This is a genomic window from Paraburkholderia sp. SIMBA_054 (genome assembly GCF_046534875.1).
Taxonomy (GTDB): Bacteria; Pseudomonadota; Gammaproteobacteria; order Burkholderiales; family Burkholderiaceae; genus Paraburkholderia; species Paraburkholderia hospita.
The window spans coordinates 113,785-170,106 of the sequence record NZ_JAWRXV010000003.1 but is presented as its reverse complement, the minus strand read 5'-3'; the positions used below and the strand labels follow the sequence as shown (position 1 = coordinate 170,106).

Genomic DNA, 56,322 nt, shown 5'->3' with positions numbered 1-56,322 from the left:
ATCCAGCCCGACAGCGGCAGCGCGATCATCACGAAATACAGCAGGAAGTGCGCGACGTGCGCGGCCATCCGCTCCCACGACGGAAATTCGCGCGGCAACGGCGGCGGCCGGTGCGACACACGCCACAGCAGGCGCAGCAGCGCGAGGCCGAGCACCGTGATGCCGATCGACTTGTGCACGTCGATGACGGGGCGCACCCAGTCATCCGGCAGCGCATCGGCGGAAAGCCCGAGCACCACGTTCACGATGATGAGCACGGCAATCAGCCAATGCAGGATCATCGCGGTGCGTGTGTAGCGGGACGCGTGCGCTGGCGTGGAAAGCGTCTCGATGCCGTCGCGCGAGGCCGTGCGGGAAGTTGTCGAAGTGTTCATGAGCCGTTCTGGTTGGAAGTCGGTAGGGACGGCGAAAGCGATGTGCAAGCCGGCGGGTCTTCATCGCGCAAGCGGCGCACTGCAATCGTCATATCAACAGAACGCCCCATCCGGTCGCTTTATTCCTTCAACGTACGAGTCGCGGGTTTCCGTCGTATTTCCGTTTGTTTCGCGCGCCCGCCGACAGTTGCCGACAGTTCATCGGACTGGCCGGACACGCAAGGCGCCCTTCACGCGAACTGATCGATTCCCTGCACCAGACGTTTCGCAAAGCGCGGTTCGCGCAGCTGGTCGAGCCACCATTTCAGCGCCCGGCCTTCCTGATCGCCGCGCCACGCGACGTACAGCACATTCGGTTCGCGCGGATCGGCGGTTTCCTTCTCGACGAGTTCGCCGCGCTTGAGCAGCGACGCGACGCGTTGGCGCGGCAGCCAGCCAACGCCGAGCCCATCGCGCTGCGCAAGGATTTTCGCACGCATGCTGGGCACCGCGAGCGAAGTCTGCCCGCCGAGCAGGCCATACGCGCGGCCGCTCGCGCGCGACGAATCCGCGACGACGACGCCGCGCTGCTTCGCGATCTGCTCGCGTCTGAGCGGCTCCTTGATGCTCGCGAGCGCATGCCGCGGCGACACGGCGAACACCCAGTCGACCACGCCCAGCTCGAACCAGCGCAAGCCGGGAATGGCGGGCGGCTCATTGGTGGCGCCGACGATCACGTCGGCACGGCCATCGCGCAGCGCTTCCCATGTGCCGCTGAGCACTTCCGTCGTCAGACGCAGCTTGACGCCCGATTGCAGCGCATCGAACGCATGGACGACGGGCATGAAGGTTTCGAACTCCATCAGTTCGTCGGTGACGATCCACAGCCGGTCTTCCCAGCCGCTGGCGATCTGCCGCACGCGTTGCGTCATGCGCGACACGTCCAGCATCAGGCGCGCGGCCTCTTCGGCGAGCAGCTGGCCGGCGGGCGTCAGTTGCAGCCGGTAGCGGCGGCGGTCGAACAGCAGCGCGTCGAAGCGCGTTTCGAGCTGGCGCGCCGCGTGCGACACCGTCGACGGAGCCTTGCCGAGCCGCGCCGCAGCGCGCGACAAGCTGCCGCTTTCACGAATCGCTTCGAGCAGCGCAAGCTCTTCATCCGTCAACATGTGCGAACCTGTCGAATGAGATCAACGGGAAAATCGTACGGCAAAACCCGAATGGCGGTCCATCATAAGGTCTTCTGCCGATGTCTTGCCGCGCCGCTAGCATCGCAGCGGCGAAGCGCATATCGCGCGGGCTGGGAACGCGGGATAGAAGGAGCAGCGAAATGGGATTGTTAGTCGACGGTCAATGGCAGGACAAATGGTACGACACGGCATCGACGGGTGGCCGCTTCGTGCGTACGGACGCCATCTTCCGCAACTGGGTCACACCCGACGGCGAAGCCGGCCCGAGCGGCAACGACGGCTTCGAAGCAGAAGCTGGACGTTACCATCTGTATGTGAGCCTTGCATGTCCGTGGGCGCATCGCACGCTGATCGTGCGTGCGCTGAAGGGCCTCGAAGACATGATCAGCGTGTCCGTCGTGCACTGGCTGATGCTCGGCGACGGCTGGACCTTCGCCGACGGCCCAGGCGTCGTCCCCGACACGCTGAATCACGCGAAGTATCTGCGGGACGTCTACGTCGCCGCGGACAAGCACTACACAGGCCGCGTGACCGTGCCGATCTTGTGGGACAAGCATCAACGGACGATCGTCAACAACGAGTCGCCGGAAATCATCCGCATGCTGAACTCGGCGTTTGACGAACTCGGCGCTGAACCGGGCGACTTCTATCCACCGCCGCTGCGCGCCGAGATCGACGCGATCAACGCGCGCGTCTACGACACGGTGAATAACGGCGTCTACAAGTCGGGCTTCGCGACTACGCAGTCGGCGTACGAAGAGGCCGTCGTGCCGCTGTTCGAGACACTCGACTGGCTCGAACAGAAACTGTCGACGCAGCGTTTCCTGACGGGCAACCGGCTGACGGAAGCGGACATCCGGCTCTTCACGACGCTGATCCGTTTCGACGCCGTGTACTTCGGCCACTTCAAGTGCAACTTCCGGCGCATCGCGGACTATCCGAATCTGTCGGCTTATACACGGGACATCTACCAGCACCCGGGCGTGGCCGGCACGGTGAACTTCGAGCATATCAAGCGGCATTACTACGAGAGTCACCGGTCGGTGAACCCGACGGGCATCGTACCGCTTGGCCCGGTGCAGGATTTCAGCGCGCCACACGATCGCAAGCGCTTCGTGTGAATCCGTTGCGCTAGACTGTCCAGCGACTTTAGCCAACAGTGGAGGAGACGCTCATGCTACGCAAGACACGCACCGCATCCCAGCTACAGGACGAGGTGAGGCGGCACATCGAGCGCGCGCCGGAGGTGGTCGAAGACGGCGTAAAGATCCGTGTGCCGCGTCCGCAGATGCAGGAACCGGACGCAAGCGGCTGCAACTGGACGATGAAAAATTTCGGCAATGCAATTGGCTTCGACCGCACCGTGGACGAAGCGCTCAAGGCGGTGCAGAAGGAATACAACCTGTCGGAAGACACGAAGGATCTGAACAGCCTGTTCGGCGACCCGAAAGACTAAAGCGGTGGCAAAGAAATCCCGACAACCTACACACAGTTTGCCGCAATGGGGCCGAAAACGTCCGGCGACGTTAGCTTGTGTACGGGTAATTGAAGCGGGGGAGGCATCTGTTCGAAGCGTTGGCAACGAACACGAATAAGTGCGTTGCCGGGTGAAGTACGCGGCCGTTGGGGGCCCGCAGGCAAGAAGAAGAGTTGGCGGTGTGAGCCGCTTTCTTTTGCCTACTTTTCTTTGCGGCGGCAAAGAAAAGTAGGTGCCGCCCCGCACAGGGGCGACGCTTGAAGCACGAAGGCAACACGCGGATGCCAGCGCAAAAGCAGAAACACCGCTAATCACGCCACAGTGGCAAAAGCTTCCTCAATCTGAGCGGCATCGGTAGGCCGCACCACCCGCGCCACTTCAACGCCATCACGCACAAAGACCAGCGTCGGCCACAGCTTAACCTTGAACGAACGCCCGAGCGGCCTTCCCGGCCCATCCTCGATCTTGAGATGCCGAGTCCCCGGATGCTGGCCAAGGGCCTTCCCGATCACAGGCTGCGCGCCCTGACAATACCCGCACCAGTCGGTGCCAAATTCGACGACAGTCACACCGGCCATCGCATCCACATCCGCGCGGCTCGGCGCAACCTTCGAGTATTGATTCGCGTTAGTCATAAGCCTCCAAGCGCCGGACAACGCAGCGCCTCACCCGCGTAGTGAAAGAAAGAAACTTGCCGACGCCCTACCGTCACTTCCCAGCAACAGCCTGCCGCCGCGCGCGAACAGCTTGCGCAAGCGTATGCAGCACAGGCTCAGTCTGAGCCCACCCGATACAAGCATCAGTAATCGACACCCCACGAGCAAGCGGCACACCCGGCTTGAGATCCTGCCGCCCTGCTTCGAGATGGCTCTCGATCATCACCCCAACGATCCGCTTATCCCCGTCAGTCAACTGATTCGCCAGATCCTGAGCGACTTCGATCTGCCGCTCATGCGACTTGTTGGAATTAGCATGCGAGCAATCGACCATCACCTGTTCCCGCAACCCCAGCTTGCGCAGCGCGGCACAGGCCTCCTCGACACCCGCAGCATCATAATTCGGCCCCTTCTTGCCGCCGCGCAAAATCACATGCGCGTCATCATTGCCACGCGTCTCGAAGATCGCAGCCATGCCCATTTTGGTCATGCCCATGAACGCATGGCTCGCGGCCGCAGCGACAATCGCATCAGCGGCGATCTGCACACCGCCATCGGTACCATTCTTGAACCCGATCGGACAAGACAGCCCCGACGCCAGCTGCCGATGGCTCTGACTTTCAGTCGTACGCGCGCCGATCGCGCCCCAGGCGATCAGATCAGCAATGTACTGCGGGCTCAGCAGATCAAGAAACTCCGTGCCCGTCGGCAGACCAAGCCCGCTGATCTCGAGCAGCAGCTCGCGCGCGCGCCGCAGCCCTTCGTTGATCCGGAAGCTACCGTCCAGACGCGGATCGTTGATATAGCCCTTCCAGCCAACCGTCGTACGCGGCTTCTCGAAGTACACACGCATAACGATCATCAGATCATCGCGGAGCGAGTCGGCGGCAACTTTCAGCTTGTGCGCGTATTCCATCGCCTGATCGTGGTCGTGAATCGAGCACGGACCGACGACGACGACCAGCCGGTCGTCACGATCATGCAGGATATCGGCGATTTCGACGCGGCTCTGTTCAACCAGCGTCTGCACGCCGGGCGGACACGGCAGTTCGTCGAGCAGCAGCGCCGGCGAGATCAGCGGGCGCACCGCGCCGATACGCGTGTCGTCGATGCGCGTGATGTCCTGGGTGGAATCGGCGACGCCGGCTTCCTGGTCGCGTGTGGGGTTGTCGATGCGGCTCACTTTGTTCTCCAGCTCTGCATTTTGGGGCGAATGTGGATTATCTCACTCGCCGCGCGGGAGACGCAGCCGGCCTCCCGTGCGGGCTTCAGCCGCCGTTCATCAGCTGGATCAGGTAAGGCTTCCACACCTCGGGGTGCGCGAGCGTCTGATGTCCGTACGATTGCGCCGTCTCCGGCATCTCCACATAGCGCCCCTGCGGCACCTTGCCGATCAGCCGCTGCATCACGTTCAGATCCGTGGCGTTGATCAGATCGTCGGCGAAATTGACGGCGAACAGGCGGCCGCGAATCGCGCCGAGATCCGGCTCGGGGTTGTAATCCCACGACGACTCGAACCAGTACAGCACGTCGTTGGGATCGGTCTTCGCCGCATCCGCGACGATCGATTCCGTCATGCGCGTCGCCGTCGCACGGTCGGGCGCCTGTTCCTGCATGCGTGCCGCGTTGCCCGTAATCAGCGTGAAGACGGGCATCACGCGCGTCCATTGCGTCGGCGGCGTGGTGTAGCTGCCGTCCTGCCAGCCCGGATCGCTGCGGATCGCGCCGACGATCATCTGCCGCCACAGCCAGTTGCGGCCCGCCATCGCAATCGGCTGGCTGGCGATCGGCATCAGCGCGTCGGCCATGCCCGGATAACGCTCGCCCCACATCCACGTCTGCATGCCGCCCATCGACGTGCCGAGCACGAGCTTCAGATGCCGCACCTTCAGCCCTTCGACCAGCAGCCTGTGATTCGCTTCGACGACGTCGCCATAGCCGTAGTGCGGAAACTTCGTGCGCAAGCCGTCGCTCGGTTTGGACGAGCCGCCGCGCCCGAGGCCGTCGGGAATCACGATGAAGTAGCGCTGGGTGTCGAGCGGCTCGCCGGCGGCGAACAGTTCCTTGCGCATCAGCGGCGTGAGAAACGCCTTGCCCGTGCCCGTCGTGCCATGCAGCAACAGCACGGCGTTCGTGATCTCGCCGTGCGCGTCGCGCTGCGGCGTGCCGAGCGTCACGTAATGGATGCGCAGGTCGGGAAAGATCGTGCCGTCGGAAAAATGGAAGTCATGCGCGATGAAGTCGGCGGCATGTTCGGTGGGATCGGTAGAAGCGTCGGCGGCGTGGGCAGCAGGCAAGGTCTGCGCGAATGCGAAAGCCGTCAGTAATGCAAGGCGAGTGAGAATCGAACGAAACACTGTTGGTCTCCGTCAACGTGTACGCGATGGCCTGCGATCGTACACGATGACGGAAACCGACGTGCGGGCGTGCCGCGCAAACCTCAGAGCGCGTCGTAGCGCGCCTTGATTCTCTCGAACATCGTCCAGAACGACGCGGGCGCAGTGCCGTTCAGACGCTCGCGCAGCACGTCGAGATGACTGTGCCAGCCCGGACCGACATCGAGTTGCTCGTCGCGGCCGGACAGGTTGCGATGCGTGAGCACGAGCTTCACCTGATCGCCCGCCTCCGACAACTCGAAGGTCACTTCCGACAGATTGTCCTGAATGCTGCCCCATGTGAACGCGAGCACATGCGGAGGCTCGAAGCGCAACAGCCGATGCAGCGAATCATGTCCGCCCGCGTACTGCCGATACGGCTCGGGCGGAATCTCAGGCGACGCCGACAACAGCGAGTGATCGAAACGCATCATGAAGTCGCCGCCGGGCTGCGTCGGCATCGCGCCCGATGCGAGCCACTGGGTGCGTTTGTCGGACTCGGTCAGATACGCCCACACGCGCTCGATCGGGCCAGGCAGCAGACGTTCGAAGCGCACGACCTGTGTGCCGTCGAAAACGCCGAGTGGTTCGTTCTGGTTCATCGTGACCCTCCATCGGGATTGCTCAGCAGGTCTTCGAGCGCGTCGAGCCGGCTGCTCCAGAAGTGTTCGTAGAAACGCAGCCACGCGTCGGCGGCAGCGAGGGGAGCCGGGTCGATCCGGCAAATATGCGAGCGCCCTTGCACCCGGCGCTGGATCAGCCCCGCGCCTTCGAGCACCTTGACGTGCTTCGACGCCGCCGCGAACGACATCGCGAACGGCGCAGCCAGTTCGCCGATGCTGCGTTCGCCGGTGGCGAGCTGCGCAAGCATCGCGCGCCGGGTGGGATCGGACAGCGCGCGAAACACGCCGTCGAGAGCGGACTCGTTCATCGGCCCGAGTATAGGCAGGGTTTCGACGTTATTCAACCATTCAGTTGAATATTATTTGTCTCGCATCAACGTGCGAATCGCCGCGCCGAGTTCGGCAACGAGCCGGTCGGCCTTCTCGGGGCGTACGCCCGCGTAGCCGAGCATGAAACCGTTGTAGCGTTCGGCGTCCTCGCCTTGATGGCAGTACGTGCTCAACGGCGAAACCGACATGCCTTGCTCGCGCAACGCGGCGCTTACATCACGATCCTGCAGCGGCGCATCGAGCCGCATCGTCAGATGCATGCCGCTGCCATCCGATGAAACCGTCACGAGATCGTGCATGTGCGTATAAATCGCGCTCACCATCGCTTCGCGCCGCTGCTGGTAGATGCGGCGCATACGTCGCAAATGGCGCGCGTACTTGCCGCTTTCGATGAAATCCGCGAGCGCGACCTGATCCGCGATACGCCCTTGCCGCGACATTTCGCCGATCACGCCGCCGATCTCCGGCGCGAGGCTGGCCGGCACGATCATGAAACCGATGCGCAGCGCCGGAAACATCGTCTTGCTGAAGGTGCCGAGATAGACGACGGGCGCCGCATCGCGCAGGCCCTGAACCGACGGTAGCGGCGGACCGCTGTGGCGCAGCTCGCTGTCGTAGTCGTCCTCGATGATCCACGCGCCGCGCTCGACGATGTTGTCGATGATCGACCAGCGCCGCTCCAGGCTCAGCACGCTGCCAAGCGGATATTGATGCGACGGCGTGATGTAGACGAGGCGCGGCGGCGTGCGCTGCCAGTGTGCTTCCGTAGGCGCGAGTCCGGCGGCGTCGACGGGAATCGGCACGATGTTCAGGCCCGCCGCCTGGAACGCGATCCTCGCGCCCTGATAGCCTGGGTTTTCGAGCCATGCGGTATCGCCGGGATCGGCGAGCATGCGCGCGCACAGATCGAGGCTCGTATGCGTGCCCGATGTGATGAACACCTGATCGGCCGTGCAACGCACGCCGCGCGACACGCGCACATATTCGGCCACCGCGCGCCGCAGCGACGGATGACCCGCGTGATAGCCGTAGCCGAGGTCGCGTGCATCGACGGCTCGCCATGCGCGCTCCATCGACGCTCGCCATTGCGCGACGGGGAATTCGTCGAGCGCGGGCACGCCCGCCTGAAACGGCGAACGCATGCCGCGCGCGGCGCGATCGTGCGGCAGACTGGCGACGCGCCGCGACAGACGGCTGACGGGCGCGACGTTGGCGTCTTCCGCATTCGCCGAAGGCAGCGCGACGCAACTGACGATCGACCCGTGACGGCTCGCCGCGATGAAGCCTTCTTCAGCAAGCCGTTCGTACGCGTACAACACCGAGTTGCGCGCGATGCCGAGTTGCTCGGCGAGCGCGCGTGTCGGCACGAGCTGGCTGCCGTGACGAATGTCGCCGTTCAGGATGGCGTGACGCAGGCTTTCGTAAAGCAGCGTTTGCTGCGTGAGCCTGCGGCCCGCCGCCTGGCTCGCGAAGCGCGACATCAACAGCCCGTAGTCCAATTGCGTGGCTCCAGATTTTGTATTCGATGTGGAGCTAACAATGGTGCCACAGAAACCCTATGCTTCGTCCATACCCGTCGATCCAGGAAAGGAGCGCTACTCGTGACGCAAGCTGTGAAGATCCGCCCCGTCGTTCCCGCTGACTACGAAGCATGGTTGCCGCTGTGGGACGGTTACAACCGCTTCTACGGCCGCTTCGACGAAACTGCGCTGCCGCGCGAAATCACGCAACTGACGTGGGCGCGCTTCTTCGACGGACTGGAGCCAATGCACGCGATGGTGGCCGAGCGCGCCGACGGCACGCTAACCGGCCTCGTGCATTACCTGTATCACCGCAGCACGCTGATGGCGGGACCGACGTGCTATCTGCACGATCTGTTCACGCTCGAATCGGAGCGCGGCAAGGGCGTGGGCCGCGCATTGATCGAAGCCGTCTACGCCGCAGCGAAGGCCGCGCGCGCCGAACGCGTGTACTGGCTCACGCACGAATCGAATCAAACGGCCATGCAGCTTTACGACAAGATCGCGGACCTGTCGGGCTTCGTCGTCTATCGGAAGCCGCTTTAAGCGAGGTCCTTGACGAGCGAGCGGCGCACGTCGTCCACAATCGGCTGCAAGTTGACGGGATAGCCCGGGTGATCGCAGCCGATAAGCAACGCCGCACCGTCTCGCAGGCGCGATTTCATCGAAGGCGTCAGTTCGAAGCGCACGAAATGCACGGCTGAGGTCTTCTCGTTGTTCTCGCGTTCGAGGTCTTCGTCGGAGATCGCGTAGACGGACTCGTCGCCGTCCACCCGCATGAATACGCTGTCCTCGATGCCGATCAGCCGCGAGAGCGCCGCACGCCGTTCGACTTCGTTTTCGTACTCGATCTGCAGCGTCGCCTTGAAGTTGCTGCCGTTGGGCACGAGCGGCAGATACGCTTCGAGTTCGCCCTGAATGCCGTCCTCGTCGAAGATCTTTTCGATGTGCAGCATCTCCTGGATCTGGTAGCGGATCGTCAGTTCGTCTTCGAACAGGAAAGTCAGGTGATTGCCCAACCGGACGATGCGGCTTTTCTTGTGCTCGATGATCCGCTCGCGCATCGTCTTGCGCTGCTTCGCATAGTTTTCGAGCGACAACAGGGAGTTCCTCGCGATGCTCATCGTTATCCTCGCAAATTGAAGATCAAAGGCCGTACGCCTTGCGCAGCAGCGTCAACGGATGCGCGAGCGGCGTCTTCGGCAAACTGTTTTCGTCGAAACCCTGTTCGATGTGATGACCGGCAAGCTGGCAATCGGATGAGATGTAGTCGGGCTGCGGCTGCGCCATCGCCTTGAAGACGGGCGTGCCGATCTTCATCGCCATCGCGTGAAATTCCTTCTTCACGCCGAACGTGCCTGCGTGACCCGAGCATCGCTCGACGACCGTCACCTGCGTATCCGGCACGAGCGCGAACGTCTCCGACGTCTTGCGTCCGATGTTCTGCACGCGCGCATGACAGGGCACGTGATACGACACCTTGCCGAGCGGCGTGTTGAAGTCGGTCTTCAGCAGACCATCGCGATGGCGCGCCATGAAGTATTCGAACGGGTCCCAGAACGCTTCGCTGACGGCGCGCACGTCCAGGTCGTCGGGGAACATTAGCGGCAGCTCGTGCTTGTACATCAGCACGCAACTCGGAATCGCGCCGATGATCGCGTAGCCGTCGCGCGCATAGCGCGCGAGCACGGGCATGTTCTTCTCTTTCTTCGCCGCGACACCTTGCAGGTTGCCTTGCTCCAGCAACGGCATGCCGCAGCACGCCTCGCTCGATACCAGTTCGTAGGGAATGTCATTGTGCGCAAGCACGGCCAGCAGGTCGTGACCGATGCCCGGCTCGTTGAAATTCACGTAGCAGGTGGCGTAGATCGCGACCTTGCCGGGCGTGCGCTCGCCGTCCCTGGTCTGCACCTGCGGCGACTTCTTCGCGTTGCTGCGAAACTTGCGCGTTGCGAAGTCGGGCAGCCACGCGTCCTTGTCGACGCCGAGCGCCTTTTCCATCAAGCCGCGCGCCGCGTGCGTGTGATTCACCGCGTTGACCGTCTGCGTAACGATGGGAATGCCGGCGAACGTGCCGAGCGCGTCGGTGTTCGACAGGAACTTGTCGCGCAACGGTACGTCTCCCCGCTTAAAGGCGGCAGCCTTCGCGCGCAGCATCAGGTGCGGAAAATCGACGTTCCATTGATGCGGCGGCACGTAGGGACATTTCGTCATGTAGCACAGATCGCACAGATAGCATTGATCGACGACGGCGCCAAACTTCTTCTTGTCGACTTCGTGCGCCTCGCCTGTATCCGTTTCGTCGACGAGGTCGAACAGTGCGGGAAATGCGCCGCATAGCGACACGCATCGGCGGCAGCCGGCGCAGATGTCGAACACGCGCGTCAATTCCTGATCGATCGCATCCGGATCGTAGAACGCGTCCGATTGCCAGTCGAGCGGATGGCGAATGGGCGCTTCGAGACTGCCTTCCTTGTGAGGCATGGCGTGCGTCTCCTTGGACCAGCCGGCGTTGGCACCTTGCTCTGGTCCCATGGCATGGCGGGCGGACTTACTCCCATCCCATGCAATGCTGTGGGGGTTTTTTATGCGCTACTTTCTCGTAAGTGCGTTCGTACTTTTTTCCGCATGCGCTACGCGAAATCGTGATCGTCTCACTTCGTCTCGCGTTTGTACCGCACAATCGCGTCCGTCTGCATGCCAGGCCCGCACCAAACGGAAGCGACAACACGCGCCAGCCGCGCAGCCGGCGCGTGCAACTCAGTCGACCAGCGCGTCCAATGCCTTCGTATAGCGATTCGCATGACTGCGTTCCGCCTTTGCCAGCGTTTCGAACCAGTTCGCGATTTCGTCGAAGCCTTCTTCACGCGCGGCCTTTGCCATGCCGGGGTACATGTCGGTGTATTCGTGCGTCTCGCCCGCAATGGCCGCTTGCAGATTCTGACGCGATGAACCGAACGGTAATCCCGTCGCCGGATCGCCCGAGACTTCCAGATATTCGAGGTGGCCATGCGCGTGGCCCGTCTCGCCTTCCGCCGTCGAGCGGAATAGTGCCGCGACGTCGTTCTGTCCCTCGACATCGGCCTTCGCTGCGAAATACAAATAGCGGCGATTGGCCTGTGATTCACCCGCAAATGCGGCCTTCAGATTCTCCTCCGTCTTCGAACCCTTGAGTTGCGCCATCTGAGCCTCCATCCAAAACCTGTATGTGGGAGCGCGCGTTTCTGATGGCAACGACCGGCCAGACGCGCGCACCTGAGCCGTGCCTTAAATCTAGGAGTTCGGTGATGCGTTCCCAATTGGGTTTTTCAATCCGACCGATAGCTGTTTGCCTTGCATAACGGGTGGACAGAAGTAGACTGAGGAAGCGCACCTACTCAACTCTTTCACCGGGGGATTTCTGCATGCGGCTGACCATATTGATCAACGGTTCGGACCCCACCGTCAATCACGATTACGCCGTGCTCTGGCTCGATACCGACGAACATCGCTGGTCGAGAGAAGCACACGATGGGATCGACCTGCCCCCATGGGGCGAACTCCATGACGAGAACGGCGTCACCAAACTCTGCGCGCCGAGCGCAGAAGCGCCGTTATGCACATTGAATGGCCTGCACGTGGACGGACGGCAGCGGGTCAGCTCGGCACAAGGCAGCGCGGCGTGGTCGTCGGACCGCACGCACGCGCCCATGAATGGCTATTGGCGCTTGCAGGCCGTTGACCGCTTGCCCGTCAACGCCGAGCACAGCGTGTTCGGACGCTAAGCCTGCTTCGTATCGATGCCCGCGCCGCTCGTCCCCGGCGGACGCGGGCCTTTCCTCTATCACTCCTTCCTCTCGCCGTCGAGCACGGAGAAATTGCCGTGCGGCAACGCGTCGTGACCGTTTTGCCGATACTTCGATGCGATGTCGCGTAACGGCGTGTAAGCCCTTGCATTGCGCATAGGTCGCGCGGCTATACTTGCGGCCCCTCATTCGCCTTTCCGATCTATGAAGAAGTGGTTAGTCAGCCTGCTTATCGTGGCCGCGAGTCACGCGACTCACACGTGGGCAGCAACGTCGTGCACGGATTTCACGCCCAACGCCCAATGGCCCGTGCTGACCAACGCGAAAATGACGCCGAAGTCGCGCATGCTGTGCTACTCGGATTTCGCCGTTCTGCATTCAGGCATCACGCATGGTCCGCTGTGGTCCGCCGAGCATTTGACGCGCGACCACATCGAAGCCGCGAAAGACATGGTGCGCACCAACAAGTTCTTCGAGGACGCGCGCCTGCCCGACGGCGAAGGCGCGACGCTCGCCGACTACAAGCGCAGCGGTTTCGATCGCGGCCATATGAGCCCGGCTGGCAACAGATGGAACGCGGAGGCGATGGCACAATCGTTCTCGCTCGCGAACATCGTGCCGCAGAACCGCGAGAATAATCAGCGCATGTGGTCGCGCATCGAAACGGCCGTGCGCAAGCTGTCGATGAAGTACGACGACATCTACGTGGTCACCGGCCCGATGTTCATCGGCGGACAGTTGCAGACGATCGGGCCGACGCGCGTGTTCGTGCCGACGCAGCTGTTCAAGGTCGTCTACGTGCCGTCGAAGAAACTCGCGTTCGCGATCGTCGCGGACAACGTCGCCACCGACCACTACGACGTGAAGTCGGTGCATGAACTCGAAGCGATGAGCGGCATCCGCTTTCCGGGCATTCCGGAAGGCCTGAAAGACCAGCGTCCGGGAGGGCTGAAAGGTGTTTAAAGCGTATTCGAACGACGACGACGTGCTCAACATCCAGGGCGACGCGCTGACGGTGTCGAACGGCACCACGCGCGTCGTGGTGAACGGCACGCTCGCGATCACGAAGGACAAGCGCGGCCTGAAAGCGGCGCTGGCGCTGAAGGAAGCGCTCGACGGCATCGTCGCCGCGCTTCAGGCGGAATCGCATCTGCCGGAGCAGGTTAAGGAAGAGCCCGACGCGAAGCCGGGCGTGATCGACAATCCGTTCTAGCGTCCGGCGCGGAGCATCAAGCGTCAGTGCGATACGGCGGGCTCGCGCAGGCTCGCCAGCGCCTGCGCGACCCGCTCGACCACGCTTTCCCAGTCGCCGGGTGATGTTTGCCGGAAAAGCCGCGCAGTTGGATACCACGGCGAATCGTCGCGGTCGCGGAACCAGCGCCAGCACGCGTCATAGCGCGACAGAATCCAGACGGGCGTGTTGAGCGCCCCCGCCAGATGCGCCATCGACGTATCGACCGTAATCACCAGATCCAGGTTTTCGACGATGGCGGCCGTATCGGCGAAATCCTGCACGTCGTCCATCGGATCGAACGGGCGAAACCCGACGGGCAGGTCTTCGATCTGCGGGCGGGTCGCCGCGCCTTTCTGCAAGCTCACGAACGTCACGCCAGGCACGCGCAGCAGCGGCAAGTACGACATCGCCGTCAGCGAACGGCGCTGGTCGATCGCATTCGAGCTGGGATCGTGCGGGCGCGGATCGCCTGCCCACACCAGGCCGACCTTGAACCCGCCTTCCGGCAACCTGCTGCGCCAGTGCTGCGCGAGCGTGGCGGGCGCGCGCAGATAGGGCATCGGCGCGGGAATCGTGTCGACGGTCGTGCCGAACAGCATCGGCAGACTCAGCATGAAGCACCAGGTGTCGTGCGCGGGAATCGTCGTCTCGCCATCGAGCGAATACACCGTGTCCACGCCTTCGAGGCTATCGAACAGCCGCCGCAACGGCGGCGGACAAGCGACGCTCACCTTCCCCGCGCCACGCGCCTTCAGCATCGACACATACCGGCAGAATTGCAGGCCATCGCCGAAGCCCTGCTCGGGCCACACGAGCAGCGATTTACCGTGCAGCGGCTCGCCGCGCCACTGCGGATACGGCACGGGCGGCGGGAACACGCTGCGCGTGCCGACCGCTTCGTGATAGCGCGACTCGTAGAGCGCCCAGCCTTGCACGTAATCGCCGATGCACAGCAGCGGCAACGCGAGGTTCGCTTTCGCGCCGACGTAGTCGGGCCGCAGCGCCAGCGCCTGGCGATATGCGGCAATGGCTTCCGCGATGCGCCCTTGCTGCCACAGCACGTTGCCGAGATTGTTGTGCGCTTCGGGCACGTCGGCATTGAGCGCCAGCGCCTGGCGGCACGCCTGCTCCGCTTCCGGCACACGGTTGAGTTCCAGCAGCAGCAAGCCGAGATTGTTGTGCGCACTGACGTCGCCCGGCTGACGGCTGACGACGTCCCGATACGCGGCCTCCGCCTCCGGCAGGCGCTTGAGCTGCCACAGCAGCACGCCGAGGTTGTTGCGTGCCATCACGTAGTCGGGCGCGATGGCGAGCGCGTGCAGGAATGAGGCTTCGGCTTCCAGCTCGCGTCCGAGATCGCGCAGCACGAGACCGAGATTGTTCATTGCCTTCGTCAGATCGGGTTTGATCGACAGCGCGCGGCGGTACGCGTGCTCGGCCTGCGTCAACTGCTTGCGTCCGTAGAACCAGCCGCCCAGATCGTTGTGCGCTTCGGCCAGATCGAGCGTGTCGTCGACGACGGGCTTTGGGTTCTTTGCGTCTGCTTCGTCATACAGGTCGTTCAGGCAAACGGCCGCGAGGTGCATGGCTTCCGCATGGGCGGGATCGCGCTGCAGCATCTCGTCGAGCAGTGCGAGCGCCTCCGCGAGACGCCCCGACGAATACATCGACACCGACGCCTGATAGCGCTCGGCGGGCGATAGCGCAGGAACTGACGGATTCATTTCAATCCTTTGGAATTCTTAATAGTTCTGGAGATGCGCCGCGCAGCATCGGCCTGGCCTGGCGGGCGAGCGGGGATGAGAAGATGCGCGGCTACAGCGACAAACCAAGGCAAAAAAAGTATAGGCGATGGTACCTTGGCCGGCCGATGACCTATCTCTAAAGTTCGGCGGATTGATGTCGCACTATGCGCGATCAGGCGCGCGCGGCGTCGTCATTCGTCGATACCGCGAAGGCTCGCAGCTTTTGCGCATCGACGATCTCGATCTCCGCGTAACGCAGTGCGAGCGCGCCTTGCGTTTCGAACTGCCTGAGAATCTGGTTCGTGGTTTGACGCGACAGCGCGAGCATCATCGCGAGGTCTTCCTGCGGCACCTTGAGCACGCGCCGCAGCGCACCCGCGCCGCCGCCATATCCACCCGCCATCAGCAACAGACGCCGCGCGACGCGTTGCGCAGCGGGCAGCAGCGCGGCCTCTTCGATCGCGTCGAACGCGAGGCGCAGCTTGTGCGTGAGCAGCAGGCCGAACGCATGCCAGAACACGGGCGTGCGTTCGAGCAGCGCCGTGAGCGCCGCGCGCGGCACATGAAACAGCAGCGTGTCGCGCTCGGCATAGGCATCGTGCGTGCGCATCTGGCCATCGAACAGTGCGATCTCGCCGAACCAGTTGACGGGCTCGATCACCGCGAGCAGCGCTTCCCTGCCGCTCGCGGTGATCGAGCCGATCCGCATCAATCCGTCTAGCACGCAATAGAAGCCGTCGTCGGCATCGCCGCGATTGAAGAGGCGCTGGCCCGCCGGCAGCCGCCGCGTGCGGCCGAGCTCGATTAGTTGCGCGCGCAATGCATCGGGCGCGGCGCGAAACCAGGCGCTGCGGTCGAGCAGATTGAAAAGCTCAGTCGATGTCATCGTTCGAAGCGCGCTTTGACGGTTGAATTGTCGGCTAGCCGAAAGTGTCGCGGCGCGCCGCCCGCGATTATGATGACTTTCGACGAGGAACGGCATCCATGAGAACGCTCACTGACCAGCTCGCGCAATACGCCGCCTATCATCGCGACCGCCGCAACATCGCGACGCACTTCATCGGCATTCCGATGATCGTGCTTGCGCTCGCCGTGCTGCTGAGCCGGCCCGCGTGGACGGTTGCTGGGCTGCCGTTGGCGGCGTCGCCGGCGTGGGTGCTGTTCGGCCTGAGCGTGATCTACTACTTCGTGCTCGATGTGCCGCTCGGTTTGATGATGGCCGTCGTGTCGGTACTGTGCGTAACGTGCGGCGCGTGGCTTGCGCAGCAGCCCACCTTGACGTGGCTTGCGTCGGGCATCGGCCTGTTCGTGGTCGGCTGGGTGTTCCAGTTCGTGGGTCACGTCGCGTACGAACATCGCAAGCCCGCATTCATCGACGATGTGATCGGCCTGCTGATCGGGCCGCTCTTCGTGCTCGCCGAAGCGCTATTCGCATTCGGCTGGCGGCCCGCGTTGCGCGCGGCAATCGAAGCCAAGGCGGGCCCAACGCGGGTCGAGGCGGCGCATGGAGTTTCGCGTCATCGGTCGTGAGGGAGCGGGCCGTCTGCGCTGCACGACAGCCTCACAGGCTCTCAACGCGGCGCGAGCAGCCTTGCGCTATGCAAACCGGTCAGCCCCACCGCGATCCAGATTGGCACGTACGTGCCAAGCTGCTGAGCCGTCAAGGACTCGCCGAGCAGCGTCACCGACACGATCACCAGCAACACCGGCTCCACGTAGCCGAGAATGCCGAATAGCGCCATCGGCAGCAAACGGCTCGCTTTCAGATAGGTTGCGAGCGCGACCGTGCTCAGCGCGCCGAGTCCTGGCAGCAACAGCAGCCACATGTCGACGCGACCGGACAGCAGCGCGAGCGAGCCGCCGTGTAGCGCCATCGCGAGCGCGAACGGCAGCAGCAGCGACATCTCGAGAGCAAACGCCGTCAGCGAATCGGCGTTGATCTTGCGGCGCAACACAAAATATGGCGGATAACCGATCGCGACCAGCAGCGTCGGCCACGAGAACGCGCGCGTCACCCACAGTTCGTGCAACACGCCGAGCGCCGCGCACCCGACCGCGAGCCACTGCAACGGCTCCAGCCGCTCGTGATAGTAGAAGCGGCCGAGCAGCACCATCGTCAGCGGCAACAGGAAATAGCCGAGCGATACTTCCAGCATCCGCCCGTGCAGCGGCGCCCACAGGAACACCCATAGCTGCGCGCCGAGCAACGCCGCGCTGACGGCCAGCAAAAGCGCCGTGCGCGGCTCGCGGATTACGCGCATCGACAGCGCCTTGAGTTGCGGCAGCCGCGAGCGCAAGGCAATCAGCGCGAAAGCGCCCGGCACGGTCCAGATCACGCGCCACGCGAAGATATCCAGCCCCGTCAACGGCGTGAGCAGCTTTGCGTACACGGACATCAGAGCAAAGAGCGTCGATGCGCTCACGGACAACGCGATGCCGCGTCCCGGTTGATAGGCGTTCATCGGCCGGTCCGCTGCGTGAGGTCAGGCGCGACGCCGCGAGATGTGTCGTCCATAGTTAAGTCTTGTTTTAACAGCGCGGCGCAAGCGTTGCCCGATGTGAAGCCCGCTTCGTCGCGCGAAGCGCGCATTCTAGCGGTAGTGCGGGGATGGTCCGTCTTTTTCCGCCACATTGCGTCCGTGCATATTCACGTCCGATGCACTATAAAAACTAGTTTCATATCCACGCCGCACGCCGTCGGCGACTCATCGGCGGAAACACGAGGCTGCCGTTTTAGCCTGCTTCTTGCTTCCGTGTTCCGTTCATGCCGCACCCGCCCGGCTTTCAATTTGCTGCCGCGTGATCAGGCGCCAGAAGGCACAGAAGGCAGACACGCGCCCGTCATCGAACGCGCTCACGCTTGAACGCTTGCCGGTCCACTCACTCCAACGCATTCGCTCTTCCGCAGTCCGCAAGTCATCACTGGAACGAGACAACACGGAGCCAACATGACTCAGCCAGCCGTATCGCAACATCTATCGCACGACGTATCGCCGGAGTTCGCCGCCGCCGTTCGCGCTGGCCTCAGCAAGCAGCCCCAGAAGGAATTGCCGTCGAAGTATCTCTACGACGAAGTGGGTTCGGCGCTGTTCGAAGTGATCACTGCGCTGCCCGAATATGGCGTCACGCGCGCCGAAGAACGGCTGCTCGCGGAACACGCGGGCGATATCGTCGCGCATTTGCCGCACGATGCGATCGTCGCGGAACTGGGCAGCGGCAGCGGCCGCAAGACGCGCCGGATCCTCGAAGCGCTCTGTAAAAAGCGCCCCACTACTTACAGCCCGATTGAAATTTCGCGCACGGCTTTGCAATTGTGCCGCCGCGAACTCGGCGATATCGAACGCATTTCGATCGTCGGCTATGAGCGCGATTACCTCGCGGGGCTTGCCGAGGTGAGCAAGCGCCGTGCGAAAGACGAGCCGCTGCTCGTCCTGTTTCTCGGCAGCACGATCGGCAATTTCGGGCGGCTCGCGGCCACGCGTTTTCTACGCGACATCCGCAACATGCTCGCGCCCGGCGATGCGCTGTTGCTCGGCACTGACCTCGAGAAGCCCGTGCCCGTGCTGATCGCCGCGTACGACGATCCCATCGGCGTGACGGCCGCGTTCAATCTGAATCTGCTCGCGCGAATCAACCGCGAGCTGGACGGCGATTTTCCGCTCGATGCGTTCGAACACGTCGCGCGCTTCAATCCGGACGTGCGCAGCATCGAAATGCATCTGCGCGCGAAGCGGCGCGTGAGCGCGCAGGTGCGCGCGGCCAGGCTGACCGTCGAGCTACAGGAAGGCGAGACGATCTGGACGGAGAGCAGCCACAAGTATCGTCCGGAAGAACTGCATGCGATCTCCGACGACGCGGGCTTCACGTGCAGTCATCAATGGATCGAGCGCGATTGGGGCTTTGCGGAAAGCCTGCTGGTGGCGCGCTGATGGGTGTCGCGTGATGTTGAGGTGAGCAACGAGAAGCGCGCGAGGCTCACGCCCGCGCGCTTTTTTACAAGCCGCTTGTGTCAGTGCTGTTCGAAGCGCTCGAAACGTTTGTCGCTGGCGCGCTCTTCGTGCGTGACTTCCGTCACGCGTGCCATCGGCGGCCCGTGACGCAGCCACGACAGCATCCGGTCGAGCTGGTTCGCCGGACCTTGCAACATCGCTTCGACAGAACCGTCTTCCCGATTCGCCACCCATCCCCGGATACCCAGCGCATGCGCCTGGCGCACCGTCGCGTGACGAAAGCCAACGCCCTGCACCATGCCGCGCACCCGCACGTAATACGTTTCGATCCGCGAATCGAGATCCGTGCCGGACATGCTCGTCCCTCCTTTATGCCTTCATGAGTTTACGCGGGCATTCTAGTCGCGCCGCGCGTGCTTTGCTCGCGCACGCCTCGACACGCGAAGCCCGCGAGCACGGCGCGCGCGATCGGCAGCACGTACAATCCGACCTCTGCAAACCTTCAACCATGCGCCCGTCAGGCAGCAATCAGGAACACGGCAAGCAATGACCGATCAGACTCGCGATCTCGTACTCGTCACCGGCGCATCCGGTTTCGTCGGCTCAGCCGTCGCGCGCATCGCGCAGCAAAAGGGCTTCGCCGTGCGCGTGCTCGTGCGTCCGACCAGCCCGCGCCGCAACGTCGAATCGCTCGATGCGGAGATTGCGGTCGGCGACATGCGCGACGAGGCGTCGATGCGCGCCGCGCTGCGCGGCGTGCGCTATCTGCTGCACGTCGCGGCCGATTACCGGTTGTGGGCGCCGGACCCGCTGGAGATCGAACGCTCGAATCTGGAAGGCACGGAAGCGACGATGCGCGCCGCGCTGAAGGAAGGCGTCGAGCGCATCGTCTACACGAGCAGCGTCGCGACGTTAAAGGTGACGGGCTCGGGCGCGTCGGTCGACGAAACCTCGCCGATGACGCCGCAGCAGGCGATCGGCGTGTACAAGCGCAGCAAGGTGCTCGCGGAGCGTGCTGTCGAGCGGATGATCGCGAACGACGGCCTGCCCGCCGTGATCGTCAATCCGTCGACGCCTATCGGCCCGCGCGACGTGAAGCCCACGCCGACGGGTCGCATCATCGTCGAAGCGGCGCTCGGCAAGATTCCCGCGTTCGTCGATACGGGGCTGAACCTGGTGCACGTCGACGACGTCGCGATGGGTCACTTCCTCGCGCTCGAACGCGGCAAGATCGGCGAGCGCTACATTCTCGGCGGCGAAAATCTGCCGCTGCAGCAGATGCTCGCGGATATCGCCGGCATCGTCGGACGCAAGGCGCCGACCATCGCGCTGCCGCGCTGGCCGCTCTATCCGCTCGCGATGGGCGCGGAAGCCGTCGCGAAGTTCACGAAGCGCGAGCCGTTCGTCACCGTCGACGGCCTGAAGATGTCGAAGAACAAAATGTACTTTACGTCGGCGAAAGCGGAGCGCGAGCTTGGCTACAGCGCGCGGCCGTACCGCGAAGGCTTGCGCGACGCGCTCGACTGGTTCCGCGAGGCGGGCTATCTGAAAGCGTGACGTCTGGGCATAAAGCGGCGAGCGCATTGGATCGCGCCTCCCTCGTGCGTCACCCGCACACGCTTTGTTACAACTCGCAATGCAGGCACGAAGGCTACCGCCAGCGTGCAGAAGGTAAAATCGCGGGTCTTACCAGAGAACTACGCATGAATCTTAAGGAACAGATTGGCGCACTCGAAATGGGCGTCGATCAGCTCATCCAGGTTGTCACGGCTTCGCGCGAGGCCGAGGCCACGACCGCGACCGATCAGCATGTGAACGGCGCAGAGGCGGCCGCCGCGGAAACAGTGGCAGAAGAAACGCCCGTCGAAACGGCAGTCGAAGAAGCGCCAGCAGAGCCGCAAACCGCGGCAGAAAAGCCAACGTTGCATATCGAGCGCCCGAGCCAGAACGAAATCACGATGACCATCGGCGGCAAGTCGGTCACGCTGCATCCGCTGCAACTGGGTCAGCTGATCGAGGAACTGTCGAACGCGCGCGCGTCGATGGAACCCGAAGTCCCGCCGAACCTGCCCGCGGGCTGGCGTTTCGTATCGACGAAAAACCCGGCCATGGCGGTGCAGAAGCAAACGAACGGCGACCGACTGCTCGTGATGCGCCATACGGGACATGGTTGGGTGCCGTTCCAGTTCTCGCCGGAGACGGTCATCCAGATGTACATGATGCTGACGCAGAAGTGATGCGCGACGGCGCGAGCCGTCGGCACCCTGTGTTGCGCGCCGTTCAGTGCGACAGCGGCAGCAACGAATTGAGCAGACTGGTCGCGCGCTGCGAGACGCTTGGGCCGCTCGCAGCTTCTTCGATGGGACTCACGTAGACCACGGGCCCGATGCAAAGCGACGTGTAGCGCGCGTCGCATCCGCCGTCGCGCGACGGCAGCGGCTGGTCCGCGCCCGATGCCGCGCTGGCATCCACCTCCGCGACTTCCGCGAATGTCTTCACGCGGCCGTTGACCTTCTCCGCATACGCCTGCGATCCACCGTAGCTCTTCAGCGCGGCATTCAGATCGCCGCCCGCCGATTTCATGTAGCCGTACAGAATCGCGGAGCCGACCTCGATATTGGTCTCCGGGTCGGTCAGATCCTTTACGTCTTTCAGCATGCGCTTGTGCGCGCCGGGCACGACCTGCATCAGCCCCGTCGCGCCGTTGCCGCCCTTGGCCTTTTCCTTGAAGCGCGATTCGATCGAGATGATCGCGAGAATCAGCGCGGGCGGCAGCGCGTACTTCTCGGAGGCGGTGCGCACCGCGTTCGAGATCTGCTCGGCCTTCTCCTTCGCGAGGCCGAACTTCTGGCGCAGATAGTCTGACATGCGGTCCTGGCGAGTCTGATCGTCGGCCAACGCGCCTTGCATCAAGCCGAGCGCGACAACGATCAGACAGACGAGCCGCTTCATTGATTCGTCCCGGCGGGCGCCTGCACGCGTGCCTTCCACTGGCCGCCCTTGCCGCGCCAGTAGCGCACCGCCGAGCCGAACGTCGCGCTGACATAGAACAGCGCGATGAGCGGCAGGAACGGCGCCCACAGCGGTGAGCGCTGGTAGTAGCGCAGCATCGGCGCGTAGGCGCAGCACATCGCGGCCCACGCGAGCCACGCAGGCCAGCCTTTCGCCCCGAGCACGATAGCGACGACGGGCGGCGCGAGGTAGATGATCGTCATGCCGAGCAGCGTGCCCGCCAGCAGCCACGCCGAGTAGTGCAATTGCGTGAACGCGGTGCGCGCGATCATGTTCCAGATCTCGCGCCAGCTGTCGTAGGGGCGCAGCGAGACGCTGCGCGCCGCCACGTCGAGGCGAATCGGATGGCGCCCTTCGCCGCGATGCTTGATCCGTGCGGCAAGGCTGCAATCGTCGATCAGCTCGGCGCGGATCGATTCGATGCCGCCCGCTCCTTCCAGCGCCGTGCGGCGCACCAGCATGCAGCCGCCCGCCGCGCCCGCCGTGCGGTTGCGCGGGTTGTTGACCCACGCGAACGGATACAGCTTCGCGAAGAAGAACACGAAGGCGGGAATCAGCGCCTTTTCCCAGAACGAGTCGCAGCGCAGGCGGACCATCAGCGAAACGAGGTCGCGCTTTTCGGCGTCGGCGCGCATCACAAGCTGCGTCAGCGCGTCGGACGGATGGCCGATGTCGGCGTCCGTGAGCAGCAGGTATTCCGGCGTGTAACCGACCGAGCGCGCCGCCTCGATACCCTGCGACTGCGCCCAGACCTTGCCCGACCAGCCCGCTGGCAGCGGCTTCGCGCTGATCACGGTCAGCCGGTCCGGGCACCGCAGCGCGAGCGCGGCGGCGCGGGCGGCGTCGGCGGTGCCGTCGGTGCTGTGGTCGTCGACGACGATCACATGAAATTCGCCCGGATAGTCCTGCTCGAGCAGCGACGTGACGGCCCGTGCGATCACGTCCGCCTCATTGCGCGCCGGGACCACGGCGGCGACGCCCGGCCATGCGTCGCGCGTCTCGGGCGCGAGCGGGGCGGCAGGCTGCGCGCGCCAGAAGCCGCCGCGCGCGAACAGCAGCACACACCAGATCAACAGCGACAGACACGCCAACAGAAACAGAACCGCCGCAATCATGCATTGCCCTCTATGAAAGCCGCGCGCTTTGCGTCTCCAGGGCGCGGCGACAGACGCGGCGCGCCAGCAACACCTGCGACGCCGCGCCAATCGTGGAAATCGAGCACTAGCCGGCCATCGAATATGTGATAGACCGCGTTTTCGAAACGTTCAAGAATGCGCCGCCGACGAAAGACGCCGCAGAAAATTCAATTGATGCATACCGGAAACCGCAGGCGATGCGTCGGCGCAACAAAGCCCGATAGTTTAAGGGTTCCCGTCAACAGGCGCAGCGAGTCATTTTTGCCGCGCAAGCCGCCACACAAACGCCACAATCCGAGACGGCTGAAAAGCAAACCGACAGCGATAGCGTTAGAATGCGCGTTTGGTCTCGAGTATCGACTTTCGTCGGATTTAAGACATCAACTAATATACAGACGCGGCGAACAGGTCGTTTTTACCGATCTGCCCGGAATCCCGCGTCAGTCGGAGTTCGCCAGCCTATGCGAGTCATCCTTGCCCAACCCCGCGGCTTTTGCGCGGGAGTCGTGAGGGCGATCGAAATTGTCGATCGCGCTTTGCAGCAACATGGCGCACCTGTTTACGTGCGTCATGAAATCGTCCACAACAGGCACGTGGTCGATAACCTTCGCCGTAAAGGCGCGCGCTTCGTCGAGGAACTCGATGAAGTGCCGCAGGGCGCAGTTGCCATTTTCAGTGCCCACGGTGTTGCGCAAAGCGTCGAACGCGACGCGGAGCAGCGCGGTCTCGACGTGCTCGATGCCACCTGCCCGCTGGTGACGAAGGTCCATGTGCAAGGTCGTCAGTACGTGGGCGGGGGCCGCACGCTGATCCTGATCGGGCACGCGGGCCATCCGGAAGTAGAAGGCACGATCGGCCAGATTCCGGGCAAGGTGCTGCTCGTGCAAAGCGAAGCGGAAGTCGCGAAGCTGGAACTGCCTATCGACACGCCGCTCGCCTATGTCACGCAGACCACGCTGTCGGTGGACGACACGCGCGGCATCATCGACGCACTGAAGCGCCGTTTCCCCGACATCGTCGGTCCGGATACGCGCGACATCTGCTACGCGACACAAAACCGCCAGGCGGCCGTGCGCGAGCTCAGCACGCAAGTCGATGTGCTGCTGGTGGTGGGCGCAACGAACAGCTCGAACTCGAATCGCCTGCGCGAGATCGGCAGCGAAACGGGCGTACCGAGCTTTCTGGTCGCCGACGGTTCCGAAGTGAAGCCGGAGTGGTTCGCCACCGTGAAGACGGTCGGCATCACGGCGGGCGCTTCGGCACCGGAAGAAATGGTCGAGAACGTAATCGATGCGCTACGCGCACTGGGCCCCGTCGACGTTACGACGATGGCGGGACGTGAAGAAAAAGTTGAATTCAAGTTGCCGTCGAAGCTGACGCAACAACTCGCTGCACGCGAAGTTTAAGGAGGACAATTTGTCTATTCCGATGCTACAAAAAGTCCGGGTTGGCGCCTACATCATGCGCAACCACCTGAAGGGCAACAAACGCTACCCGCTCGCGCTGATGCTCGAGCCGCTGTTCCGCTGCAATCTTGCCTGCAATGGCTGCGGCAAGATCGACTATCCGGATCCCATCCTGAACCAGCGCCTGTCGCTGGCGGAATGCCTCGAAGCCGTCGACGAGTGCGGCGCGCCCGTGGTATCGATCGCGGGCGGCGAGCCGCTGCTGCACAAGGAAATGCCGCAGATCGTCAAGGGCATCATGGCGCGCAAGAAGTTCGTGTACCTGTGCACGAACGCGCTGCTGATGGAAAAGAAGATGGACGATTACGAGCCGAACCCGTACTTCGTCTGGTCGGTGCACCTCGACGGCGACCGCGAAGCGCACGATCACTCGGTCTCGCAGGAAGGCGTGTACGACAAGGCCGTCGCGGCCATCAAGGAAGCCAAGCGCCGCGGCTTCCGCGTGAACATCAACTGCACGCTGTTCAACGATGCTGTGCCCGAGCGCGTGGCGAAGTTCTTCGACACGGTCGGCGAGATTGGTGTGGACGGCATCACGGTGTCGCCGGGCTATGCGTACGAGCGTGCCCCGGACCAGCAGCACTTCCTGAACCGCGACAAGACCAAGAACCTGTTCCGCGAAATCTTCAAGCGCGGCAACAACGGCAAGAAGTGGTCGTTCAGCCAGTCGAGCCTGTTTCTCGACTTCCTGGCCGGCAACCAGAGCTACGAATGCACGCCGTGGGGCAACCCGGCGCGCACGGTGTTCGGCTGGCAGAAGCCGTGCTATCTGGTCGGCGAAGGTTACGTGAAGACCTTCAAGGAACTGATGGAGACCACCGAATGGGACAAGTACGGCACCGGCAAGTATGAGAAGTGCGCGGACTGCATGGTCCATTGCGGCTTCGAAGCGACGGCCGTGATGGACACGGTCGCGCATCCGCTGAAAGCGCTGAAGGTCAGCCTGAAGGGCGCGCGCACGACGGGCGCGTTCGTCAAGGACATCCCGCTCGACAAGGCGCGTCCCGCCGAGTATGTGTTCTCGCGTCACGTCGAGATCAAGCTCGAAGACATCAAGCGCGCGGGCACGGGCAAGAAGGTGCAGACATCGGCAGCCGCGTTGAATTAAGACGCATCAACGCCGCATGAAAAAAGAGCGCAACGGTTTTGCCGTTGCGCTCTTTTGTTTTGTGGGCCGCCGCTTACAAGACGGCGATGCCCGGCGTTGCCGATCAGCCCGCGCTGCGCGCGTTGTGCTCGGTGAGGAACTTGATCAAACCGTCCACGCCGCCCTTGTTCAGCTGATCCTGAAACTGCGTCTGATACACCTGGATCAGCCACGCGCCCATCATGTTGATGTCGTAAATCTTCCAGCCGTTCGCCGTTTTTTCCAGACGATAGTCGATTGAGTCATCGCCGCCGTTGCTCAGCACGTGCGACTGGACGACGGTGTCTTTCGCGTCGGCGGATGCGGTGGACGGCGCGAATTTGAACTTCACGTCCTGATCGCGCAGTTGCGACAGCGATGCCGCATAGGTGCCGACGAGCAGTTTCGTGAATTGCTCATACAGTTGTTTTTGCTGCTCCGGCGTGGCCGTGGCCCAGGCCTTACCGACGGCGATACGCGTCGTGCGCTGGAAGTTCGTGGCGGGCACGAAGTGCGACTCGACCACCTGCGTGATCTTCTTCATGTCGCCGCCGCGCGCCTGTGGGTCGGCCTTCATCGCATTGACCGTGCCTTCGACTGCGCTCTTCACGATCGCATCAGGCGCGCTTTGTGCGAAAGCCGCGGTGGACACCACGGCGGCTGCCAGAAAAGCAGAGAGATAACGTTTCATACGCTCATCGGGACAGTTAAGAATGAACCCGCGCGGGACAGGCCGCATCCGGCGCGATTACGGGCCAGTATACAGACTTAAGACTTTGACAGGCTGCACAGGGTTCACTAACGACACCGTGCAGCGGCAGCGTCGGTATACTTGTGCCCTTTACCAATAACGCCAATCGTGACAAGGCCCCGCTCGCGTACATGCTGAAGTCATCTATCGTTCGTCTCGTTGTCTGGTCGGTGCGCCGTCCGCTGCAGGTCATCGGGCTGTCGCTCGTGCTCGCCGTGCTGAGCGCCATTTACGTCGTTCATCACTTCAAGATCAATACCGACATCAGTCGCCTCGTCGAAAACGATGCGAAATGGACAGCGCTCGAACAGCAAATCGACAAGGCCTTCCCCGATCGCGGGCAGACCTTGCTGGTGGTCGTCGAGGCCGGCGCGCCCGAATACGCGGATGCCGCCGCGAACACGCTGGCCACTGAACTGCAAAAGAACACGAAGGAATTCAGTTCCGTCATGCAGCCGGGCAGCGGGCCGTTCTTCGAAAAGGAAGGCTTGCTGTTCCCGTCACTGGCCGACGTGCAATCCACCACGTCGCAACTGGCCAAGGCGCGCCCGCTCATCAACTCGCTCGCGCATGATCCGAGTCTGACGGGCCTCGCCGGCACGCTGAACACGACGCTGCTGCTGCCGCTGCAGATCGGCCAGGTAAAGCTCGGCGACATGAGCAACCTGCTGTCGCGCAGCGCAACCGTGATCGATCATGTGCTGGCCAACGAGCCCGCCGTCTTCTCGTGGCGCGCGCTCGTCGACAAGGATGCCGCGAAGGTGCCGGCGCGCGCGTTCGTCGTCGTGCAGCCGAAGCTGGACTATGCGGCGCTGCAGGCGGGCGCACGGGCGTCAGAAGAGGTTCGCAAGACGGCGGCATCGCTCGATCTCGACTCGCAATATGGCGCGCGCATCCGTCTGACGGGCGAACAGCCGCTCGCGGACGATGAATTCGCCTCGGTGCAGGACGGCGCGGAGATCAACGGCATCATCACGTTCTTCGTCGTGCTCGGCATTCTGTGGCTCGCGCTGCGCTCGGGGCGGCTGATCATCGCCGTGTTCATCACGCTGTTCGTCGGCCTCGTGATTACGGCGGCGCTCGGCCTGATGTTGGTCGATGCACTGAACATGATTTCCGTCGCGTTCATGGTGCTGTTCGTCGGGCTTGGCGTCGACTTCGGCGTGCAGTTCGGCGTGAAGTACCGCGAAGAACGCAATCGCGACGACCGGCTCGCCGCGGCGCTGATCCATACGGCATACAGCATCGGCGTGCCGTTGACGCTCGCCGCCGTGGCCGTCGCCGAGAGCTTCTTCTCGTTCCTGCCGACCGCGTATCGCGGCGTCTCGGAGCTGGGCAAGATCGCGGGCGTCGGCATGTTCGTCGCGTATCTGACCAACATGACGCTGCTGCCCGCGCTCATCAAGGTCTTCAATCCGGCGGGCGAAGCCGAATCGCCGGGTTTCACGTTCCTCGCCCCCGTCGACGACTTCCTCGACCGCAACCGCACGCCTGTGCTGATCGCGACGGCGGTGCTGATCATCGGCGCGTCGCCGTTGCTGTTGCATCTGCGCTTCGACTTCAATCCGTTGCATCTGAAGGACCCGAATACCGAGTCGATGGCGACGCTGATCTCGTTGAACGACGCGCCCGAGGTGGCCGTCAACAACGTGCGGGCGCTAGCGCCGTCGCTGGCGGATGCGGACAGAATCGCAGCGCGGCTGTCGAAGCTACCGGAAGTGGGCCGCACGACGACGCTCTCCACCTTCATTCCCACCGACCAGCCGCAAAAGCTCGCGCTGATTGCCGCCGCGGCGCAGCAACTGCTGCCGGCGCTCACGCAGACGCCCGCGCCGCCCGCCACCGACGCCGTGCGCGTCGCCGCACTGAAGCGCACGTCGGCCCAGCTGTCGCTCGCCGCCGACGACCACCCCGGCCCCGGCGCCGCGGAAGCCAAACACTTGTCGGACACGCTGGCCAAGCTCGCGAGCGCGGACGTCTCGACGCGCGACCGCGCCGAGCGCGCGATGTCGGTACCGCTGAAGATTTCGCTGAAGCAGCTGGCAACCCTGCTGCAACCGTCGGAAATCACCCGCGAAAACGTGCCGAAGGACATCGCCGACAGCTGGGTATCGAAAACAGGTCAGGCGCTCGTCGAGATTTCGCCGAAGGTGCCGCCCGGCACCGATCCCGGTGACGACGTGATGCTGCGCAACTTCGCGCGAGCCGTGAAGGCAGCGGAACCGGGCGCGATCGGCGGGCCGATCTCGATCCTCCATTCGGCGAACGTGATCATCAAGTCGTTCGTGCAGGCGGGCGCGTGGGCCATCCTGTCGATCAGCGCCCTGCTCTGGCTCACGCTGCGCCGGTTCGGCGACGTGCTGCGCACGCTCGTGCCGTTGCTGGTGTCGGCCGTCGTCACGCTGGAGTTGTGCGTCGTCTTCAACATGCCGCTTAATTTCGCGAATATCATCGCCTTGCCGCTGATGCTCGGCGTGGGCGTCGCGTTCAAGATCTACTTTGTGATGGCGTGGCGCAGAGGGCAAACGGGCCTACTGCAATCCAGCCTCACACACGCCGTGCTGTTCAGCGCGGCGACCACCGCTACGGCGTTCGGCAGCCTGTGGCTGTCGCATCATCCGGGCACGTCGAGCATGGGGCGTCTGCTGGCGCTGTCCCTCGTCTGCACGCTGATTGGCGCTGTGGTATTTCAACCGGTATTGATGGGCAAACCGCGCGTTCGACGCGCATCGAAGAAACATTAAGGATAGCCGCATGAAGATGCGAACAGCCGCGCTGGCATTGGCCGCCGCGAGTCTTGCAACGGGGTGTGCAACGGGACCCGACCGGAAGCCCGGGGATCCGCTCGAGCCGATGAACCGCGCGATTTTCAATTTCAACGACGCGCTCGACCGCACGGTCGCCGTGCCGATTGCGAAGGGCTATCAGAAGGTCACGCCGCAGCCGCTGCGTCAGGCGATCAGCAACTTCTTCTCGAACCTCGGCGATCTCGACAACTTCGCGAACAGCCTGCTTCAGTTGCACATCAAGGACGCAACCGAAAGCCTGATGCGCTTCGCGATGAACTCGACGTTCGGTCTGGGCGGCCTGATCGACTTCGCGACACCCGCCGGCCTGCCGAAGCACAAGGAGGACTTTGGCCTGACGCTCGGCCGCTGGGGCGTGCCGTCGGGTCCGTATCTGGTGCTGCCGCTGTTCGGCCCGAGTTCGTTCCGTGACGGCGTTGGCTATCTGGTCGATTTCCGCGCGAATCCGATTTCCTACATGGGCCCGGAGTACAAGTATCCGCTGTACTTCGTGCAGTTCATGAGCGTGCGTTCCGACCTGCTCGGCGCGACGACGCTGCTCGAACAGGCTGCCCTCGACAAGTACTCGTTCGTACGCGACGCCTATACGCAGCAGCGCAAGTCGTTGCTGCGCGGCGCGAACGCGCCGGCGTCGGCGCTGCCGGACTACGGCGATGACGACGATTCGGGCGCGCAGGCGCCTTCGGGTGCTTCGGGCACGGCGCCGACCACCGTGCCGGGCGCGGCGCCGCTCGGCTTGCCCAACTCCGCCGAGCCGGGCCAGGCCGCGCCGGCGGAAGGCGCGTCGGGCGCGGGCGGCGCGAAGCGCGCGCCGACCAACGACGACAGCGCGCCGAAGTACGAAAATCCAGGTGAGGGAGCCGCGCCTTCGGGTGCGCCTGCCACGGGAACGCCCGCTCCCGCTTCGCAGTAAAGCGTCCTTACCGGTGCACAAAGCAAAAGCCCCGGCTTGGTCATCCGACCAGCCGGGGCTTTGTCTTTCCGGGGGCTTTTCAGGGCCGCTGAGGCCGTCGCCCGCGATGCGTTAATGCGCTGTGTCCGCTTCCTGATCGACGTCTTCCGTGCTTTCCGAAGCCAGCACGGCCGGCTGCTGCATGGCGCGCAGGCTCTCGCTGTATCGCTCGAACGCTTCATCCGAATAACGGATCTTCGTGCGGCCGTGCGGCGCCGGATTGCCGTTCGCGTCCAGATTCACGAACACCATCTTTTCGACCGTCAGAATGCTCTTGCGCGTGATCTTGTTGCGCACTTCCGCCCGCAGCGTGATCGACGTCGTGCCGAAGTGGGTTGCCTTCATGCCCAGTTCGATGATGTCGCCCTGACGCGCCGAGCTGACGAAGTTGATCTCCGACATGAACTTGGTCACGACGCGCTGGTTGTCGAGCTGACAGATTGCGTAGATGGCGGCTTCTTCATCGATCCAGCGCAGCAGGCTGCCGCCGAACAGCGTGCCGTTGGGGTTCAGATCTTCGGGCTTGACCCATTTGCGTGTGTGGAAATTCATTGCGGTCCCTCTTTGGAAATAGCGCGGTCGCGCTTCTTCGCGCGACCTAGGGTTAACACCTACCACTATACCAGAGATAAGGGTTTTCCCTAGGTCTTCAAGACCAACACACTATTTCGCTATCCGCGTTGCCGGCGCGCCCGGCTTAAATGCAGAGGAGCGCGCCCGAGCGCTCCAGTACCTGACGCGCAGCGACGAGGGAAGCGCGCGCCGCGCGGGCGTCGGCGGCGACTTGCAGCAGTCCGCCGAGTTGAGACGGCTGGCGCGCCAGTTCGCGCAGGATGGGACCGATGGCCGTCGTGCCGTCGTCGCGCAGACCGGCCGTCGCGGCGGACGGCAGCGTGCGCCACGCCGGATCGACGATCGCCCGGCAGACAACGAACGGCAGGCCGTTCGCCTCCGCGATCGCGCCCGCAAGGTGAGATTCCATGTCGACGGCGAGCGCACCCGTCGATGCGTGCAGCGCCGCCTTGTCGGCAGCGCCGACGAGCGGCGCGGTCACGCCCGCGATCGGCCCGCGCCGCAGCTTCGACGCCAGCGGCGCCGCACCGAGCGCGGTAGCGATGCGTCCCGCCCAGCGCAGATCGGTCTCGACGACGCCGAGCGGGCTATGCACGCTGCTCGCGACGATCAAGGTGCCGGGCGCGAGATCGGGTGCCAGTCCGCCTGCCGTCCCGAAGCTGATGATGCCCGCGCAACCGCGCGCGATCGCCTCGTTCAGCGCGCGCTCGAGCAGATCGGCGCGCGCCGCGTACACCGCTTCGACGCCCTTGCCACGCGCGATTCGCGCTTCGAACGCCATGCCCGTCACGGCGATGACGGGCAGCTTGGCATTCATCAGATCAGGCCGGGCTGCCATCACAAGCCGAAGGCGACGCGCTTCTGACCCGCGCGCGTCAGGTTGCGATAGCGTGCAAGCGCCCACAGCGGGAAGAACTTGCGATACCCGTGATAGCGCAGATAAAACACGCGCGGGAAGCCCGTTGCCGAGAAGCGCGTTTCGTCCCACAGGCCGTGATCGCGCTGCTCGCTCTTCAGGTATTCGATGCCGCGCGCGACGGCGGGATGGTCGACATAGCCGACCGCCATCAGCCCTAGCAGCGCCCATGCCGCCTGCGACGGAATGCTCGCCGCCTTTTCGTAGCCGCGATAGTCGAGCTTGTAGCTGGTGCCGTCTTCGCCCCAGCCGCCGTCGGCGTTCTGGATCGACACGAGCCACTGCGCGGCGCGCTTGATGCGCGCGTCGTCATGCGAGATGCCCGCGGCGTTCAGCGCGCACAGCGCCGTCCACGTGCCGTAGATGTAGTTCATGCCCCAGCGGCCGTACCAGCTGCCGTCGTCTTCCTGCTCTTTCAGCAGATAGTCGTAGGCTCGGCGCGCCGGCTCGCTCGTCGCGGGCATTTCGCCGAGTTGCGCGAGCATCGACAGGCAGCGGCCGGACACGTCGGCGGTAGGCGGATCGAGCAAGGCGCCGTGATCGGAGAACGGAATGTTGTTCAGGTAGTACTGCGTGTTTTCCGGCTCGAACGCGCCCCAGCCGCCGTCGCTGCTCTGCATGCCGACCACCCATTCGCGGGCGCGCGCAATCGCGTTCGCGTCGACGTCCGATTGCGTCAGCGCCGCCGAACGATGCATCGCCAGCGCGACCACAGCCGTATCGTCGACGTCGGGGTAATGCGCGTTGTTGTACTGGAACGCCCAGCCGCCCGGACGCACGTCGGGACGGCGCGAAATCCAGTCGCCGCGCACATCGAGAATCTGCAGCGGACGCAGCCATGCGAGGCCGCGCTCGGCGGCTTCCTCGGCGCGCGTGTCGCCCGTTTCGAGCAGCGCATGCGCCGCGAGCGACGTATCCCAGACAGGCGACAGGCACGGCTGGCAATACGCTTCGTCTTCGTGGATGACGAGCAGCTTGTCGATCGACTGGCGGGCGATCGCGCGCTTCGGGTGATCGGCGGGGTAGCCGAGCACGTCGTACATCATCACGGAGTTCGCCATCGCCGGGAAAATTGCGCCGAGGCCGTCTTCGCCGTTCAGGCGCTCATCGACGAAATCGACGGCCGCCTTGATCGCGCGTTCGCGCGAGCGCTTCGGGAACAGGCCGTCCGTCACGCGCAGCACGCCGTCGACAGCGCGGAAAAACGCGAACCAGCTCTTGCTCTGGTGGCCCGAGCGCGGCAGCAGGCCCGTCGTGACGGGCGCGCCGCGGAACAGCTCGTCGATGCGCACGCCAAGCGGATTGCGCGCGACCGGCCGCTTCGCGTTCAGCACGAGCAGCGGGACGATCACGGTGCGCGCCCAGTACGACACCTTCGACAGGTGGAAGGGGAACCACTTGGGCAACAGCATGATTTCGACGGGCATCATCGGCACGGCGTACCACGTCACGACGCCGAATAGCGCGAGCAGGATGCGCGTGAACACGTTCGCCGCTTCCGCGCCGCCATTCGCGAGAATCGCCTCGCGCGCGCGGACCATGTGCTCGGCGTCGACGGAATCGCCGATCATCTTCAGCGCGAAGTACGCCTTCACGCTCGCGCTGACGTCCATTGCGCCGTCGGTGAAGAGCGGCCAGCCGCCGCCGGGCAGCTGGATGCGGCGCAGGTAGCGCGCGATCTTCTGTTCCAGCTCGACGTTGGGCGTTTCGCCCAGGTAATGGACGAGCAGCACGTATTCGGCAGGAATCGTCGCGTCGGCTTCGAGTTCGTAGACCCAGTGGCCGTCGTCCTGCTGCGCGGCGAGGATGGCGTCCGTCGCGCGCGTGACGGCAGCGTCGAGCGCGTCGACGGACGCGGCGCCTGTCGCCAGCGCGGCGGCCACGGGAGCGTGGTCGTCGATCAGCGTTTGAGGCAGTGCGTCGCCCAGCGTCTGGGTCATGGATAAATCGTTCATCGGCGTTCCATCGGTTCGTTCAATAGCGTATCCGCGGCCTTCTGGCCGGAGCGAATCGCGCCTTCGATGCCCGGCGGCAGACCGGTTGCCGTCCAGTCGCCCGCGAGCATCAGGTTGTTCCAGCGAGTGCGTGTGGCCGGGCGGCGCATCTCGTCGTCGGGGTGCGCGGCAAAAGTCGCGCGCGGCTCGACGCTCAGTTGCCACTTCAGTGGCAGATCGGCCGACAAGCCTGTCACTTGCGCGACGTCGGCCCATAGCTTGCGCGCGAGTTCGTCGCGCGGCATGTCGGCGAGGTTCGCTGCACGGTTCGCCGCGTCGTAGACCGTCACCGACAGGCGTCCGTCCGACGCAATCAGCCAGCTCGCGCTCGCGTTGACGAGCCCCATCAGCGGCGGGTGGCCGAGCGGCGGCTCGACCGCGAAATTCGCCGTCACGATGGCCGAAAAGCGGCGCGGCGCCTGCACGCCGGGCACCAGCGCCTGCGTGACATCGGGCGTCACGGCCAGCACGACGGCTTCGCTCGCGCCGATTTCGACGCGTTCCCCGCCGTCCAGACGCAGCGCGGCAACGCGGCTGTCCGGGCTATCGGCAAACTCCAGCGCCTCGATCCGCGCGCCTAGCCGGATCGCCGCGCCGCCATGCTGCAACAGCCGCAGCGCCGGTTCGACGAACGCGGACCCCAGGCCGTTGCGCGCGATGAGCGGCCGGCTCGAAGGGCCGCCCGCCGCGAGCGTGTCGCGCAACACCGCGCCCACCAGTTCGGCCGTCGCCTGACGCGGTTCGATGTTCGTCAAGGCCAGCAGGAGCGGACCCAGCATGCGGTCCCACAGCGGGCCGTTGCTGCGCATCGACTTCGCGACGGTGCGGCCGGGCTTTGCCAGCAGCAGCGGCACGACGGACAGGTAATCCGTCCATTGCGTGTCCGGCACGCGCGCGCCGGCCTCGAAAATCCACGCCGGAAGCCGTCCCGGTGACATGCGCACGGTCCAGCGCTGGTTCGTCGCCAGATCGACGAACGGGTATTCGGGCTGCGTCGGCCCGACGAGTTCGTCGGCGGATCCGATCGCGCGCACGTAGTTCAACGTGGCCTGCTGGCCGGACAGCACCAGATGGTTGCCGCTATCGACGGTCGCGGCCAGCGTGCGGTCGTAGTACGTGCGGCAGCGGCCGCCCGCCTGTTCGGCCGCCTCGTACAGCACGACCTGCGCGCCGCGCCGTTGCAGTTGCACGGCGGCGGCAAGACCGGCCAGCCCGGCACCGATCACGTGAACCAGCTTTCGCATCAAAAGAAAGCGTAGCGCGCCACGATCGCCAGCATCCGCAGCTTCGGCTTGCTGACTTTCGTGCGCGGAATGTCGAAGCCGCGTTCCAGCGTGCGCTCGAGCAGCAGGCGATAGACGCCCGACATGATGCGCGGCGCCTTGACCTGCGCGCGCGGCTGCACGTCCATGATCGCGTCGGCGGCGGCGAAGTGCTGCTTCGCACGCTCCGCGAGCGTCGCGCAGACGCGCGGCAGCGACGGATCGTCGGCGATCGTGAGCGGATTCGTCGCCGCGATGCCTTCGCGCGCCAGCAGCTCGTACGGCAGATAGCAGCGGTTGATCTCCGCGTCTTCGTCGATGTCGCGCAGGATGTTCGTCAGTTGCAGCGCGCGGCCCAGATGGTGCGACAGCTCGACGCCCGGCTGCTCCTCCATCCCGAATATCCTCACCGATAGCCGACCCGCTGCGCTCGCGACACGATCGCAGTACAGGTCGAGCGTGGCTTCGTCGGGCGCGCAGATGTCGGCGGCGGCATCCATCGCCATGCCGTCGATCATCGCGTGGAAGTCTTCGCGCTGCAGATGAAACGTGTGGATGTGCCGGGTCAGCTCGAGCAGCGACGCGCGCGGCGAGCCGGCGTAGCACGCGTCGATGTCCGCCCGCCAGCGCTCGAGACCCGCGTCGCGCTCGGCGCGCGGCAGGTCGCTGTCGGCGATGTCGTCGACGGCGCGGCAGAAAGCGTAGACCTGGTACATCGCCTCGCGCTGCGCGGGCGGCAAGATGCGCATCGCGAGATAAAACGAGCTGCCTGAACTGGCGGCAGCTGCGTCAGTTTGTGTGTCGTCCACGACGAGATTGGAAACGGCCAAGACGATCTCCGCTGAGACACCCCCGAAGGGGCGATCAAGAAGTCATGCCTACCCGCAGGGCAAGCCGCCCGCGCGCGCGGACACGCGCGAAACGCCGGCCGAAAAGACCGGAAAACGGGCAAAAGTATACCAACCTTTCATAGCGGACGCAGGAACGGCGGAAGCCGCTGCGGCGCGCGCCGTCGATTTGCCTCGCCGAAGAGCGAAGTGTAACGGCAACAAAAAACACAGATTTGTCTACGCACAGGCATTCAAAACATCTCGAAATGCTATCTCAAATTAAGAGTTATCCGAGATACCTCAATTTAAATACAGACTACATTTAATCCCGCAACGAAACGAAGCGGGATGGCAGATAACCATGTGCGGCGCCCACAGCATGCCTTTGAACCATTCACATTAATCGTGCGAAATAAAAATATTTGTCGCTCCAATTTTAAAAGTCACACGGATCGCATTCTAATTTGTCGCTTTAAAAATCATTGAATCGGATTATTGATTTAAATCGTATCAAGGAAAAAAGATGAAACTGTATATGCTGTTTGTCGCTCCCGTTCTCGCCGCTTTTGCACTCGCGACGCCGGCCTTCGCCGCCGAAAACGACGAAGCTGTGATCCGTCAGATGGAAGAAGCCTGGGTCCAGGCGAGCATGCATCACGATCGCGATACGCTGAAACTGCTGCTCGACGACTCGTACCGTGAAATCACGCCATCCGGTATGGCGCGCTCGAAAAGCGACGTGCTGAACGCATCGCCGGTGCCGTCAGGTTCGACGCAGACGCTGCAGTACGTGAACGTTCATGTCGACGGCGATCAGGCCGTGGTGACCGGCGAGAACCGCTTCATGGCCCCGGACGGCCAGCAAGCCGTGTTCGCCTTCAAGGACGACTTCGCGCGCCACGACGGCCAGTGGCGCGTCGTCGGCTCGTGGATGAGCCGCAAGTAAATCGATTCGCCGCAGCGGGCCGACGCCCGCTTGCCGGCAAATAGCCCAGACACCCCTTCAGATAAACGCAACCGACCGGTTGCGTCCCTGCCGCTTCGCGCTGTACAGCGCCGCATCCGCCTCGTTGATGAGCGCCTCGTAGGCAGGCACGCCCGCCCGCGCGGACGCACCGCCGACACTCGCCGTCACGGGCACATCGACGCCTTGCACGTCAACCGGCGTGTCGCCAATCGTATTGCGGATTTTCTCCGCGACCAGCATCGCGTCTTCCAGCGGCGTGCACGGCAGCAGCAGCGCAAACTCCTCGCCGCCGAAGCGCCCGAACGTATCCTGCGCGCGCACGACGTGCGACACGCGCTGCGCCATATCGCGCAGCACGGTATCGCCGACCACGTGACCGAACTGGTCGTTGATCTTCTTGAAGTGATCCAGATCGAACAGCAGGATCGACAGTTCGCCGCCGTAACGCTGCCAGCGCGTGTACTCGTCGCGCAGACGCGCTTCGAAGTAACGCCGGTTCGCGATGCCCGTCAGTCCATCGCGGTCCGCGTATTCCTGCAGTTTCGCCACGGCCTCTTCGCGCTCGCGCTGCATGATGCTCACGTGCGTCACGTCGGAGACCGTCACGCAAACGGCCTCGACCTCGCGATCGCGCATGATCGGCATGAACGTGCAGTCCTGCTGCATGAAATCGACGCCGCCCGTGATCGGCCGGTCGTGATCGAACTTGAACAGATAGGGGCGCTGCTCCCACGAACTGAACGCGAAGCTGCCGAGCTGGAACACGCTTTCGAGCTTGCGCGTGAGCCACACGCGCGGCAGTTCCGGAAAGCTCGCGAAAATCGATCTGCCGACCACCTGTTGCGCTGACAGGCCGCTGTGATCGTGCATGAAGCGATTCCACATCAGCACGTTCATCTGACGGTCGAGCACGAAAATGCCGAAGCCGACCCGTTCGACGACCAGATCGCTCAGCGTGGGAAGCGGGGCATTCATATGCTGGAAAGCAGCGCGTCCAGCGCGGAACTGAGATGACGGATCGAATCTTCCGCCATCAGCATCACGAGGTGGGCGCGGAAACTCTGATCCTCTAACGCAAAATTCACTTCGACCAGCAGCGCGACTTCCCAGGCCAGCACGTTCGGCTGGAACACGTCGTCGAGCGACATCGCCGAGCCGAGCAGGCCCGGCTGCGAGAACACGGGCATGCGCCCAAGCTGGTCGAGAATGCACGACACGCACGCGCCCGTCAGGATGTTCGCGACGTCGAACACCAGCTCTTCCTGGGTGGTCGCCTCATACGCGGACTTCGCATACGGGTCGCTCACCAGCGAGCACAACTGCTCGATGCTGCCGCTGCGGCAGATCACCAGCGCCTCGCCCTTGATGTCCGAGCGAAAGCCTTGTCGCACGGCGCTCACGGGCTCGTTGATGCCCGTCATCTCGCGCAGCGCCGACGCGGCCTCGCGCACAGCGACCACGCGCACGCGCGGCACGGACAGTTCGATGAACGCATCCAGCAGCAGGGCGAGGCGCGTCGCGGCCTGGCCCATCGCCAGATTGGCGACCTCTTGCAGCGCGTCGCGCTGATCTTCGTTGAGGACTGGCTCAGACATACAACCCGTACTCCTTGAGGATGGGAAGCACCGCCTCGGTGGTCACGGGCTTGGGGACGAATGCGACCGCGCCGAGCGTGCGCACGCGTTCCCTTGCCATCGGCTGGACATCGGCGGACACGACGATCACGAAGGTATTCAGGTCCTCGTGCTGCAGGGCCTCCAGAACCTGATAGCCCGTCATGTCAGGCATCGTCAGGTCAAGAAACATCACCGATGCGCGCCCCTTGCGATAATGCTCGAGCGCTTCGCGTCCGTTGGACGCGTAGGTAATGTCGACGTCCCAGTCCTGCGGCAATGCTTTCGTGAGCACCTTGCGGGCAAGCAGCGAGTCATCGGCGATCACAATGGGCAAAGGCATGGCGGCGGGCTGGAAACGGAGTGGGTTCTTGCGTGTTAACGGCGCTGCATGGGCGAACTTGAGTGGCCGCTCGCGCAGTTGCGCGACGCAGCCTCTGCGGCAGCGACCAAGCGGGAACCCGAAGCGGCCAGCACGAGCGATGCCGACCCCACGTGGCGCGGCGACAGGCACACCCGACGGCAGGTGCTGCGCGCGCGGCGTGCGGTCGCTGCAGCGTGCACGCAATGGACAACGGCAATGACCGGCATTTTCGAAGCCTACCCCGTAGATAGTGCTGCGGCGGCAAGACGGCGTTCATGGCTCCGTGGTGCCCCGCTGGTCTACACGAGGGTCTGCCCGGTCTTGCATGGCATGCAATGCCCGGTCCCTCGCGCGAAATTCGCCCGATCATGGCGGGCTGATTATTTGTCTGTGCGCAATTTTCGAATCAAATTGGCGGAAAGGCAACTCGCCAGAATGCATTCGTCGAACGAATTTAACTCGTTTGAGTCAGATTCGAGTCGAAACGTAAGCATTCGTCAGATAAAAGATCGTCTTTATACTTTTGTGTACGTTTGCGCTTCCGGATTCGTCGCTGATTCGCGAACTCGTATGACTAAAGCGTCCGGGCCCTGCAGGCGCGGCCGCGGCGTCTGCTTGGTTGCATTGCGCGCGAGCGGATGGTCCACTGAACCTATGATGAGAACACACACCTTTTCAATCGGCCGCGCGCGCGGCTTGCGCCATGACTGCTGACCGGCCCGATTCCGCCGACGCGAATGCCCCGGACGAACGTGCCACCGGCACGCGGCCCGACGAAGCGCTTTTTCCCGCCGTACCCGAGCAGAACTTTGCCGTCCGCCGCATGACGCTGATCGCGCTGCTGGTGGCGGCCGTCGTGGTGCCGTGCGTGTTCGTGGCGGCGATGGCGTTCAGCGACCTGCGCACGCGCGAGGCCGACGCCACCGATCTCACGCTGCGCACCGTGCGCGTCGCCGAAGAGCACGCGTTGAAAGTGTTCGACATGAACGAGGCGCTCAACGCGCGCATCGTCGATCTGGTGCAGGGACTCGACGACGACGGCATACGCGAAGGCGAAGCCGCGATCCACGAAAAGCTGCAGACGATGGGCGGCGGCTATCCGCAGGTCGCGGCTGTCTCGATCTTCGGGCATGACGGCACGCTGCTCGCCAGCAGCCGTTTCTATCCGGCGCCGGCCGTGTCGATCGATCATCGCGAGGATTTTGTCGGCATTCGCGACGGCCAGGTGCTCGAACATGTGTCGAAGGTGATGGTCGGGCATGTCGCGGGCGAAATCGTGTTCAACACGGGCGTCGCGCGGCGCGGCGAGGACGGCGGGTTCGCGGGCGTGGTGTCGGTGGCGCTGCGGCCCAGCTACTTCGCTGCGTTCTATCGAGAGCTGCTGGGCGGCAACGACTCGCCGATGACGATGGCGCTGACGCGCTCCGATGCCGCCGTCCTCGCGCGCTATCCCGTCGGCATGCCGTTGAAGGCGGAAGAGCCCATCCGCCACAACGCGTACACCGACGCGCTCGCCGAAGGCCGGCGCGCGGGCGTCGTGCGGGTGCGCTCGGCGCTCGACGGCGAGAAGCTGATCGTCGCGTTTCGCCGCGTCGGCTCGTATCCCGTGTATGTGACAGTCGGCTATCGGACGTCCGCGATCTGGGCAGCGTGGTATCGCCATCTGAGCGTGCTCATCCTGTCGACCTTCGTGCCGTCCATCGTGCTGTGGTGCGTGATCTGGCTGTCGCTCAGGCGCCTCGGCGCGGAAGAGGAAGCGTGGGAGCGCTGGCAGGCGGAAGCGTCGATGCGTCGCTCGATCGAATCGGCCTACCGGCAGTCACGCAAGATGGAAGCGCTCGGCAATCTGGTCGGCAGCGTCGCGCACGACTTCAACAACCTGCTGATGATCGTCTCGGCCAATGTGCAGATCGTGCGGCGGCGCGGCGCGGCGGCGTTCGACCGCGAGCTGTCCGCCGTCGAGCGCGCGCTCAAGAGCGGCCAGTCGCTCACGCGGCAATTGCTCGGCGTGGCGCGCAAGCAGCCCTTGCGCAACGAGACGCTCGACGTCGAACGCTGGCTGCCGGGCTGCCGCGATCTGCTGCGCGCGTCGCTTGGCGCGAAGGTCGCGCTGGTGATGGACGTCGGCACGGGCGTGTGGCCGATGCAGGTCGACGTCGCCGAACTCGAGCTCGCGCTGATTAACGTCGCCGTCAACGCCCGCGATGCGATGCCGAATGGCGGCCGCTTTACGGTGCGCGCGAACAACGTGAGCTTCCGTCACGAAGACGGCTTTCCGATCACGGGCGCGTTCGTGCAATTGTCGCTGGAAGATACGGGCGTCGGGATGCCGCCGGAGATACTGTCGCGCGCGTTCGAACCGCTTTTCACGACCAAGCCGAAAGGCATGGGCACGGGTCTCGGCCTGCCCCAGGTGTTCGCGTTCTGCGAGCGCTCGGGCGGGCTGGCCGCGATCGACAGCGCGATCGGCGCGGGTACGTCGGTGCGGCTCTATCTGCCGCGCGCGACGCAGGCGCCCGAAGTCGAGCGGCCTGCCGAGCCCATCGCGGAAGAGGCGGGCGCGCCGCATGGCCTGCGCATTCTGCTCGTCGAGGACAACGACGAAGTCGCGGCAGGTACGGAAGCGTTGCTGCAGATGATGGGCCACGACGTCACCTGCGTGTTCAACGCCGACGCGGCGATGGAACGCTTCGACGCCGCGCACGCGAGGCAAAAGGAAACGGGCGAGCCCTTGCCCTTCGACCTCGTGATTTCCGACATCCATATGCCCGGCACGCTGAACGGCATCGACCTCGCTGAACGCGTGCAAGCTTTCGAGACCAGGCTCCCGGTGATTCTCGTCACTGGCTATGCGGAAGAGCTGGAGCGCGCGCGCCACGTCGATGTGCGCGTGCTGTCGAAGCCGTTCGATATCGCGCTGCTCGACAAATTCCTGCAGACGCTCCAGCGCGATCTCGCGCATACGCCGACTCACCCCGCCAGTTGAGCGGCCGTTCTGCCGGGGATTACCGACTATATTTGTAAAAAGCGCGCCATGCGACGGGCGCGCTTGCCGCGGGCGACGGCTTCCCGCTGTCGCCTGTCTCTTCTGACAGTTCCCGTCGACCCGCGCTCGCGAAGCCCGGCATGAAGGTTGCGCGTATACCGTCACAGAGGATGCAGTGGTGCATCGCCGCATCCACCCATAAAGCCGACGGAGACAGACATGCGACACACCGTGATTGGTCTTTTCGCCACCTACGCGCAGGCCGAAAGCGCGCGCAACATGCTTGTGCAGACCGGCTTCGCGTCCACCGACATCGATCTGCAGGCGCACCCCGACACGCCCGCCGACGCAGCCGCCGAGGAGTCTCCCGGCGTGATCGCCAACATCGAACGATTCCTGTCGAGCCTGTTCGCGACCTCCGGCCCGACCGCCCCTGAAGCCGAGCGCTACACGGATGCGGTTCGACGCGGCGCAGTGCTCGTGGCTGTCAACGCCGCGAGCGAGTCGCATGCGGAACTCGCGCGCACTTCGTTGAGCAAGCTCGGAGCGATCGAAGTAAGCGAGCGGGCGCCCGATGCCGCGATGCCCGCAGCCGAGACGCGACGCGAGCACTCGGTGCTCGACGAGTTGGGTATTGGCAAGCGGGCCGTAACGCCGACGGCGGCGCGGCCGTCGAGCGACGCGCTGCTCGCTGAGGAAGAAGCGCGCAACCGTGCGCGCATGGACGCAATGCATGGCGTGCCGCCCGTCGACGAACCGTCCGCACAGGCGCTCGCCGCCGCGAGCGCGCCGGGCGCCGGAGCGGTGATGCGGGCAGATGTACCGCCGCCGGAACCCTTGACGACGCTCCCTGGCGAGCCGGCCCAGTATCCCGACTACGGTGTGCCCACGGCCACCAACCGGCCGGCCGTGCATCAGGACGATACGCCCGCGGCCGCGGCGATCGCGTCAGCGGGCATCGCCGGCTCAGGCGCCGTGATGACGCCCGACACCGCCGCGCCCGCGCAAGCGATGCCCCAACAGGTGCCGGATGAATATCTCGAATACGAAGAGGATTTCCGCACCCACTATGACGCGGAATACGCGCACGAAGGATTGCGCTATGACGAGTACGTTCCGGCCTATCACTACGGCGCGACGATGGCTCGCGAAATCCGCTATCAGGACAGATCGTGGGACGAGGTCGAGCCGGAAGTGCGGGAGGATTGGGAGCGCGACAAGGCTGTAGGTAGCTGGGAGCGTTTCAAGTCCGCCGTGCAGCATGGGTGGGATCGCGTGACGGGGCATCACCATCACTAGTCTTCGCGATTCGACTGGCAAAGGACCGGAAATAATGCGGCGCCCTTGATCGGGCGCCGCTGTATGTGTAGACGAGGCGCGTTCAGCCTACGTGCCGCTTCACCCAGTCAACATATCGATCGACGAACTTCTGCAGGAACTTGCGCGTGTCGTCGCTCGCGATGTCGCCGTTCTCATCGATCTGGCCAGCCGTATGCTTGATGAACATCTCCGGTTGACCAAGCGTCTGCACGTCGAGATACGCCAGCACGTTGCGCAGATGCTGTTGCGCGAGCGCCGTGCCCGTCGCACCCGGCGATGTGCCGATCACGGCGCCGGGCTTGCCGCCCCAGACGCTATGGCCCCAAGGGCGTGAACCCCAGTCGAGCGCGTTCTTCAATACGCCGGGCATCGAGCGGTTGTATTCGGGCGTGACGAACAGCAGCCCGTTGGCAGCATGGATCTGCTGCTTAAAGTGACGCGCGACTTCTGGGAAATCGTGGTCGTAGTCCTGGCTGTAGAGCGGGAGAGAACCGACGTCGAGAAACTCGAAAGAAAAGTCTGAAGGCGCAAGTGAGATCAACGCCTTTGCCAGCTGGCGATTGGTCGAGTCGCGGCGCAAGCTGCCGACGACCACTGCAATTTGATAGGCCATGTGTTCCTTCCTCGGTTGGCGCGAAACGCGCAAAAGGGGATGCGGCCTGTCAATCATAGCGGCCGATCGGGCGTCCCGAAACACGGCGTTAGTGCCCTTGATATGACGTTTTTGTTACCTGCAGTGGATAAACCGGGGTACGCAAAAGTTATCCACAGATTTTCTGGATAACCCTGTGGATAGGTCGAATCTTTGCCTTATCAATCAAGCGCGTCGTCGGGCTGTCGCCATACGCAACAAACGGCGCGCAACTTCACTTGCGGTTACAGCTTTGCGTTGAGCCGGTCGATAGCGATTTCGAAGTGCTGGGCGTCGTGCTCGCGCAAGGAGCAGAAGCCGCGCGCTTGAACAGCCGGGCGGCGAGATGTCCGTCGAAGGCACGCAAGCGGATGAAACACACAGCGCGGCGAACTTTCCGAGCGCGGGAAGCAGGTCTGGCGGACGCGCAGCGGGCTCGATGGAGGTGGAAAGGTCTGATCGCGCGGGTCACATATAAGAAAGGGCGCTCTGGGGCGCCCTTTCCTTGTGACCGACTGCAATTACGAACTTAGTTGCCGAAGAACACGTTGCAATACGAGGCGGGACCTTCGCACTTCGGGTTGCTGTCGGCATGGGCAACCCCGGTCGCACCGGCCAAAAGCGCAATGGATGCAACGAGGGCGGAAAGAAGGCGTTTCATGGTGACTCCTGGATTCTCAGCGTTGATGCGATCGCGTCGCGATCGTTGAGGCGGAGAATATCCACGGAGCGCACGTCCAGGAATAGCCGGATTGCCAAGAGATTTTTTCATCGGCTGTAGTAATCACGAGCTGCTCAGGTGGCGGAGTAGGGATGTAGACCCCGTGCAGGTTCGCCGGCGGACGAATTCGATCCGTTTCGCGTCTTTCAAGATCGGCAACAATCAATTGCGTATTGCAGTGGCCTTTCAGCCGCCTAACGCGCTGATGGAGGGATCTCGCGATAACGCGCCAGGTATGCACCGTGTGCGACCTCGTCCACGCTGACAGGATGACGTGCAGACGACGCGGGATGTTTCTCCAGCATTGCCACGGGACGAATCGGCCGATGTTGGAAATTTCCACCACAGTTCGGACACACATTGCGCAGCGCGGTCAGCGCGCAGGCTTCGCAAAACGTACATTCGAAACTGCAGATCATTGCGTCTTTCGAGTCAGGTGGCAGTGCCTTGCCACAACCTTCGCATGACAGTCTTAGTTCGAGCATGTCCTGTCTCCAGAATCGACGAGATTTGGCGTTCGTTCCGCCCCGTTGGGGGAGCGGTGAATGGTTGAAGTTTATGGAAGCCGGATTCGGCAAATGTGTCAGCGCGGCGTCAATTCCTGCCACGCAGGATGAACCGAACTACGCCGCAGACTCGGTGTGATTTGCTTATGCGAATTTATCGGTTCGCGGAGATCCGTCATCGGCTTATCGTTGAGCGCAATCGGTCCCTGTTGCGACCGTATTTGCTACATCGAATCCGTATATGTCTCAACACTCCACGTTCACACGCCGCGCATTCCTGGCGGGAGCCGGCGCACTCCTCGCGTCGACCGCTTTGCCCGTATTCGCGCAGACGCGCGCAAAAGAAATCCGTATCGGTTATCAAAAGGCCGCAAGTACGCTTGTGTTGCTGAAAGCACATGGGACGCTTGAAAAGCGCTTCGCGCCGCTGGGTGTCGGAGTGAAGTGGACGGAATTTCCGGCAGGCCCGCAATTGCTGGAAGGACTCAACGTCGGTTCGATCGATTTCGGCTATGTCGGAGAGGCGCCGCCTGTCATCGCGCAAGCTGCTGGCGCCAACTTCGTGTACACCGCGTACGAAATCCCGACGCCGCAAGCCGAAGGCATTCTCGTCCATCGCGATGCGCCGATTCAATCCGTTGCGGATCTGAAGGGAAAACGGGTGGCGTTGAACAAGGGTTCCGATGTGCACTGGTTCCTGGTCGCCGCGCTTCAGAAAGCAGGTGTGAAATACACCGATATTCAAACTGTGTTCTTGCCGCCCGCTGACGCGCGCGCCGCATTCGAGCGCGGCGCAATCGATGCGTGGGCAGTCTGGGATCCGTTTCTCGAAGCTGCAAAGCGCCAGTCGAATGCGAGACTGTTGACCGACGGTGCGGGCATCGTCAGCCATCACCAGTTCTTCCTCAGCGCGCGCCCGTTTGCTCAGCAAAACGCTGAACTGATCGATGCCGTTGTTGCCGAGGCTGGCAAAGAGGGCGTCTGGGTCCGCGATCACTACGCGGAAGCGGCTGCACAACTCGCACCGATTCAGGGACTCGACGCCAGCGTGGTCGAAGCGAGCTTGCGACACTATGCGCACGTCTACAAGCCCATCGATGCAGGCGTGCTCGCCGAGCAGCAGAGGATTGCCGATGCGTTCACTGAGCTTCGCATCATCCCGACGAAGATCGTCACGAAGGAAGCGGTTCTCGGCGTGAAAGCGTAGTGTCCATCTAATGCCTGCGCGCGATGCGGATTCCCGTCGTCGCGCGCGTCACGTTACTTGGCCAGATCGGGAAACAGAGCTTTGACGTTCTCGGGCGGCCGTCCGATCACGGCGCGTCCATTGCGAACGACGATCGGACGTTGAAGCAGGATCGGATTCGCAGCGATCGCTTCGTATAACTGATCGTCGGTCAACGAGGCGTCAGCCAGGCCCAGTTCTTTATAGATGGCTTCTGAATCTCGAATCATCTCGCGAACGGGGCACCCCAACATTCGATTCAGTTCCTTCAACTGCGCCACGGACAGTGGCGTTCGAAGGTACTCGACCACCTCCACTGGTTCGTTCGACGGGTTGTAGACGTCGCGAATGAGTTCACATGCGCCACGGGATTTCGAGCAGCGCGGGTTGTGGTAGACGGTGATCATGGGCGTTATGCGGGAAGTGAAAGGGTGAGGTTGAGGATTCTAGCTGCTGCGTTTGTCTGGCGTGGCGGTTGTCGCTCAACTGGCGGCCAATGATTGCGGCTTGCGCTTGAGGACGGGTTCTAGGCGCTGCGCCGCTTGTATGGGCTGTTCAGTCAAAGCAGCTCTGATCTTCGCCATCAGGGGCCTTCATGAATACGCCTGCGGCGTGGGGAGTAATGCCGATGGGCGCCCAAAGCCGCTTGGGCGGCGCTTCCACCGCCACACCTCTCATTACCCGGTCGAGTTTATGCGCATAACTTCGACATGCCTGTGCCGTACGGCGGTAGCAGTGCGTCATATCCAGTCGGCGGGCGGCTGGTGCTCAACCAGGTTTATGCGCATAAACCCACAGTCGTTTCGGGCACGCTGCTGCCCGTAGTTAGCAGCCGTTCCACGGTCTGCCAAAGACTCCGTGGTTGATCGCTTGCGCGAACCTGTTACGCGACGCTCCCTTCATATCGACTGAACCGCGATGACCGGTGGTCGGCAAAAACCGCACAGTCTCCTGCGACGCCGCCCGCATTCACCATTCCGCGCTTCGGCTTTATGCGCATAAAGCCACGTCAAACGGCTTATAACTGTTGCAAGTAACCAAAAATGTTTGAATTAGAAAAACGCCAAGGTAAAATTCAGCGGCGTCCAAAAAGAGGAGGTGAACATTGGCAGCAGAAATCATCGCAGTGACACAGCAGAAAGGCGGAGTCGGTAAGAGCACGATTGCGATGCACCTCGGCGCAGCCTTCCATGAAAGAGGCAAGCGCGTCCTCGTCGTCGACGCCGATGGTCAAAACACCCTCATTCACTGGGCGAGCGCATCTTCGGATAGTGAGTCCGGCATTCCATTCCCCGTCGTCAATCTCTCCGAGGCGGGCTCGCAGATCCATCGCGAGATCAAGAAGTTCGTTGCGGACTACGACCTGATCGTCGTCGACTGCCCGCCGTCGATCACGGAAAAGGTCTCCGGCGTGGTCCTTCTCGCCGCAACGGTCGCCGTGATGCCGACGTCCTCGTCGCCAGCGGATTACTGGTCGAGCGTGGGTCTCGTCAAGCTGGTCCAGCAGGCACAGGTCATGAACGAAGACCTCCGTGCCGTCTTTCTCCTCAATAAGACCGAAGAGAAGCGAATGCTGACGCGTGAGTTGAAGCGAGCGTTGGAAGAACTTGGCTTCCCGCTCCTGCGCACCCAGATCCCCACGCGCGAGGCCTATAAACAGGCGATGGCGCTTGGTCAGACAGTCTTGCAGATGAACGATCGGGGCGCGAAGCTGGCCGCTCTCGAAGTTCGCGCCTGCGCTGACGAGATCGCCGCCCTGCTCCCCTGAATTTATGCGCATAAAGGTACTTGAATGAAACCATCCCAATTCGCCAAAGGCTTCCAGGCACGTCCCGATACGACCAGCAGCGAAAAGCGCACGGCGCTCGATCGGCTGAACGCGATCGACGGGCTGGTGCAAAACGCAGCGAAGAACACGAACATTGCCGCATTCAAGAGCCCCGCTGTAGCGCCAACTTCGCCGAGCGAAGCGGAGCCCACCGAATTCGCGAACGAATCGCTTGAATACCGCGCGTGGCGAGCCGAGCACAGCTATCGCGCCGGACAGATCGTTGAGCTTCCGCTGAAGGCGATCAAGCCGAGTCCGTTCAACCCACGGTATTTCTATCTGAAGTCGTCGATTGCCGAGCTCGCGGTCAACCTCGCGAAGCAAGGACAGCAGCAAGCCATTCACGTCATTCCCGACTACGACAATCCGGGAAGCTATTTCGTCAGCGATGGCGGCCGACGTGTCCGGGCATTGAAAGAAGCGAATAAGGAGACGGTGAAGGCAATCGTCATCGATCTCCCGATCGGCATTCAGAGCTACAAACTTGGCTACGACCTCAACGTCCAGCGCGATTCACAGACCGTGTTCGATAACGCGATCGTGTGGCGACGCTTCCTGGACGAGAAACACTTTCAGAGTCAGAAGGAACTCGCTGAACATCTCGGTCTCGATGAATCGACGATCGCCGTGGCACTCTCGATTGCGAAACTGCCGGAGACCGTGATGCAGGAGATGGTCGCGCGACCGGATCGCTTCGGCTCGAATATGGCGTATCAGGTCGGCCGGTATCACTCGGCGCGCGGCACGGATTCGACGCTGCGTCTTATCAACAAGATCCTCTCCGACGATCTGAGCACGCGCCAGGTCGCCGATATCGTGAAGGGAAGGGCGACGGCACAGGAAAGCGCGAAGCCGGCAGGACGCCAGCGTTACGCGCAGCGGCTCGATATCAAGCTAGCCGGGGTATCGGTCGGCGACCTGAAGTCATATGGAGAAGACAGGCTCGAGCTGAAATTGCGGGGATTGACGCGTGATAAGCGCGACGAAATTCTCCGACAGATCGAGCAGATGCTGTCGGAACAGAAATAAGTTACGCAAGAAATAGCGCGCCAACGATGGCGCGCTTCACAGAATCAAGCAGGAATCAAGCGGCCCGCGATTGGCTCAACGTGAACGAAAGCAAATCGCCATCCGTCGGCTCGCCCCAGGTCTTGCGCGCGAGCCAGTCAAAGAATGCGGTTTCCGTCAGCTTCGATTCCAGGCCGCGTCGTCGCCAATCGTCGCGCATGTGGCCACCGAGGCCCGGCAATTCATCCTCTTCGAACGAACGGCGAGCCAGCTCGCGTTCCGCTTCGCCCTGTTCCTGGTACAGCGCCTGCGCTTCCTTGCGCCGATGCGCCATGTACTCGTCCAGGAGTCTCGCCTTCGGATCGTCGGCAGGCGCGCCACCCGCCGCACCTTTGCCAGCCGCCGCTGACGGCAATGCATCGACAGGCGGCGCATAGCCCTTCTTCAGTGCGTCCTTGAACAGCGCCGGCGCGCTGCGCACAGGCGGCAACGTGGTGCTCCGCATCCGCTGCTCGGTCATTTGCAGCGCCGCACGAATCCGGTTTTCCTCGCTATCGGCGTACAGCGTTTGCGCCTCTTTGAGCGGAATGCCGATCTTCACCATCCGATCGACGAGCGTGCTGTCGAAAACATTCGGATGCTCATCGAGCGCGAGCATCGGCTGCTTGCGCTCAGTCACCCGAAACTGGATTTCGGCGACCCGGCGACCTTCACGATGCTCGATGAGTTCGACGAAGATATTTGTGACGGCATTCACTTCCGCGATCGCCGGGCGCAAGTAGTCGCGCTTGAAATACTTGTATTCGCGCTTGGCTTCATCGCCGGCTTCCGTGTCGGGCGTACCCGACAGGATAGGCCGCCACCATTCCCACGCCTCACGCATCGTCAGATGGCTCGGATTGGTCAGATAACGCACACAGATTTCATAGAGCGCGAGGCCCGCGCTGCTGCGCAACTGGCTTTGGAACTGCAAGCTCAACCGCGCGTATTGCACGGGATCAAGCAGTTTCTTTTTGATCTTCGGCGCGAACGAGAATTCGACCCAGACGCGACGCGTCGTCGGATCTTCGAGAATTTCGGCGTCGGCGATAAGCGTGGAGATGCCCCATTTGCGGCCGGGCTTCTGGCTCGACGTTCCCTGGCTCCATTCGACCTGCACGGAGACCATGCGACGCAAGTGCTCCTTGACGAGGGCGGTGTCGTTCGAATCGAAAGCCGAGTTTGCGACGATATCCGACAGGAGCGCACGATAGGTGTCGCCCGATTCGTCCGCTTGCTGAGCAACCGTGAGCAGGACATTGAACAGTTTGCGTGTGAGCAGCGTGATCTTGCCGCTCTTGGGCTGAATGGCAATCGCCTCGACGGCTTTGCGCAGTTCGGCGGAGCTTGGGCTCACCACATCGGTCTTTTTCGCGCGCTTCGTCGTGGCCATGCGTCGAGTCAGGAAGAGATTTTGCGAAAGCATACCGGCTGTGGTGATGCGCGTCTACACCACCTCTCTCACCTACGTTGGGTGAAACCAGCTTAACCTGCCAGACTCACCAGGAGCGGGTCCCGAAAACCCTCACCGTTCACAGCGATCAGCCTCTTCCGGCCGCGTTGATGGTCGCGGACCATGCGTAAACGCCGTCGAACTGGCCGATCCAGAAGCTAGCGAATGACTTCCTGAAGATCCTCACCATTGCGAGCGTCGCAAATCCGCGACGCCGGTTTGGGCCGCGAGCTTCACCGGGACACAACGCGGGCAAACGCGCGCGCACTCTTGTAAGACGTGCCTTTCCCTCGACGCCCTCGATGCTGTAGGAACAGAGGATCCACACATGTACGTCGCGCGGTTCAACTCGCGGTCGGATCTGCGTGCCCTGATCCACAACGCGGAGCGCTTTACCAGCCAAGAATAGGTGCTCAGAAGGCGGAATGTTAAATCCGAGCACCGCATCGCAGCTCGGACGATCGGTCATCAGGCCACGACCCAAGTACTGATCCCCGAATATTCTCACCTTTGGCATCGCGCAAGCTGAGGTCTGGCGGGATTTCGCGCCCTATAGATAAATCGTCGACGGAAAAATGCTCCCGAATGTTCTCACCTTGAGCGGCGATCGCTCGTAATGAATGGATCGCTCGGCACCAGTCCGTCGGCCCCCGAATACGCTCACCTTTTGACAACAATCGACAAAAAACCAATCAATTTAGGCACTTAGCTCATGCCTATTTGGCCGTCTGGCCCGCAGGCAAGACGGTAGCCTCCTGAAAAGCCTCACCTTTAGCTACTCGCGACATGAAACGATGCCTAAAAACTGGACAAACGGCTCTCCCGAAAAACCTCACCTAAGTAAAACCGCACGGTGATCGACGACTCGCATGGGGCCGCACCGGCACTGCCTGCCGCGGCGATTTTTGCTGGGCGAGTCCCGCATTTCCTCACCTTTTTGCTCCGACGGGCACCTAATTCCTCCCGTAACGTCTCACCTTTCGACTTCCGGTGGCAATTCTGGCGCAAGATATGCGTGCATTTTGCGAATCCTGAATCCGCTCACCTTTGGCACCTGGGTTGCTGCAAACGTCGTTTTTCTTCTCCTGTCCTAGAAACGAAGAACGCTCTGCTCTCCCGTAAAGCCTCACCTTTGTGCATTGCGCGTCAAAAATTGGCTCAAAACGGCTTCCAGGCCCCGAAAAGTCTCACCTTCGACTCCCGTTTTCTCCCGTGAGCGCTCACCAAGCACTCTTCGAGCTCTTAAAATCGACCCAAATCACCCTCAATTCCCTCTCCTGAATCCCCTCACCACGCTTCGGCGAGTGCGAAATCGAAGCAGCCAGCGTATACGGGCCCCAATCGACCGATGGCTCCCGAAAACCTTCACCTATGATCGGCAGCCGCCGTCAGAGCGCTCCCGAAGCCACTCACGATCTTTCCCGAGCCTGCTCACCCATGTCCCTGAACTCCATCACTGCGTTATCCTGCCGACGCTCACCATCCATCCCGTAAACCTTCACCTGACTAGGCGCTACGCCTTATCCAGTAAGGCTTCTGCCAGGCGTTAACGTTTTTAACTAAGGTTCAAAGGTGTTTACTTTTATTACTCTCAACAACGGGCCCCGCGAGCATCCCCAGAAAACCACCATACCAACATCGAAAACGCTCGCACCTCGTGCGTGAAACAGTGCCAAAACATCCTGTCAGCAAGTAAATATATTTATTAACAACGGCTTAGCAGGTATTCTTCGATTTGTTTCACGGATCAACCCGCGCCATTGATACCGACGCGACGAATTTGGCTTGATCCGACCGGCTGTGGCGAGAAGGACGCATCGAAGCCTAAAAACGTATCAAACACTACGTAAATTGTTATGATTCGTCGAACTCACGTAGCTTAGAGACAATCATGAACCTGGACGAAGAACGCCAAGCCATCCGAAAAGAACTCGATACACTGCGTGCCAATGGGGCGCGTCGCCAGGAACTGTCGCTTCATGCCTGCAAACGCCTCTTCTTCGACCTCGGCATTCGCCCGTCCATGGCTGCGGTGCGTGACCTGACGCAAACGGGCAGTGCGAGTGACATCCCAAAAGACATCGACAGTTTCTGGGAACGTATTCGCTCTGCCTCGCGCGTGCGCGTTGGCGCCGGCGTGATTCCCAAAGCGTTGGAAGAAAAAGCGGGCGAACTATTGGGTGCGCTTTTCGAAGATGCGCTGTCACACGCAAAAGCGTCGCTCGATGACGAGCGTCGGGAACTCCATGCATTGCGCGCTGCGGCCGAGCGCGATTCTCACGAAGGCAAAATTCGAAAAGAAATTTCTGAGGAAGCTATACAGCGCAGCGAGGCACGCGCCGACGCCGCCTGGGAACGCGTCCGTGTTCTTGAGACTCAACTTGCCGCAGTGAACACCAGCGGATCGGCACATCAGGAAGGATTGAAGGCGTCCGTCCGTCGACTGGAAGCCGAGAACGAATCGTTGCACAAGCGTCTTGATACCGAACAGTCGACGAACGCGGGCCTGCGCGACCGTCTCGATGGGTTGCATGCCGAAATGCGGCAAAACGCCGAGCACTACGCGCAACAGATCAAGGATGCCGTGGCCGAGGCCGAGCGTCGCGTCAAGCCAATGCTCGTGGAACTGGACTCCTTGCGTGCGATGGCGGCGACGTATCAGACGGGGGTGCGCGATGCGAGCCGGAAGGAATTTGATTTCATCCAGCAACTAGCGGCTGCCAAGGCGCGCGGTGACAGGTTGGAGGCGCAATGGCGCGAACAATCGGACGAACTTGATCTGCTGACGCGCCAGATGACTGCGCTGCGCGCCCAGCAAGGCATCGACCCTACCGTCGCGGAATTGCTCTGTCAGCTGGCAAGTGCCGGCAGGCTGAGCACGCAGGAATTGGAGTCGATCGGAACGGCCGCCGATGGACACGTTGCGGTGCCGACCCGCTGTCCGAAATGCGCCGAAGGTGAGCCGGAGCTTTCACAGGTCGATCACCGCTATGAACTCCTTTGTCCTGAATGCGAGCACTCGTCGGGAACGGGCGGTTCGCGGTTGGCGGCGGTGACACGCTTTATGGCTACGACGCAAACTTCGGCGTTGACCTGATCGCAAAACGAGTTGGTTTCTCCGAAAGCGCTCGAGGTGAGCGTTTTCGGGGCTTCGAAGGTGAAGGTTTACGGGAGCCGTCTAGCCGCGGTCCTGCGTCTGCTCGGGATCTTCAGAAGACGTTGGTGTTTCCGCAAGGCGCATTTCGGCGTCGAATTTTTCCTGGTCATTCCACGTCTTCCACGCGCGATGCAATCGATTCGCGGAAACAGCCTGCGCGAATCCAAGCCATTGTCCGACGACCTCCGGTTCCACCCCGCTTTCGAACAGATCGGCAGCGAACGAGTTACGCAAAGTGTGGGGACTTGCACGTGCTTCGCGCGATCGACTGATTCCTGCCGCTTCGACAAGAGCGTCGACGGCGCGAAGCATCGTCGCCTTATGCATTGGACGACCCGATGGCGAGGCGGGGAAAACCAGCTCGCCGGGCAGTTCCGCTTGCTTGCGTTCGTCGAGCCAGGCGTCCAGAACGGACACGGCAAATGGTGCGAGCCGCGTTCTCCGCGTGAACAATGGATTGGGCGCTTCGATCACGACCCACGGCGAACCCGCTGTCATGCAATCAACCGAAATCGTGCGCGCTTCGCCTGTTTTGATACCGCCGCCAAGAAAAACAGCAATCAAGGCGCGATCGCGGCGCTCGCGCCAGCGCTGGGCCGACGTGAGATTTGTCACGGGCGAAGAAAGATAAGCGATCAAGGCTGAACGCTCTGCGATGGTCAGAAACCCTGTCGGCTCGTTGTCGCGCGCATTACGCCATTCCGCTTCGCCATCCTGAGCAATGAATCGCGCGGGGTTGGTCGATGCGAGTTCGATCTCGCGCACATGGTCGAGCACGCGCTCGATCAACCGGAGATATCGGGCGCGTTGCGGCTTTCGGATCGACAGTCCGCCGACGAATTCCGCTATCGATCGCATGTCGACCGTGACGAGATTCTTGTGACGCGCCTGTAGCCATTCGAGAAAAAGTCCCCACTGCGCGCGATACACCTCCGCCGACGAATGGCGAAAGTTTTGCCCGGCGAGCCATGCATCGAAAGCTGTGCGCGGATCGACCAGCCAGTCTTGACGTTCCGTATCGAATAGATCCGCACCAGTGGCGGATAGACCAGTGGGGCCAACAGGATCGGTGGAGACCATAGTATGTCTTTCCGTTAGTTGCATGGGACGATTGTAGTCGGTCGACGGGCGGGATACTTTGTGTTGGAAACCGTCGGCGTCCCAGTTCGGCAGGCCGCGCAGACTTTACGCGCATAAACTCCTGCCGCCCGCAGATCGCAGCCACGTCCGATCAACACGTCATCCGCCCCATGCTCGCCCGCCGCCGCGCTCATCGCTCGTAACTCGACTTCTGGTCGTTGAAGCCTTCGACTTTTCCGCAGCGTCATAAGCCGCGACAGCGAACGCGAACACAGCCGGCAGCGCATTCGATCGGCCAAAGTCGACGGCATCATCGGTCTCGGGGAACTGAAAGTCGTCGGGCCGTTGAAACAACCCAAGCATTACGGGATCGTGCCGGCTGGCAAAACCGAGATCCGCGAGCGCTTCCGCTTCGATCGCATGCAGAAGCCGCCAGGTGAGCGGCACCTCCTGCACGATGTATCGCGCCGCAATGTGCCGGACGATGTGTTCGAGGTCACGCGCTGCGGACTTGAAGCGCAGCGCAGCCAGATCCTGTTCCTTGTTCAGTTCGTTCATTCTTCGGCTCCATCGGACTGCGTATACTGTACAAACATACAGTACTCGCCGCAAGCCGGGTGTACGCCGCAGAATTGCGATTCAGGCTATCCGTGAATGACGACAAGCAGGGCTTTGGCCTCGCCTTTCCCCGCGTTGCGGATCGCATGCGGCTCGTCGGCGACGTAGCGTGCGGTGTCGGCGGTCTTCAGGCGCTTCGTGGTGCCCGCCGCTTCGATATCGATGGAGCCATGCAGCACGGTCAGATGCTCGCGCGTCCCCGGCTCATGCGCGCTCGACACCAACGCACCACCCGCTTGCAGCGTCAGTTCGTACCATTCGAATTTCCCCGCCAGTTCAATCGGCCCCCATACGCGTAGCTGGTATCGCGCGTCATGGCCGCTCAGCGTCGGGATCTCATGCGGGCCGGAAACGGCCACCGGCTCCGGCGCTTTCTGCGGTGCAAACAGCGAATCGAGACTGACGCCCAACGCATTCGTCAGCCGCCACGCGACGGCGATCGTCGGATTCGCCTTGTCGCGTTCGATTTCCGACAGCATCGATTTCGACACCCCGGCCGCGCGCGACAGATCGTCGAGCGTCATTTTGCGTTCACTGCGCAATCGTTGAATCTGCTCTCCAACGCGCGGCGGCGCCGCAACCGACTGCGCTGCCGTGGCCGCCGTAGACGACGAACTCCTGCGCGTTCCCGAACTTGCCATTTCCTGACCTATCGTTTAGAGTTGTTCGACATATCGAACTTTAGTTCGAAAAAACGAAAATTTCCGATAAAACTGAAGCCGACTATAACAGGCCGCCGCGCCGCA

55 protein-coding genes (1 of these 55 only partly in view) are annotated in these 56,322 nt (G+C 62.8%); 21 read left to right on the top strand and 34 right to left on the bottom strand.

From position 1 onward, the window contains the following. Both SB822_RS05305 and SB822_RS05300 read right to left on the bottom strand, forming a co-directional pair. Positions 1-374: the 5' portion of a cytochrome b gene (locus SB822_RS05305; protein ID WP_007582976.1), read on the bottom strand. Its footprint begins 247 nt before the window's first position; only the first 374 of its 621 coding nucleotides appear in the window; it begins with the start codon at positions 372-374; the stop codon falls past the left edge of the window. 230 nt (positions 375-604) lie between these two features. Further along, positions 605-1,519, bottom strand: coding sequence for a LysR family transcriptional regulator (locus SB822_RS05300; RefSeq protein ID WP_007582975.1), 915 nt, complete (start codon positions 1,517-1,519; stop codon positions 605-607). 161 nt (positions 1,520-1,680) lie between these two features. On the opposite strand from SB822_RS05300, the gene SB822_RS05295 reads away from it, so the two are divergent. Both SB822_RS05295 and SB822_RS05290 read left to right on the top strand, forming a co-directional pair. Continuing rightward, a complete protein-coding gene (locus tag SB822_RS05295; protein ID WP_114222110.1) occupies positions 1,681-2,661 on the top strand; it encodes a glutathione S-transferase family protein in 981 nt (326 codons plus the stop codon). 53 nt (positions 2,662-2,714) lie between these two features. Then, the gene (locus tag SB822_RS05290; protein ID WP_410854211.1) at positions 2,715-2,996 is read left to right on the top strand and encodes a hypothetical protein; all 282 of its coding nucleotides are present in this window, start codon (positions 2,715-2,717) and stop codon (positions 2,994-2,996) included. A gap of 332 nt (positions 2,997-3,328) precedes the next feature. On the opposite strand, the gene SB822_RS05285 is transcribed toward SB822_RS05290, so the two are convergent. The 6 genes from SB822_RS05285 to SB822_RS05260 all read right to left on the bottom strand — a co-directional run bounded on the left by SB822_RS05285 (position 3,329) and on the right by SB822_RS05260 (position 8,500). Beyond that, positions 3,329-3,652: a thioredoxin family protein gene (locus SB822_RS05285; protein ID WP_079487555.1), complete on the bottom strand. Its 324-nt coding sequence runs from the start codon at positions 3,650-3,652 to the stop codon at positions 3,329-3,331. Between the two features lie 73 nt (positions 3,653-3,725). After that, the gene (locus SB822_RS05280; protein WP_079487556.1) at positions 3,726-4,856 is read right to left on the bottom strand and encodes a 3-deoxy-7-phosphoheptulonate synthase; all 1,131 of its coding nucleotides are present in this window, start codon (positions 4,854-4,856) and stop codon (positions 3,726-3,728) included. A gap of 85 nt (positions 4,857-4,941) precedes the next feature. Next, complete coding sequence (locus tag SB822_RS05275; RefSeq protein WP_007582970.1) at positions 4,942-6,030, bottom strand: alpha/beta fold hydrolase; 1,089 nt, start codon at positions 6,028-6,030, stop codon at positions 4,942-4,944. 83 nt (positions 6,031-6,113) lie between these two features. Then, the gene (locus SB822_RS05270) at positions 6,114-6,650 is read right to left on the bottom strand and encodes an SRPBCC family protein (protein WP_007582969.1); all 537 of its coding nucleotides are present in this window, start codon (positions 6,648-6,650) and stop codon (positions 6,114-6,116) included. Then, complete coding sequence (locus SB822_RS05265; protein ID WP_007582967.1) at positions 6,647-6,979, bottom strand: ArsR/SmtB family transcription factor; 333 nt, start codon at positions 6,977-6,979, stop codon at positions 6,647-6,649. The genes SB822_RS05270 and SB822_RS05265 overlap by 4 nt, the downstream gene beginning before the upstream one ends. 51 nt (positions 6,980-7,030) lie before the next feature. Next, positions 7,031-8,500 (bottom strand): PLP-dependent aminotransferase family protein, encoded by a 1,470-nt coding sequence (locus SB822_RS05260; protein WP_410854210.1) that lies wholly within the window; start codon positions 8,498-8,500, stop codon positions 7,031-7,033. A gap of 102 nt (positions 8,501-8,602) precedes the next feature. On the opposite strand from SB822_RS05260, the gene SB822_RS05255 reads away from it, so the two are divergent. Next, positions 8,603-9,067 carry a GNAT family N-acetyltransferase gene (locus tag SB822_RS05255; RefSeq protein ID WP_007746052.1) on the top strand — a complete coding sequence of 155 codons (465 nt, stop codon included), beginning with the start codon at positions 8,603-8,605 and terminating at the stop codon, positions 9,065-9,067. On the opposite strand, the gene SB822_RS05250 is transcribed toward SB822_RS05255, so the two are convergent. From SB822_RS05250 to SB822_RS05240, 3 genes are all read right to left on the bottom strand, one after another. Then, positions 9,064-9,645 (bottom strand): DUF3501 family protein, encoded by a 582-nt coding sequence (locus SB822_RS05250; RefSeq protein ID WP_007582961.1) that lies wholly within the window; start codon positions 9,643-9,645, stop codon positions 9,064-9,066. The two genes, SB822_RS05255 and SB822_RS05250, sit on opposite strands and share 4 nt — an antisense overlap. A gap of 22 nt (positions 9,646-9,667) precedes the next feature. Then, positions 9,668-11,005 carry a heterodisulfide reductase-related iron-sulfur binding cluster gene (locus tag SB822_RS05245; protein ID WP_410854209.1) on the bottom strand — a complete coding sequence of 446 codons (1,338 nt, stop codon included), beginning with the start codon at positions 11,003-11,005 and terminating at the stop codon, positions 9,668-9,670. Positions 11,006-11,281: 276 nt separating this feature from the next. Further along, on the bottom strand, positions 11,282-11,704 hold the full coding sequence (locus SB822_RS05240; RefSeq protein ID WP_007582958.1) for a rubrerythrin family protein: 423 nt from the start codon (positions 11,702-11,704) through the stop codon (positions 11,282-11,284). A gap of 221 nt (positions 11,705-11,925) precedes the next feature. Here SB822_RS05240 and SB822_RS05235 point away from each other — a divergent pair, with 221 nt between their 5' ends. From SB822_RS05235 to SB822_RS05225, 3 genes are all read left to right on the top strand, one after another. Beyond that, positions 11,926-12,285, top strand: coding sequence for a DUF3564 domain-containing protein (locus SB822_RS05235; RefSeq protein WP_007582956.1), 360 nt, complete (start codon positions 11,926-11,928; stop codon positions 12,283-12,285). 225 nt (positions 12,286-12,510) lie between these two features. After that, entirely contained in the window at positions 12,511-13,269 is a 759-nt protein-coding gene (locus SB822_RS05230; RefSeq protein WP_079500582.1) for a DNA/RNA non-specific endonuclease, read from the top strand. Continuing rightward, positions 13,262-13,519 carry a hypothetical protein gene (locus tag SB822_RS05225; protein ID WP_007582952.1) on the top strand — a complete coding sequence of 86 codons (258 nt, stop codon included), beginning with the start codon at positions 13,262-13,264 and terminating at the stop codon, positions 13,517-13,519. Before SB822_RS05230 ends, SB822_RS05225 begins: the two co-directional genes overlap by 8 nt. A gap of 23 nt (positions 13,520-13,542) precedes the next feature. On the opposite strand, the gene SB822_RS05220 is transcribed toward SB822_RS05225, so the two are convergent. Together SB822_RS05220 and SB822_RS05215 are read right to left on the bottom strand one after the other, a co-directional pair. Continuing rightward, positions 13,543-15,264 (bottom strand): tetratricopeptide repeat protein, encoded by a 1,722-nt coding sequence (locus tag SB822_RS05220; protein WP_410854208.1) that lies wholly within the window; start codon positions 15,262-15,264, stop codon positions 13,543-13,545. A 193-nt stretch (positions 15,265-15,457) separates the two neighbouring features. Further along, the gene (locus tag SB822_RS05215) at positions 15,458-16,171 is read right to left on the bottom strand and encodes a Crp/Fnr family transcriptional regulator (RefSeq protein WP_410854207.1); all 714 of its coding nucleotides are present in this window, start codon (positions 16,169-16,171) and stop codon (positions 15,458-15,460) included. A 98-nt stretch (positions 16,172-16,269) separates the two neighbouring features. Here SB822_RS05215 and SB822_RS05210 point away from each other — a divergent pair, with 98 nt between their 5' ends. Beyond that, positions 16,270-16,815, top strand: a complete 546-nt coding sequence (locus tag SB822_RS05210; protein ID WP_410854206.1) for a DUF962 domain-containing protein — start codon at positions 16,270-16,272, stop codon at positions 16,813-16,815. A 41-nt stretch (positions 16,816-16,856) separates the two neighbouring features. Here SB822_RS05210 and rarD read toward each other — a convergent pair whose 3' ends face one another. Beyond that, positions 16,857-17,747, bottom strand: coding sequence for an EamA family transporter RarD (gene rarD / locus SB822_RS05205; RefSeq protein WP_007582947.1), 891 nt, complete (start codon positions 17,745-17,747; stop codon positions 16,857-16,859). Positions 17,748-18,233: 486 nt separating this feature from the next. Between rarD and egtD the strand changes: the two genes are divergently transcribed. Then, positions 18,234-19,214, top strand: coding sequence for an L-histidine N(alpha)-methyltransferase (gene egtD / locus SB822_RS05200; RefSeq protein WP_007582946.1), 981 nt, complete (start codon positions 18,234-18,236; stop codon positions 19,212-19,214). A gap of 80 nt (positions 19,215-19,294) precedes the next feature. On the opposite strand, the gene SB822_RS05195 is transcribed toward egtD, so the two are convergent. Further along, positions 19,295-19,591: an acylphosphatase gene (locus SB822_RS05195; protein ID WP_007582945.1), complete on the bottom strand. Its 297-nt coding sequence runs from the start codon at positions 19,589-19,591 to the stop codon at positions 19,295-19,297. A gap of 190 nt (positions 19,592-19,781) precedes the next feature. On the opposite strand from SB822_RS05195, the gene hpnA reads away from it, so the two are divergent. Continuing rightward, entirely contained in the window at positions 19,782-20,792 is a 1,011-nt protein-coding gene (gene hpnA / locus SB822_RS05190; protein ID WP_042304378.1) for a hopanoid-associated sugar epimerase, read from the top strand. Positions 20,793-20,938: 146 nt separating this feature from the next. Then, entirely contained in the window at positions 20,939-21,472 is a 534-nt protein-coding gene (locus tag SB822_RS05185; RefSeq protein ID WP_410854205.1) for a hypothetical protein, read from the top strand. Positions 21,473-21,515: 43 nt separating this feature from the next. Here the strand turns inward: SB822_RS05185 and SB822_RS05180 are convergent, their stop codons facing one another. Together SB822_RS05180 and SB822_RS05175 are read right to left on the bottom strand one after the other, a co-directional pair. Continuing rightward, positions 21,516-22,187, bottom strand: a complete 672-nt coding sequence (locus SB822_RS05180) for a lytic transglycosylase domain-containing protein (RefSeq protein ID WP_410854204.1) — start codon at positions 22,185-22,187, stop codon at positions 21,516-21,518. Then, on the bottom strand, positions 22,184-23,362 hold the full coding sequence (locus tag SB822_RS05175; RefSeq protein WP_410854203.1) for a glycosyltransferase: 1,179 nt from the start codon (positions 23,360-23,362) through the stop codon (positions 22,184-22,186). Before SB822_RS05175 ends, SB822_RS05180 begins: the two co-directional genes overlap by 4 nt. 482 nt (positions 23,363-23,844) lie before the next feature. Between SB822_RS05175 and ispH the strand changes: the two genes are divergently transcribed. Further along, complete coding sequence (ispH, locus tag SB822_RS05170; protein ID WP_007582939.1) at positions 23,845-24,789, top strand: 4-hydroxy-3-methylbut-2-enyl diphosphate reductase; 945 nt, start codon at positions 23,845-23,847, stop codon at positions 24,787-24,789. Between the two features lie 10 nt (positions 24,790-24,799). Continuing rightward, positions 24,800-25,957 (top strand): adenosyl-hopene transferase HpnH, encoded by a 1,158-nt coding sequence (hpnH, locus tag SB822_RS05165; protein ID WP_042304382.1) that lies wholly within the window; start codon positions 24,800-24,802, stop codon positions 25,955-25,957. Positions 25,958-26,060: 103 nt separating this feature from the next. On the opposite strand, the gene SB822_RS05160 is transcribed toward hpnH, so the two are convergent. Beyond that, positions 26,061-26,666, bottom strand: coding sequence for a phospholipid-binding protein MlaC (locus SB822_RS05160; RefSeq protein ID WP_007582935.1), 606 nt, complete (start codon positions 26,664-26,666; stop codon positions 26,061-26,063). Between the two features lie 191 nt (positions 26,667-26,857). Here SB822_RS05160 and SB822_RS05155 point away from each other — a divergent pair, with 191 nt between their 5' ends. Both SB822_RS05155 and SB822_RS05150 read left to right on the top strand, forming a co-directional pair. Next, positions 26,858-29,470 (top strand): MMPL family transporter, encoded by a 2,613-nt coding sequence (locus tag SB822_RS05155; protein ID WP_086918283.1) that lies wholly within the window; start codon positions 26,858-26,860, stop codon positions 29,468-29,470. 10 nt (positions 29,471-29,480) lie between these two features. Continuing rightward, complete coding sequence (locus tag SB822_RS05150) at positions 29,481-30,446, top strand: VacJ family lipoprotein (protein ID WP_410854202.1); 966 nt, start codon at positions 29,481-29,483, stop codon at positions 30,444-30,446. A 111-nt stretch (positions 30,447-30,557) separates the two neighbouring features. Here SB822_RS05150 and SB822_RS05145 read toward each other — a convergent pair whose 3' ends face one another. From SB822_RS05145 to hpnD, 5 genes are all read right to left on the bottom strand, one after another. After that, positions 30,558-31,037 carry an acyl-CoA thioesterase gene (locus tag SB822_RS05145; RefSeq protein WP_007732894.1) on the bottom strand — a complete coding sequence of 160 codons (480 nt, stop codon included), beginning with the start codon at positions 31,035-31,037 and terminating at the stop codon, positions 30,558-30,560. 145 nt (positions 31,038-31,182) lie between these two features. Further along, a complete protein-coding gene (locus SB822_RS05140; protein ID WP_410854201.1) occupies positions 31,183-31,896 on the bottom strand; it encodes a phosphorylase in 714 nt (237 codons plus the stop codon). Beyond that, positions 31,896-33,929: a squalene--hopene cyclase gene (shc, locus tag SB822_RS05135; protein WP_410854200.1), complete on the bottom strand. Its 2,034-nt coding sequence runs from the start codon at positions 33,927-33,929 to the stop codon at positions 31,896-31,898. Before shc ends, SB822_RS05140 begins: the two co-directional genes overlap by 1 nt. Then, complete coding sequence (hpnE, locus tag SB822_RS05130) at positions 33,926-35,212, bottom strand: hydroxysqualene dehydroxylase HpnE (protein WP_410854199.1); 1,287 nt, start codon at positions 35,210-35,212, stop codon at positions 33,926-33,928. The genes shc and hpnE overlap by 4 nt, the downstream gene beginning before the upstream one ends. Then, positions 35,212-36,060, bottom strand: coding sequence for a presqualene diphosphate synthase HpnD (gene hpnD, locus SB822_RS05125; RefSeq protein WP_410854198.1), 849 nt, complete (start codon positions 36,058-36,060; stop codon positions 35,212-35,214). Before hpnD ends, hpnE begins: the two co-directional genes overlap by 1 nt. A gap of 523 nt (positions 36,061-36,583) precedes the next feature. Here hpnD and SB822_RS05120 point away from each other — a divergent pair. Beyond that, positions 36,584-37,006, top strand: coding sequence for a nuclear transport factor 2 family protein (locus tag SB822_RS05120; RefSeq protein WP_079487571.1), 423 nt, complete (start codon positions 36,584-36,586; stop codon positions 37,004-37,006). Between the two features lie 57 nt (positions 37,007-37,063). Here SB822_RS05120 and SB822_RS05115 read toward each other — a convergent pair whose 3' ends face one another. From SB822_RS05115 to SB822_RS05105, 3 genes are read right to left on the bottom strand one after another with little or no spacing between them, the layout of a single operon-like run. After that, on the bottom strand, positions 37,064-38,002 hold the full coding sequence (locus tag SB822_RS05115) for a GGDEF domain-containing protein (RefSeq protein ID WP_007582918.1): 939 nt from the start codon (positions 38,000-38,002) through the stop codon (positions 37,064-37,066). After that, a complete protein-coding gene (locus SB822_RS05110; protein ID WP_007582916.1) occupies positions 37,999-38,622 on the bottom strand; it encodes a chemotaxis protein CheC in 624 nt (207 codons plus the stop codon). Before SB822_RS05110 ends, SB822_RS05115 begins: the two co-directional genes overlap by 4 nt. Next, complete coding sequence (locus tag SB822_RS05105; RefSeq protein ID WP_007582914.1) at positions 38,615-38,983, bottom strand: response regulator; 369 nt, start codon at positions 38,981-38,983, stop codon at positions 38,615-38,617. The genes SB822_RS05110 and SB822_RS05105 overlap by 8 nt, the downstream gene beginning before the upstream one ends. A gap of 724 nt (positions 38,984-39,707) precedes the next feature. On the opposite strand from SB822_RS05105, the gene SB822_RS05100 reads away from it, so the two are divergent. Both SB822_RS05100 and SB822_RS05095 read left to right on the top strand, forming a co-directional pair. Further along, entirely contained in the window at positions 39,708-41,990 is a 2,283-nt protein-coding gene (locus SB822_RS05100) for an ATP-binding protein (protein WP_410854197.1), read from the top strand. Positions 41,991-42,209: 219 nt separating this feature from the next. Then, positions 42,210-43,289, top strand: coding sequence for a hypothetical protein (locus tag SB822_RS05095; RefSeq protein WP_410854196.1), 1,080 nt, complete (start codon positions 42,210-42,212; stop codon positions 43,287-43,289). An 82-nt stretch (positions 43,290-43,371) separates the two neighbouring features. On the opposite strand, the gene SB822_RS05090 is transcribed toward SB822_RS05095, so the two are convergent. The 3 genes from SB822_RS05090 to SB822_RS05080 form a co-directional block, all read right to left on the bottom strand. Further along, entirely contained in the window at positions 43,372-43,923 is a 552-nt protein-coding gene (locus SB822_RS05090; protein WP_007732874.1) for an NADPH-dependent FMN reductase, read from the bottom strand. 547 nt (positions 43,924-44,470) lie between these two features. Beyond that, positions 44,471-44,602: a hypothetical protein gene (locus tag SB822_RS05085; RefSeq protein ID WP_007582908.1), complete on the bottom strand. Its 132-nt coding sequence runs from the start codon at positions 44,600-44,602 to the stop codon at positions 44,471-44,473. A gap of 254 nt (positions 44,603-44,856) precedes the next feature. Further along, complete coding sequence (locus SB822_RS05080) at positions 44,857-45,147, bottom strand: DUF1272 domain-containing protein (RefSeq protein ID WP_079487575.1); 291 nt, start codon at positions 45,145-45,147, stop codon at positions 44,857-44,859. Between the two features lie 262 nt (positions 45,148-45,409). Here SB822_RS05080 and SB822_RS05075 point away from each other — a divergent pair, with 262 nt between their 5' ends. Next, positions 45,410-46,375 (top strand): sulfonate ABC transporter substrate-binding protein, encoded by a 966-nt coding sequence (locus SB822_RS05075; RefSeq protein WP_086918290.1) that lies wholly within the window; start codon positions 45,410-45,412, stop codon positions 46,373-46,375. 53 nt (positions 46,376-46,428) lie between these two features. Here the strand turns inward: SB822_RS05075 and arsC are convergent, their stop codons facing one another. After that, on the bottom strand, positions 46,429-46,800 hold the full coding sequence (gene arsC, locus SB822_RS05070) for an arsenate reductase (glutaredoxin) (RefSeq protein WP_410854195.1): 372 nt from the start codon (positions 46,798-46,800) through the stop codon (positions 46,429-46,431). 698 nt (positions 46,801-47,498) lie between these two features. Here arsC and parA point away from each other — a divergent pair. Both parA and SB822_RS05060 read left to right on the top strand, forming a co-directional pair. Beyond that, positions 47,499-48,161, top strand: coding sequence for a ParA family partition ATPase (parA, locus tag SB822_RS05065; RefSeq protein WP_007582903.1), 663 nt, complete (start codon positions 47,499-47,501; stop codon positions 48,159-48,161). A 24-nt stretch (positions 48,162-48,185) separates the two neighbouring features. After that, entirely contained in the window at positions 48,186-49,250 is a 1,065-nt protein-coding gene (locus tag SB822_RS05060; protein WP_410854194.1) for a ParB/RepB/Spo0J family partition protein, read from the top strand. A 55-nt stretch (positions 49,251-49,305) separates the two neighbouring features. Here SB822_RS05060 and SB822_RS05055 read toward each other — a convergent pair whose 3' ends face one another. Further along, positions 49,306-50,661, bottom strand: coding sequence for a replication initiation protein (locus SB822_RS05055; RefSeq protein ID WP_410854193.1), 1,356 nt, complete (start codon positions 50,659-50,661; stop codon positions 49,306-49,308). 1,951 nt (positions 50,662-52,612) lie between these two features. On the opposite strand from SB822_RS05055, the gene SB822_RS05050 reads away from it, so the two are divergent. Then, positions 52,613-53,818 (top strand): DNA-binding protein, encoded by a 1,206-nt coding sequence (locus tag SB822_RS05050; protein WP_410854192.1) that lies wholly within the window; start codon positions 52,613-52,615, stop codon positions 53,816-53,818. Between the two features lie 81 nt (positions 53,819-53,899). Here SB822_RS05050 and SB822_RS05045 read toward each other — a convergent pair whose 3' ends face one another. From SB822_RS05045 to SB822_RS05035, 3 genes are all read right to left on the bottom strand, one after another. After that, entirely contained in the window at positions 53,900-54,958 is a 1,059-nt protein-coding gene (locus SB822_RS05045) for a tyrosine-type recombinase/integrase (protein WP_410854191.1), read from the bottom strand. Between the two features lie 159 nt (positions 54,959-55,117). Further along, positions 55,118-55,516, bottom strand: a complete 399-nt coding sequence (locus tag SB822_RS05040) for a DUF2471 family protein (RefSeq protein ID WP_410854190.1) — start codon at positions 55,514-55,516, stop codon at positions 55,118-55,120. An 86-nt stretch (positions 55,517-55,602) separates the two neighbouring features. Beyond that, entirely contained in the window at positions 55,603-56,217 is a 615-nt protein-coding gene (locus SB822_RS05035; RefSeq protein ID WP_039900673.1) for a helix-turn-helix domain-containing protein, read from the bottom strand. Positions 56,218-56,322: the final 105 nt, after the last annotated feature.

Coding starts and splice junctions, on each gene's coding strand:
- SB822_RS05055 (WP_410854193.1), bottom strand. CDS start 50,661: ATGGCCACGACGAAGCGCGCGAAAAAGACCGATGTGGTGAGCCCAAGC.
- SB822_RS05110 (WP_007582916.1), bottom strand. CDS start 38,622: ATGTCTGAGCCAGTCCTCAACGAAGATCAGCGCGACGCGCTGCAAGAG.
- SB822_RS05060 (WP_410854194.1), top strand. CDS start 48,186: ATGAAACCATCCCAATTCGCCAAAGGCTTCCAGGCACGTCCCGATACG.
- SB822_RS05155 (WP_086918283.1), top strand. CDS start 26,858: ATGCTGAAGTCATCTATCGTTCGTCTCGTTGTCTGGTCGGTGCGCCGT.
- SB822_RS05245 (WP_410854209.1), bottom strand. CDS start 11,005: ATGCCTCACAAGGAAGGCAGTCTCGAAGCGCCCATTCGCCATCCGCTC.
- SB822_RS05160 (WP_007582935.1), bottom strand. CDS start 26,666: ATGAAACGTTATCTCTCTGCTTTTCTGGCAGCCGCCGTGGTGTCCACC.
- SB822_RS05230 (WP_079500582.1), top strand. CDS start 12,511: ATGAAGAAGTGGTTAGTCAGCCTGCTTATCGTGGCCGCGAGTCACGCG.
- SB822_RS05175 (WP_410854203.1), bottom strand. CDS start 23,362: ATGATTGCGGCGGTTCTGTTTCTGTTGGCGTGTCTGTCGCTGTTGATC.
- SB822_RS05185 (WP_410854205.1), top strand. CDS start 20,939: ATGAATCTTAAGGAACAGATTGGCGCACTCGAAATGGGCGTCGATCAG.
- SB822_RS05140 (WP_410854201.1), bottom strand. CDS start 31,896: ATGGCAGCCCGGCCTGATCTGATGAATGCCAAGCTGCCCGTCATCGCC.
- SB822_RS05235 (WP_007582956.1), top strand. CDS start 11,926: ATGCGGCTGACCATATTGATCAACGGTTCGGACCCCACCGTCAATCAC.
- SB822_RS05180 (WP_410854204.1), bottom strand. CDS start 22,187: ATGAAGCGGCTCGTCTGTCTGATCGTTGTCGCGCTCGGCTTGATGCAA.
- SB822_RS05045 (WP_410854191.1), bottom strand. CDS start 54,958: ATGGTCTCCACCGATCCTGTTGGCCCCACTGGTCTATCCGCCACTGGT.
- arsC (WP_410854195.1), bottom strand. CDS start 46,800: ATGATCACCGTCTACCACAACCCGCGCTGCTCGAAATCCCGTGGCGCA.
- SB822_RS05080 (WP_079487575.1), bottom strand. CDS start 45,147: ATGCTCGAACTAAGACTGTCATGCGAAGGTTGTGGCAAGGCACTGCCA.
- SB822_RS05040 (WP_410854190.1), bottom strand. CDS start 55,516: ATGAACGAACTGAACAAGGAACAGGATCTGGCTGCGCTGCGCTTCAAG.
- ispH (WP_007582939.1), top strand. CDS start 23,845: ATGCGAGTCATCCTTGCCCAACCCCGCGGCTTTTGCGCGGGAGTCGTG.
- SB822_RS05195 (WP_007582945.1), bottom strand. CDS start 19,591: ATGTCCGGCACGGATCTCGATTCGCGGATCGAAACGTATTACGTGCGG.
- SB822_RS05240 (WP_007582958.1), bottom strand. CDS start 11,704: ATGGCGCAACTCAAGGGTTCGAAGACGGAGGAGAATCTGAAGGCCGCA.
- shc (WP_410854200.1), bottom strand. CDS start 33,929: ATGAACGATTTATCCATGACCCAGACGCTGGGCGACGCACTGCCTCAA.
- SB822_RS05290 (WP_410854211.1), top strand. CDS start 2,715: ATGCTACGCAAGACACGCACCGCATCCCAGCTACAGGACGAGGTGAGG.
- SB822_RS05300 (WP_007582975.1), bottom strand. CDS start 1,519: ATGTTGACGGATGAAGAGCTTGCGCTGCTCGAAGCGATTCGTGAAAGC.
- SB822_RS05100 (WP_410854197.1), top strand. CDS start 39,708: ATGACTGCTGACCGGCCCGATTCCGCCGACGCGAATGCCCCGGACGAA.
- SB822_RS05120 (WP_079487571.1), top strand. CDS start 36,584: ATGAAACTGTATATGCTGTTTGTCGCTCCCGTTCTCGCCGCTTTTGCA.
- SB822_RS05295 (WP_114222110.1), top strand. CDS start 1,681: ATGGGATTGTTAGTCGACGGTCAATGGCAGGACAAATGGTACGACACG.
- hpnA (WP_042304378.1), top strand. CDS start 19,782: ATGACCGATCAGACTCGCGATCTCGTACTCGTCACCGGCGCATCCGGT.
- SB822_RS05115 (WP_007582918.1), bottom strand. CDS start 38,002: ATGAATGCCCCGCTTCCCACGCTGAGCGATCTGGTCGTCGAACGGGTC.
- egtD (WP_007582946.1), top strand. CDS start 18,234: ATGACTCAGCCAGCCGTATCGCAACATCTATCGCACGACGTATCGCCG.
- rarD (WP_007582947.1), bottom strand. CDS start 17,747: ATGAACGCCTATCAACCGGGACGCGGCATCGCGTTGTCCGTGAGCGCA.
- SB822_RS05250 (WP_007582961.1), bottom strand. CDS start 9,645: ATGAGCATCGCGAGGAACTCCCTGTTGTCGCTCGAAAACTATGCGAAG.
- SB822_RS05035 (WP_039900673.1), bottom strand. CDS start 56,217: ATGGCAAGTTCGGGAACGCGCAGGAGTTCGTCGTCTACGGCGGCCACG.
- SB822_RS05090 (WP_007732874.1), bottom strand. CDS start 43,923: ATGGCCTATCAAATTGCAGTGGTCGTCGGCAGCTTGCGCCGCGACTCG.
- SB822_RS05095 (WP_410854196.1), top strand. CDS start 42,210: ATGCGACACACCGTGATTGGTCTTTTCGCCACCTACGCGCAGGCCGAA.
- SB822_RS05270 (WP_007582969.1), bottom strand. CDS start 6,650: ATGAACCAGAACGAACCACTCGGCGTTTTCGACGGCACACAGGTCGTG.
- SB822_RS05210 (WP_410854206.1), top strand. CDS start 16,270: ATGAGAACGCTCACTGACCAGCTCGCGCAATACGCCGCCTATCATCGC.
- SB822_RS05150 (WP_410854202.1), top strand. CDS start 29,481: ATGAAGATGCGAACAGCCGCGCTGGCATTGGCCGCCGCGAGTCTTGCA.
- SB822_RS05145 (WP_007732894.1), bottom strand. CDS start 31,037: ATGAATTTCCACACACGCAAATGGGTCAAGCCCGAAGATCTGAACCCC.
- SB822_RS05285 (WP_079487555.1), bottom strand. CDS start 3,652: ATGACTAACGCGAATCAATACTCGAAGGTTGCGCCGAGCCGCGCGGAT.
- SB822_RS05050 (WP_410854192.1), top strand. CDS start 52,613: ATGAACCTGGACGAAGAACGCCAAGCCATCCGAAAAGAACTCGATACA.
- SB822_RS05220 (WP_410854208.1), bottom strand. CDS start 15,264: ATGAATCCGTCAGTTCCTGCGCTATCGCCCGCCGAGCGCTATCAGGCG.
- SB822_RS05265 (WP_007582967.1), bottom strand. CDS start 6,979: ATGAACGAGTCCGCTCTCGACGGCGTGTTTCGCGCGCTGTCCGATCCC.
- SB822_RS05215 (WP_410854207.1), bottom strand. CDS start 16,171: ATGACATCGACTGAGCTTTTCAATCTGCTCGACCGCAGCGCCTGGTTT.
- SB822_RS05085 (WP_007582908.1), bottom strand. CDS start 44,602: ATGAAACGCCTTCTTTCCGCCCTCGTTGCATCCATTGCGCTTTTGGCC.
- SB822_RS05105 (WP_007582914.1), bottom strand. CDS start 38,983: ATGCCTTTGCCCATTGTGATCGCCGATGACTCGCTGCTTGCCCGCAAG.
- SB822_RS05075 (WP_086918290.1), top strand. CDS start 45,410: ATGTCTCAACACTCCACGTTCACACGCCGCGCATTCCTGGCGGGAGCC.
- hpnE (WP_410854199.1), bottom strand. CDS start 35,212: ATGCGAAAGCTGGTTCACGTGATCGGTGCCGGGCTGGCCGGTCTTGCC.